The sequence below is a fragment of the Geomonas anaerohicana genome (genome assembly GCF_016458305.1).
Taxonomy (GTDB): domain Bacteria; phylum Desulfobacterota; class Desulfuromonadia; order Geobacterales; family Geobacteraceae; genus Geomonas; species Geomonas anaerohicana.
Window position 1 is genome coordinate 344,608 of the sequence record NZ_JAEMHL010000001.1, and the last position, 57,671, is coordinate 402,278.

General features: G+C 63.0%; 35 protein-coding genes, 1 tRNA gene and 1 riboswitch (2 of these 37 only partly in view). Of the genes, 17 read left to right on the forward strand and 19 right to left on the reverse strand.

Features of this window, described 5'->3' with window-relative positions:
- Positions 1 to 1,945, forward strand: partial view of a sensor domain-containing diguanylate cyclase gene (locus JFN91_RS01500; RefSeq protein WP_199387450.1) — the 3' portion only. Its footprint begins 500 nt before the window's first position; only the last 1,945 of its 2,445 coding nucleotides appear in the window; its start codon lies off the left edge, out of view; it ends in the stop codon at positions 1,943 to 1,945.
- Here JFN91_RS01500 and JFN91_RS01505 read toward each other — a convergent pair.
- A complete protein-coding gene (locus JFN91_RS01505; RefSeq protein WP_199387451.1) occupies positions 1,935 to 2,939 on the reverse strand; it encodes a hypothetical protein in 1,005 nt (334 codons plus the stop codon). The two genes, JFN91_RS01500 and JFN91_RS01505, sit on opposite strands and share 11 nt — an antisense overlap.
- Before the next feature lie 357 nt (positions 2,940 to 3,296).
- Here JFN91_RS01505 and JFN91_RS01510 point away from each other — a divergent pair, with 357 nt between their 5' ends.
- Complete coding sequence (locus JFN91_RS01510; protein WP_199387452.1) at positions 3,297 to 4,955, forward strand: GspE/PulE family protein; 1,659 nt, start codon at positions 3,297 to 3,299, stop codon at positions 4,953 to 4,955.
- A gap of 24 nt (positions 4,956 to 4,979) precedes the next feature.
- Positions 4,980 to 6,053, forward strand: a complete 1,074-nt coding sequence (locus JFN91_RS01515; RefSeq protein ID WP_199387453.1) for a type IV pilus twitching motility protein PilT — start codon at positions 4,980 to 4,982, stop codon at positions 6,051 to 6,053.
- A 148-nt stretch (positions 6,054 to 6,201) separates the two neighbouring features.
- Here the strand turns inward: JFN91_RS01515 and JFN91_RS01520 are convergent, their stop codons facing one another.
- Entirely contained in the window at positions 6,202 to 7,851 is a 1,650-nt protein-coding gene (locus JFN91_RS01520) for a methyl-accepting chemotaxis protein (RefSeq protein ID WP_199387454.1), read from the reverse strand.
- 366 nt (positions 7,852 to 8,217) lie between these two features.
- On the opposite strand from JFN91_RS01520, the gene JFN91_RS01525 reads away from it, so the two are divergent.
- Complete coding sequence (locus JFN91_RS01525; protein ID WP_199387455.1) at positions 8,218 to 9,387, forward strand: aminotransferase; 1,170 nt, start codon at positions 8,218 to 8,220, stop codon at positions 9,385 to 9,387.
- Positions 9,388 to 9,594: 207 nt separating this feature from the next.
- On the opposite strand, the gene JFN91_RS01530 is transcribed toward JFN91_RS01525, so the two are convergent.
- Complete coding sequence (locus tag JFN91_RS01530) at positions 9,595 to 10,434, reverse strand: alpha/beta fold hydrolase (RefSeq protein WP_199387456.1); 840 nt, start codon at positions 10,432 to 10,434, stop codon at positions 9,595 to 9,597.
- Positions 10,435 to 10,915: 481 nt separating this feature from the next.
- On the opposite strand from JFN91_RS01530, the gene JFN91_RS01535 reads away from it, so the two are divergent.
- On the forward strand, positions 10,916 to 11,122 hold the full coding sequence (locus JFN91_RS01535) for a hypothetical protein (RefSeq protein ID WP_236014865.1): 207 nt from the start codon (positions 10,916 to 10,918) through the stop codon (positions 11,120 to 11,122).
- Positions 11,123 to 11,164: 42 nt separating this feature from the next.
- Complete coding sequence (locus tag JFN91_RS01540; protein WP_199387458.1) at positions 11,165 to 15,097, forward strand: multicopper oxidase domain-containing protein; 3,933 nt, start codon at positions 11,165 to 11,167, stop codon at positions 15,095 to 15,097.
- A 132-nt stretch (positions 15,098 to 15,229) separates the two neighbouring features.
- On the opposite strand, the gene JFN91_RS01545 is transcribed toward JFN91_RS01540, so the two are convergent.
- Together JFN91_RS01545 and JFN91_RS01550 are read right to left on the reverse strand one after the other, a co-directional pair.
- Positions 15,230 to 17,653, reverse strand: a complete 2,424-nt coding sequence (locus JFN91_RS01545) for a methyl-accepting chemotaxis protein (protein ID WP_199387459.1) — start codon at positions 17,651 to 17,653, stop codon at positions 15,230 to 15,232.
- 181 nt (positions 17,654 to 17,834) lie between these two features.
- Entirely contained in the window at positions 17,835 to 20,573 is a 2,739-nt protein-coding gene (locus JFN91_RS01550; RefSeq protein ID WP_328745352.1) for a phosphoenolpyruvate carboxylase, read from the reverse strand.
- 185 nt (positions 20,574 to 20,758) lie between these two features.
- Here JFN91_RS01550 and JFN91_RS01555 point away from each other — a divergent pair, with 185 nt between their 5' ends.
- On the forward strand, positions 20,759 to 20,908 hold the full coding sequence (locus JFN91_RS01555) for a hypothetical protein (protein WP_199387460.1): 150 nt from the start codon (positions 20,759 to 20,761) through the stop codon (positions 20,906 to 20,908).
- Positions 20,909 to 21,013: 105 nt separating this feature from the next.
- On the opposite strand, the gene JFN91_RS01560 is transcribed toward JFN91_RS01555, so the two are convergent.
- A complete protein-coding gene (locus tag JFN91_RS01560) occupies positions 21,014 to 21,433 on the reverse strand; it encodes a hypothetical protein (RefSeq protein ID WP_199387461.1) in 420 nt (139 codons plus the stop codon).
- A gap of 206 nt (positions 21,434 to 21,639) precedes the next feature.
- A complete protein-coding gene (locus JFN91_RS01565) occupies positions 21,640 to 22,863 on the reverse strand; it encodes a multiheme c-type cytochrome (RefSeq protein WP_199387462.1) in 1,224 nt (407 codons plus the stop codon).
- Between the two features lie 158 nt (positions 22,864 to 23,021).
- On the opposite strand from JFN91_RS01565, the gene JFN91_RS01570 reads away from it, so the two are divergent.
- Positions 23,022 to 23,345, forward strand: a complete 324-nt coding sequence (locus tag JFN91_RS01570) for a TSCPD domain-containing protein (protein WP_199387463.1) — start codon at positions 23,022 to 23,024, stop codon at positions 23,343 to 23,345.
- A gap of 61 nt (positions 23,346 to 23,406) precedes the next feature.
- On the opposite strand, the gene tsaA is transcribed toward JFN91_RS01570, so the two are convergent.
- A complete protein-coding gene (gene tsaA / locus JFN91_RS01575; protein ID WP_199387464.1) occupies positions 23,407 to 23,925 on the reverse strand; it encodes a tRNA (N6-threonylcarbamoyladenosine(37)-N6)-methyltransferase TrmO in 519 nt (172 codons plus the stop codon).
- Positions 23,926 to 24,326: 401 nt separating this feature from the next.
- On the opposite strand from tsaA, the gene JFN91_RS01580 reads away from it, so the two are divergent.
- Entirely contained in the window at positions 24,327 to 25,961 is a 1,635-nt protein-coding gene (locus JFN91_RS01580; RefSeq protein ID WP_199387465.1) for a methyl-accepting chemotaxis protein, read from the forward strand.
- Positions 25,962 to 26,132: 171 nt separating this feature from the next.
- Here JFN91_RS01580 and JFN91_RS01585 read toward each other — a convergent pair whose 3' ends face one another.
- Positions 26,133 to 26,552: a cytochrome c3 family protein gene (locus JFN91_RS01585; RefSeq protein ID WP_199387466.1), complete on the reverse strand. Its 420-nt coding sequence runs from the start codon at positions 26,550 to 26,552 to the stop codon at positions 26,133 to 26,135.
- Positions 26,553 to 26,606: 54 nt separating this feature from the next.
- Positions 26,607 to 26,975: a hypothetical protein gene (locus tag JFN91_RS01590; protein WP_199387467.1), complete on the reverse strand. Its 369-nt coding sequence runs from the start codon at positions 26,973 to 26,975 to the stop codon at positions 26,607 to 26,609.
- 313 nt (positions 26,976 to 27,288) lie between these two features.
- On the opposite strand from JFN91_RS01590, the gene JFN91_RS01595 reads away from it, so the two are divergent.
- Complete coding sequence (locus JFN91_RS01595; RefSeq protein WP_199387468.1) at positions 27,289 to 29,544, forward strand: nitric-oxide reductase large subunit; 2,256 nt, start codon at positions 27,289 to 27,291, stop codon at positions 29,542 to 29,544.
- Between the two features lie 173 nt (positions 29,545 to 29,717).
- Here JFN91_RS01595 and JFN91_RS01600 read toward each other — a convergent pair whose 3' ends face one another.
- Positions 29,718 to 30,344, reverse strand: a complete 627-nt coding sequence (locus tag JFN91_RS01600; RefSeq protein WP_199387469.1) for a LysE/ArgO family amino acid transporter — start codon at positions 30,342 to 30,344, stop codon at positions 29,718 to 29,720.
- 324 nt (positions 30,345 to 30,668) lie between these two features.
- Between JFN91_RS01600 and JFN91_RS01605 the strand changes: the two genes are divergently transcribed.
- Positions 30,669 to 32,918: a carboxypeptidase regulatory-like domain-containing protein gene (locus JFN91_RS01605; protein ID WP_199387470.1), complete on the forward strand. Its 2,250-nt coding sequence runs from the start codon at positions 30,669 to 30,671 to the stop codon at positions 32,916 to 32,918.
- Between the two features lie 115 nt (positions 32,919 to 33,033).
- On the opposite strand, the gene JFN91_RS01610 is transcribed toward JFN91_RS01605, so the two are convergent.
- The 8 genes from JFN91_RS01610 to JFN91_RS01645 all read right to left on the reverse strand — a co-directional run bounded on the left by JFN91_RS01610 (position 33,034) and on the right by JFN91_RS01645 (position 51,724).
- A complete protein-coding gene (locus JFN91_RS01610; protein WP_199387471.1) occupies positions 33,034 to 36,831 on the reverse strand; it encodes a chemotaxis protein CheB in 3,798 nt (1,265 codons plus the stop codon).
- 359 nt (positions 36,832 to 37,190) lie between these two features.
- A tRNA-Pro gene (locus JFN91_RS01615) sits at positions 37,191 to 37,267 on the reverse strand.
- Between the two features lie 144 nt (positions 37,268 to 37,411).
- Positions 37,412 to 40,018 carry a DUF7933 domain-containing protein gene (locus tag JFN91_RS01620; protein ID WP_199387472.1) on the reverse strand — a complete coding sequence of 869 codons (2,607 nt, stop codon included), beginning with the start codon at positions 40,016 to 40,018 and terminating at the stop codon, positions 37,412 to 37,414.
- A 67-nt stretch (positions 40,019 to 40,085) separates the two neighbouring features.
- Entirely contained in the window at positions 40,086 to 46,739 is a 6,654-nt protein-coding gene (locus JFN91_RS01625; RefSeq protein ID WP_199387473.1) for an OmpA family protein, read from the reverse strand.
- 19 nt (positions 46,740 to 46,758) lie between these two features.
- Entirely contained in the window at positions 46,759 to 48,021 is a 1,263-nt protein-coding gene (locus JFN91_RS01630; protein WP_199387474.1) for a hypothetical protein, read from the reverse strand.
- Between the two features lie 59 nt (positions 48,022 to 48,080).
- Entirely contained in the window at positions 48,081 to 49,550 is a 1,470-nt protein-coding gene (locus tag JFN91_RS01635; RefSeq protein WP_199387475.1) for a hypothetical protein, read from the reverse strand.
- A 191-nt stretch (positions 49,551 to 49,741) separates the two neighbouring features.
- Positions 49,742 to 50,239: a DUF11 domain-containing protein gene (locus tag JFN91_RS01640; protein WP_199387476.1), complete on the reverse strand. Its 498-nt coding sequence runs from the start codon at positions 50,237 to 50,239 to the stop codon at positions 49,742 to 49,744.
- A gap of 205 nt (positions 50,240 to 50,444) precedes the next feature.
- Positions 50,445 to 50,527, reverse strand: a riboswitch (cyclic di-GMP riboswitch).
- A 375-nt stretch (positions 50,528 to 50,902) separates the two neighbouring features.
- Positions 50,903 to 51,724 (reverse strand): hypothetical protein, encoded by an 822-nt coding sequence (locus JFN91_RS01645; protein ID WP_199387477.1) that lies wholly within the window; start codon positions 51,722 to 51,724, stop codon positions 50,903 to 50,905.
- 359 nt (positions 51,725 to 52,083) lie between these two features.
- On the opposite strand from JFN91_RS01645, the gene JFN91_RS01650 reads away from it, so the two are divergent.
- The 6 genes from JFN91_RS01650 to hisC form a co-directional block, all read left to right on the forward strand.
- The gene (locus JFN91_RS01650) at positions 52,084 to 53,430 is read left to right on the forward strand and encodes a UbiD family decarboxylase (protein ID WP_199387478.1); all 1,347 of its coding nucleotides are present in this window, start codon (positions 52,084 to 52,086) and stop codon (positions 53,428 to 53,430) included.
- A gap of 45 nt (positions 53,431 to 53,475) precedes the next feature.
- Positions 53,476 to 54,345, forward strand: coding sequence for a 4-hydroxybenzoate octaprenyltransferase (locus JFN91_RS01655; RefSeq protein WP_199387479.1), 870 nt, complete (start codon positions 53,476 to 53,478; stop codon positions 54,343 to 54,345).
- Positions 54,342 to 54,947: a UbiX family flavin prenyltransferase gene (locus tag JFN91_RS01660; RefSeq protein ID WP_199387480.1), complete on the forward strand. Its 606-nt coding sequence runs from the start codon at positions 54,342 to 54,344 to the stop codon at positions 54,945 to 54,947. The genes JFN91_RS01655 and JFN91_RS01660 overlap by 4 nt, the downstream gene beginning before the upstream one ends.
- A 34-nt stretch (positions 54,948 to 54,981) precedes the next feature.
- The gene (mqnE, locus tag JFN91_RS01665) at positions 54,982 to 56,058 is read left to right on the forward strand and encodes an aminofutalosine synthase MqnE (RefSeq protein ID WP_199387481.1); all 1,077 of its coding nucleotides are present in this window, start codon (positions 54,982 to 54,984) and stop codon (positions 56,056 to 56,058) included.
- Between the two features lie 92 nt (positions 56,059 to 56,150).
- Positions 56,151 to 57,215, forward strand: a complete 1,065-nt coding sequence (gene mqnC, locus JFN91_RS01670; protein ID WP_199387482.1) for a cyclic dehypoxanthinyl futalosine synthase — start codon at positions 56,151 to 56,153, stop codon at positions 57,213 to 57,215.
- Positions 57,216 to 57,288: 73 nt separating this feature from the next.
- Positions 57,289 to 57,671, forward strand: the beginning of a protein-coding gene (hisC, locus tag JFN91_RS01675) for a histidinol-phosphate transaminase (RefSeq protein ID WP_199387483.1). Its footprint extends 670 nt past the window's final position; the window shows 383 of its 1,053 coding nt (coding positions 1-383); it begins with the start codon at positions 57,289 to 57,291; its stop codon lies beyond the right edge, outside the window.

Consider the following 57,671-nt stretch of genomic DNA (forward strand, 5'->3'; position numbering starts at 1 on the left):
CGGCACCCTGATCGGCGTGCTGGGGGGAAGGGTGGAGCTCGCCGAGGAAAACTTCCTGACCCGGTTGGGCCGGTTGCGGGTCGGTGACGGCGGCAACTTCTTTCTGTTCAACGACCAGCGGCACATGATCGTGCACCCGAACCGGGACCGGATCCCGCTGCCGCTGCCGCCTGCCGGGCAGCAGGAACTGCTGGACCGGGTAATCGACGGCTACGAGGGGAGCGGCGAGATGGTCGGACCCTCCGGTGTTGCCGGCATCTACTCCTTCAAGAGGCTGCAGTCGACCAGGTGGATCCTGGCGGCGGAGCGTCCGCTGTCGGAGGCGTACGAGCCCATCTACCGGGCGCGCGCCCTGGTGCTGTACAGCCTGGCAGCGCTCCTTCCCGTGGCCCTGATCTTCGTCTGGCTCTTCGTCGGGCGCCTGACGGCACCGTTGCTGACTTTTGCCTCCAGGGTGCGCAGCATGGGCGAGGATACCTCGTTCGAACCGATGGCGCTGCAAAGCCGGGACGAGATCGGCGAGCTGGTGCAGGCCTTCAACGCCATGATGCAGGAACTGACCAGCCAGCGGCGACGGCTGGAGCACGAGAAGAGTTTCGCCGTGCAGCTTTTGCAGCACAGCGCACTCCCCTGTTTCGTCATCGACGCCGAACACCGGGTCATCATCTGGAACAAGGCCATGGAGGAGCTGACCGGCGTCGGCGCCGAGGACCAGGTAGGGAAGGCGGAGGCGTGGCGGGCATTCTACACGGAACAGCGCCGCATGCTGGCCGACGTCGTGGTGGACGGCACGCTGCAGGATATGGCGGACCTGTACTCCTGCTATGCCGACTCCGAATTGATCCCGGAAGGGCTGCGCGCCGAGGGGTGGTATCGGCTCAAAGGGAAACAGCGCTACCTCTGCTTCGACGCCGCGCCGATCAGGGACAGCGAGGGGAACGTGGTGGCCGCCATCGAGACCCTGCAGGACGTGACCGTGAAGGCCAAGACCGAGGAGCGGCTGACCAACATGGTGGAGGCTATCGGCGAGAGCGAGGAGCGCTTCCGGCGCCTGGTGGAACTCTCGCTGGACGGCATCGCCATCCTGGTCGGGCGCCGCTTCGTCTTCATCAACCCTGCCGGCAGCGAACTGCTGGGGTGCCAGTCCCCGGACCAGCTCATGGGGCGGGAGATGCTGGATTTCATCGAGCGGGATTCGGCACAGCTGTTCCTGGAGCAGGTAAGCTACGCGGAGCAGGGGGACGCCAGCGCACCCTGGATCGAGGAGCGGCTGTTGCGCAACGACCGGACCACCATCGAGGTGGAGCTGGGGGTGGGGCCCTTTGTCTACCGGGGCGAGCGGGCGCTGCAGGTCATCTTCCGGGACATCACCGAGCGCAAGCTGGCCAAGGCGCGGCTGGAGACCCTGGCCCATTACGATTCGCTCACCTCGCTCCCGAACCGGGTGCTGTTCTTCGATCGGCTGAAGCACGCGCTCTCCGAGGCGAAACGGTATCACCACCCGATGGCGCTCATGTATCTCGACCTGGACTTGTTCAAGGAGATCAACGACCGCTTCGGCCATGCCGCCGGAGACGCCGTGCTCATGGAGGCGGGACAGCGGCTCAAGGACTGCGTGCGCGCCTGCGACATGGTGGCGCGCATGGGAGGTGACGAGTTCACCATCATCCTGACCAAGATGGCGGAGCCCCAGGATGCAGCGGTGGTAGCGGGGAGGATCATCGAGGCCTTTGCCCGTCCCTTCCAGGTGGAGGGGGGCGAGGCGGGCGTCGGGGTGAGCATCGGGGTCTGCATCTACCCGGACTGCGGCGACGACCTGGACGGGATGGTGCGTGCGGCGGACGGCGCGATGTACCGCGCCAAGCAGGAAGGAAAGAACATGTACCGCTTCCACTCCCCGGTTCAGGGGGAGGGAAGCGGCATACAGGAAGGGACTACAGCCTGAGCGCCTCGACAGCGGCCTCGTCCAGGGCATTGGTGGTGCAGAACTCGCTCTCGGCGCCGTCGCAGGTGACGGCGATGGTGGCCGCGGCACCGGGCTCGGCCTTGGTGTAGCGCAACAGGATCTGCGCGGCGCGCTCCAAAAGCTCCGGCGAGCTCTCGCCCATGACCGCCGCCAGCGGGCTCTTCCCCTCCTGCCAGCGCAGGGCGGCCTCACCGGCCTGGATGGCGCGCTCCAGGAGTTCGTTCTCCGCCTCGTTTCTCCCCATGACCACCTTGGTGCGGCGCCCGATCCTGAAGTGTCTGCCCAGCTTCAGCATCCGGAAGTCCCTGAGGTTCAGCTGGTCCGAGTGATCGAAGACGTCGCGGATCTTGCCGACGAAGGAGAGTTCGGTCAGCAGGCATCCCCCGGCCGGGCAGGGATAGTTCTTCACGTCCAGTTCCTCGGCCAGTTCGAACTGCTCCTTGCGGGAGCGCCCCGAGATGGAGAGGAGCTTGTCACGGTCCACCCACCCTTCTTGTTCCGGGATGGTGGGGTTGAAGTGCTTGGCGGAGAGCGGGCGCAACAGGAGTCCTTCCAGGCCGCTCTCCCGCTCGATGACGCGCAGGGTGTCGCGGCGCTGACTCATCGGGCGCTGTCCCAGCACCTCGCCGGTGATGACGAAATCGGCCCCCGACTCCTCCATGTACTCCTTGGCCTTCTTCAAGAGGTAGATGCGGCAGTCGACGCAGGGGTTCATCCCCTTGCCGTAGCCGTGCTTGGGGTTCCTGATGATCTCCAGGTAGTCGGCCCCCTTGTTCATCACCTTGATGGGGATCTTGAATTCCTCCGCAACCCGCACCGCCTCCGACTTGCAGCCGGCGTTTTTTCCGGTGCAGGTGCAGAAGGGGGAGGTGAAGTTGAGCGCCTCCACGGCGATCCCCTGTTCCAGGAGCACCTTGACGGCGAGGGTGGAATCGAGTCCGCCCGAGAGCAGGGCGATGGCTTTTCTTTGCATGCAAACTCCTTATTCAATTGACAATTGATAATTGCCGATTGACAACGTAGGTTCTTTTTCAGTAATGATGGCAGTGACTTGCAACGCGACTGACAGATAAGCGGGAAGGGATCTGCGTTGAGGTTCTGCTTGGTCGAGGTATCGCATCCGGGGCTTCGTTGCCTTTGGCAGGGCGGCCATTGCCTGGGTCTGCCGTGTCAGGCATTGTCAATTGTCCACTGTCAATTGTCAATCGATTTGTCTGCTCCACTGCCAATTGCTAATTGATTGGTCTGCTCCATTGTCAATTGTCAATCGGGTTGTTTTCGGGTACATTTCCCCTGGCACGGCCATCTGCAGCATCCTGGAGGTTTTGCAATGAACGGGCTTGTCAAGGAAGGGTCCATCGGTGAGGTACTCTTCAAATCCCAGATCATCACCGAGCACGAGTTGAGGGCCGCCCTCGAGGCGCAGAAGGTCTCGGGATGCCGGGTCGGCGAAGCGCTGGTCCGGATGGGGGTGGTCACCCAGGAGGACATCGACTGGGCACTCGCCAACCAGCTGAACATCCCCTACGTACGACTCAAGAAGGAAAACATCGACCCAGCCGCCGTGGAGAAGGTCCCGGGCCAGCTGGCCAGGCGCCATAGCCTGTGCCCGGTGGTGCTCATCGGCAGCGAGCTGTCGGTGGCCATGGCCGACCCGCTCAACAAGGAGGCCATCGCGGAGCTCTCCCGCGTCTCCGGCTGCAACATCAACATCTCGGTCGGCCTGATCCGCGAGATCAGGGATATGCACGAGATCCTGTACGGGCCGGACGTCAGCCACCCGGAGCTGGGCTTCACCTCCGGCCAGTTCAGCGCCAACGTACTCGCCGCGGTCAACGCCGACCTGACCGGTGCCATGCTCCTGAACCACCTGCTGTTGCGCGTGGTGCAGAAGAAGTTCTCCGGGGTCGCCCTGCAGCCCCTGGGAGACCAGGTGCGCGTCGTGGTGCGCAGCGGCCACAAGAGCATCGAACTGGGCACGATCGCCATGACCCACTACCCCCGCCTGATCGAACGTATCCGGCGCCTGTCGGGACTCCCGGCCGAGGGGGAGGGGGCCGCCAGCGGCATCTTGAAGTTCCTGTGGCAGGGGAAGAAGATCCCCTTCCAGGCACTTCTGATGGGCGGCGACGGCGGCGAGTACGTCACGCTGAAGCTGCACACCGTGGCGCCCCGGCTGAACACCATGGACGACCTGGGGCTCACCCAGCGCCAGCGCGACGACCTGAACAGCCTGGCCGCCGCCAGGGACGGCCTGATCCTCTTCGCCGGCCGTTCCCCCGAGGAGCGCAGCCGGCTCATCGACCTGTTTCTAGATTCCTGCGACCATGCCGACCGTAACGTGCTGCTGGTCGGCGAGCGACTCGGGCGCGGCAAGAGCCGTTTCCCCCGCCTGGCCGGCGTCCGTTGCAGTTGCGAGGACAATGCCGCCGTCATCGCTGCGGCCATGGAGCACGACCCGGACATCCTGGTGATCGAGGACGTCACCGACCTGGCCACCTTCGTCGCGGCGAGCAAAGCGGTCATGCGCGGCAAGCTGGTGGTGGCGGGGATGTCGCATGCCACCAAGGGCGAGGTGCTCAAGCAGCTCATCTACCTGATCCAGAAGAACTACCTGATACCCACCCACGTGAAGGGGGTCGTTTCCAGCCGTTGCGCGCTCATGTTGTGCCCCGACTGCAAGGAGCGCTACACCCCCGCGCCCGAGGAACTGGCGGCGCTCAGGCTGGTGCCCGGCGAACGCGCCTATTTCCGCCCGGCCGGCTGCCCCGCCTGCGACCAGACCGGTTACCGCGGCAAAAAGTACCTCCTGGACGTGATCCGGTTCGACAAGGATCTCCTGGAGGCGTTGGAGATGCTCCGCAACAGCGACGAACTGGTTCGTTACCTCAGGGAGAACGGTTTCCGGGGCATTGCGGAGGAGGGGGCTGAGCTCCTGGAACGGGGCGAGATCGCCCCGGGCGAGTACGTCGCCTCAATAATACTGTGACGGATACAGTGACGGAGAGAACACATGGCAAGGATTGATGCGCTGTTCAAGCTGCTAAACGACGCCGGAGCCAGCGATTTGCACCTGTCCGCAGGATCGCCCCCTATTTTCCGGCTTCGCGGCGAGATGGAGCGCCAGAACTTCAAGACTCTGACGCACGAGGAACTGAAGGCGATCCTGTACGAGATACTGACCCCCAAGCAGCGCGAGCAGTTCGAGGAGAAGCATGACCTCGACTTCGCCTACTCGGTCCCGGGGCTGGCCCGTTTCCGCGGCAACTACATGATGCAGCATCGCGGCATCGCGGCGGTGTTCCGCATCATCCCGAGCAAGATCCTGTCCGCCGACGACCTCGGTCTTCCGGAGGGGATCCGGAACATGACCAAGCTCAAGAAGGGGATGGTGCTGGTTACCGGCCCCACCGGGAGCGGCAAGTCGACCACGCTGGCCGCCATGATCGACCTGATCAACAGCACGCGGCGCGAGCACATCCTGACCCTCGAGGACCCGCTGGAGTTCATCCACGAGAACAAGATGTCGCTGTTCAACCAGCGCCAGATCGGCGAGCACTCCGAGAGCTTCGCCAGCGCGCTGAGGGCCGCCCTCAGGGAGGACCCGGACGTCATCCTGGTGGGCGAGATGCGCGACCTGGAGACCATCAGCCTCGCCATGAGCGCCGCCGAGACCGGTCACCTCGTCTTCGGCACCCTGCACACGAGCTCGGCCGCCAAGACCGTGGACCGTATCATTGACGTTTTCCCGAAGGACGCCCAGGAGCAGGTGCGCGCCATCCTCTCCGAGTCGCTCAAGGGGGTCGTCTGCCAGCAGCTTCTAAAGACCGCCGACGGCAAGGGTCGCGCCGCCGCGCAGGAGATCATGGTCTGGAACCCGGCCATCGGCAACCTGATCCGTGAAGGAAAGACCTTCCAGATTCCCTCCATCATGCAGACCGGGAGGAAGGACGGCATGCAGCTCATGGATCAGCACATCCTGGACCTGCTGAAGACCAAGCGCGTGTCGCCCGATGAAGCCTATCGCTGCTGCCAGGACAAGCGGCAGTTCGAGCAGTACCTCACCTCGCCACCGCAGGAGCATTAAGACTGAGGACTTCGGAGAAAACCTAAGGGCTCAACAACAAAACCATTGGCAAGGAGAACTTCTGAGAACATCTGAGAAAGGCTTTCGCTTCTCTCAGATTTCCTCAGATTTTCTCCGTGGCCAATGGTTTTGTTTTGTCTCTCAGGTTTTATAGCCGGAACTGCCGTACCAGCTGCTGCAGCTGCTCGGCGTTGCGGTTCAACTGTTCAGCCGCATCCACCGAATCCTGCGCTCCGCGCGCCGTTTCCTGCACCACCATGGTGATCTGCTGCATGCTGTCGGCGATCTCCTCGTTGGTGGCGCTCTGCTCCTCTGCGGCGACGGCGATCTGCTGCACCTGCAGCGCCACCGTGCTCACCTGCTCCAGGATCTCCCGCAGCGCTCCGCCCGATTCCGACGCCTCCGAGGTCCCTTCCTCCACCTGGCGCACCCCCTGCTCCATCGCCTCGACCGCTTCCCTCGTTTCCCGCTGGATGGCCTTGATCATCGCGCCGGTCTCGTGGGTTGCCTTGGTGGTCCGCTCCGCCAGGGCCCGCACCTCGTCCGCCACGACTGCAAAGCCGCGCCCCTGGTCACCGGCGCGCGCCGCCTCGATGGCGGCATTGAGCGCCAGGAGGTTGGTCTGATCGGCGATGTCCTCGATGGTGCCGATGATGGCGCCGATCTGGTCCGAACGTTGGCCGAGGCTCTCCACGGTACGCGCGCTCTCCTGAACCTTGGCAGCGATCTGCCCCATCACGGAGACGGTTTTCTCGACAACGGCGGCACCGGCCTGGGCCGCTCCCGCGGCGTTGTGCGCCCCTTCTGCCGCGAGCTGCGAGTTGGAGGCGATCTCGCCGGAGGTGGCCGACATCTCCTCGCCGGCGTTGGCCACCGCTCCGGTTTGCGTCGCCACGCGCTCGGCTCCTCCCGCGATCCGCTCCGCCGTGCCGTGCATCTGGGCGGCCGCGGCGGCCACCTGTGCCGCATGGTCCGCGACCTCCCCGATGATACGGCGCAGATTCTGCGCCATGGTCTGCACCGCGGCGGTCAACTCCCCGGTCTCGTCCCGCGACGTCACCGACACCTGGCACCCCAGGTTGCCGCGGGCGATGTCCTGGGCCACCGAGACCAGCTTGGCAAGCGGCTGGGTGATGGAGCGTGCCCCGATATAGCCCAGCATCCAGGCTACGGCGGCAGCGACCAGCGACAAGAGCAGGACGGCTACCTTCAGGCGATGACTGGTAGATACCGCCTGTTCCGTCGTGGTCGTCATCTCCTTTTCCATGTTTTCCACGAACCGGCCCATCTGCTCTTCCGAGTGGTGCGTCGCCGTTTTGTACGCTTCTATCGCCTTGTTGGCATCCTGCGGCGCGGTGATTTCTCCCGCTGTGACGCGTCCGGCTACGGTACGGAAGCCCGCCGCATAGGCATCGATGTCGCGACGGATGTCGGCGAGGCATGCGCGGTCGCGCGCGGCGGTGGGGTAGCCGGGGGCGGAAACGAGCTTTTGCGAGGAATCCACCAACTGGTGCAGCTGCTCCAGCGTGGTGTCCCATTTCTTCCGGTAACCGGCCATCTTGGCGGCGTCGCCCATGTTCAGGAAGAAGTCCTTCTCGTAGCGCCGCATCATGTTGACGCGGGCCAAGGCAAGCTGAGAGTTGTCCTGGAGCGCGCCGCGGTTGCCGACGAGATCGTTCAGGTGGTACTGCATCCTGCTCATGCCCCAGTAGCTCGCCGCACCGATCAGCACGATGAACAAAAGCACGGTGTTGAACAGAATGAAAAGGCGAGTGCCTATCTTCAGGTTGGCTAGCATCAAAAACCTCCGTGGCGATTTTCCGCGGTAACTCGGGAGGTTACCCGCGTGGTGAGGCTTATCGCCAGCTTTAGTTCGAACTTTACCTTCCTGGTTGGGTTTTAACATTATTTGTTGTTTACACGTCTACATACCCAAAACCATTGGCCACGGAGAACGTCTGAGAACATCTGAGAAAAACAAAGAGACAACAGCTTTTTGGCGTAAAACCAAAGTCTTGCTTTTCGCTTCTCTCGGATTTCCTCAGATTTTCTCCGTGGCCAATGGTTTTAAGGTGTTGTGTGTTGAAAAGTATTGCCGCCTTCGGTGAAGAGTTGTATTAAGAGGCGTGCGGCAGAGCCGCCTTGCTCATGAAGGGGGGAGAGGATGAAGTTTCCCGTTTCGGAACTGATAGAGAAGGTCCACCCGCCGCCGATCTCGGAGGTGAAGGGGTGGCTGGCGGCCGCGAACCCGAAGCTGGCACTGATCGACCTGTGCCAGGCGATCCCGGATTACCCGCCCCCGCCCGAGCTGATCGACCACCTAGAACAGGTGATGCGCGACCCGCTCACCTCGCGTTACAGCATCGACGAGGGGCTCCCCGAGGTACGTGAGTCGGTCTGCCGCGGCTACCGGCGCCTCTACGACGCCTGCATAGATCCTTCCCAGATCTGCCTCACCATCGGCGCCAGTCAGGCCTTGTGGCTCGCCATGGTGACCCTGTGCCGTGCGGGGGACGAGGTCATCGTGCAGTTGCCCGCCTACTTCGACCATCCCATGGCGCTCGCCGTCCTCGGCATCCGCTGCGTGTTCGCCCCTTTCGACGAGACCAGCGGCGGTCTCCCCGACCCCGCTGTCATCGCCGGTCTCATTACGGACAAGACGCGCGCCATCCTCCTGGTCACCCCCAGTAACCCCACCGGCGCCGTCACCCCGCCCGAGACCATCAAGGAGCTTCACGAGTTGGCCCGGCGCCGCAACGTGGCGCTGGTGCTGGACGAGACCTACAACAGTTTCATCACCGGCGGCGTCCGCCCCCACGACCTGTTCCGGGATCCTGACTGGGGGGACCACTTCGTCCACATCGCCTCCTTCGGCAAGACCTTCGCGCTCACCGGTTACCGTGCCGGGATGCTCGCGGCATCGAGCCGGTTCATCGAGCACGCACTGAAGGCCCAGGACACCATGGCGGTGTGCCAGCCCCGGGTCACCCAGCATGCGGTGCAGTACGGCTTCGAGCATCTTACGGAGTGGGTGGCGCAGAACCGGGTCATGATGGAGCGGCGCCACGAGGTGTTCCGGGCCGAGATGGGGAAGCCGGGCAACCCGTTCCGGCTGGTGGCGAGCGGTCCCTTCTTCGGCTGGGTGGCGCATCCCTGTGCGGGTAAGAGCGGGCGTGCCGTGGCAAAGCGGTTGGTCGAGGAATCGGGGATGCTGCTGCTCCCGGGCGAGGTGTTCGGGCCGGGGTTGGAGGGGTATCTGAGGCTCGCCTTCGGGAACATCAAGGAGGAAGTCATCCCCGAGGCCGTGCAGAGGTTCAGGGAGTTCAAAAGCTGAAACCCAAACCATTGGCCACGGAGAAAAATCTGAGAACTTCGGAGAAAACCTTTAAACGGAAAAAACAAAACCATTGGCAAGGAGTAAATCTGAGGACGTCTGAGAATACCTTTTTGAAGGTTCAACACCCAAAAGCTTTTTGCTTTTACGGGGCCTCAGATTTCCTCAGACTTTCTCCGTGGCCAATGGTTATGTTTTTCCGTGGTTTTAAAGCGCTTCCTGCAGGAAATCGATCAACCCGTCGTTGACTTCTTCGGCGTGGGTCCAGTTGAGGCCGTGCGGGGCGCCGGCGACGACAATGAGACGGCTGCCCTCGACCGCCTCATGGGTGCGGCTCCCGGAGGCGGCGAAGGGGACGATGCGGTCGTCATCGCCATGCATGACCAGGGTGGGGATCTTGATGCTCAGCAGGTCGTCACGGAAATCGGTAAGCCAGGAGTGCACGCAGGACAGCGTCGCGATGGGCGAGGCCATGGCCGCGATGTCCCAGCTAAGCCTCAGCACCTCTTCACTCACCTTCTTCCCCCCGAACGCATGCACGTTGTAGAAGTTGGCCAGGAAGCTGGTCAAAAAGGAGAGCCGGTCGCTCCTGATTCCCTGCCTGATTCCCTGGAAGATGTCCCCATCCAGCCCGGCCGGGTTATCCGGCCTCTTCAGCAGAAACGGCGTCACCGCCGCCATGAACACCGCTTTCCTGATCCGCTCGCTGCCGTAGCGCCCCAGGTAGCGCGCCACCTCACCCCCTCCCATAGAAAACCCGACCAGCACCGCGTCGCGCAGGTCAAGCGCGTTCAAAAGCGCGTTGAGATCGGCCGCCAGCGTGTCGTAGTCGTAGCCGGTCGAGGGCCTGCCCGACTGGCCGAAGCCGCGCCGGTCGTAGGTCACCACACGATACCCTGCCTCCAGCAACGCGGGCACCTGGCGCTCCCATGACCTGCCGCTCAGCGGCCAGCCATGGATCAGCACCACCGGCTGCCCCTCGCCCAAGTCCTCGTAATAGAGATCGATATTGCAGGAATTCTCCTTCCCTACGGTGATGTAGCTCATCGATACCTCCTCACTTTCCGCACCCTCCCGGGTGGTAGCCAGCGGTTATCCAGCCGACGAATCCGGCGCAAGTTGTTCAGATACAACATTTCCTGGACAAGTCAAACCCGCCACAGGGAACCTCCGCTGCCATGACAGGCGGTCGGTGGCATCACGCCAAGTTACCTGCAATGGAAGGGTGCAAAAAAGCATCAACTTGTATGTAAACGTATACGGCGCCCATCGATCTATGACTGGCGCGGATTTGCGTCCATCTCACCTCCTGCCGCACCTCCAACTCGCGACAGCCGTCACTGTTTAAGGCTGCGCCGCCCTTGGCTGTAACTGCCTGATTATTCGAAGGAAACATTTTTTGTGATTTGTGGCACGGTCCCTGTAATTACTTGGGCATTGGTTCGACCAAAACGGACTGAACCTGTGATCGAAAACGGTGACATGACAACTACAGGGCGTAAAGGAGGAAACGGTTATGAGGCGATTAATGACGATGACAGCGGGGCTGATACTGACCCTGGCGTTGGCGGTAGCCGCAAATGCTGCTCCGGCCGGAAAGGGATCGGCACCAAAGACAGGCAAGGGCATCCAGAATGCCAAGAAGGTGGCGCAAGCCAAGATGGAACGAAGCAAGAAGATGCAGGATTTGGAAAAGAAAGGGCACACAAAGAGACAACAGGCGATGAAGAAGTAAGCCAACAAAGAAACGACCTTGATATGTAAAAAGGAGGAAGTTATGGACAGGCTGAAAACAACATTGGTGGCGTGCCTGGCAACGCTGGTGATCACGCTGTGGGGACTGGCTCCACCATCCGCACAGGCCATCGACGAAACGAAAGTCCCTCATTATTTCGGACCGGCTCCCAACTGGGCGCTGAGCCCGCTGCCGACGGTCGACCCGGTTACCGGTGCGGCTTCCGGCGGCATCAAGAAGTTCGTCAACCGCTTGCCGGGTTTAGGCGAAGCCAACGCCAACGACCTGGGCCAGTACCTCCCGGTGGCGGTTGCCGACACCACCACCTATCCTGATGCCGATTACTACGAGATCGGGGTGGTGCAGTACCGCCAGAAGATGCACTCCGACCTGCCACCGACCCTGCTGCGCGGTTACGTTCAGCTTTCCACCACGGTGGTCCCCGGCCAGCAGGTGCCCCTCTCCAACGCCATGGTCGATGGCAGCACGGTATCCATCGCCGGCTACACCGGCGTAACACCGCCCAACTACCTCGGACCCGTCATCGTGGCCCAGAAAGACCGTCCGGTCAGGATCCTGTTCCGCAACCTGCTGCCGAAGGACGCAGGCGGCGACCTGTTCCTCCCGGTCGACGCAACCATGATGGGTTCCGGCATGGGGCCGATGTCGATGGTTTCCCCCACCGACTCCGGTGCGGTCACCGACGCGGTGCGTAACCCGATGTGCACCGCCAACCCCAAATCCGACATGTGCTTCAAGGACAACAGGGCGACCCTGCACCTGCACGGCGGCGTGACCCCGTGGATCAGCGACGGTACCCCGCACCAGTGGATCACCCCGAAGGACGAGATGACCCCCTGGCCCGCCGGGGTGAGCGTCAAGAACGTGCCCGACATGCCCGACCCGGGCCCGGGTGCCATGACCTTCTTCTACACCAACCAGCAGAGCGCGCGTCTCATGTTCTACCACGACCACGCCTGGGGCATCACCCGTCTCAACGTCTATGCCGGCGAGGCTGCCGGCTACCTGATCCAGGACCAGGCCGAGCAGGCGCTGATCAGCAAGGGGCTCATCCCCGGGCCGGACAGCACCATCCCGCTCATCGTCCAGGACCGCACCTTCGTGCCGCAGGGCGACAAGGTTGCCCGTACCGGCCAGCTCTACGACCAGGATCCGACCTGGGATGCCGACCGTTGGGGCGGCTTCGGCAACCTCTGGTATCACCACGTCTACATGCCGGCGCAAAACCCGGGCGACCCGAGCGGCATGAGCGCCTTCGGCCGCTGGATGTACGGCCCCTGGTTCTGGCCCCCGGCCAAACCGGTGTACCCGCCGATTGCGAACCCGCGCTACAACATGGACCCGGCAACCGCCTTCACCACGCCGCTTCCCGTACCGTGCAATCTGAACGATCCGACCACATGGCAGTACCAGACCGACCCGTTCTGCGAGCCTGAGTTGATTCCGGGCACCCCGAACATCTCGGTGGGCATGGAGCAGTTCAACGACACGCCGGTGGTAAACGGCACCGTCTACCCGTACACCACGGTCGATCCCAAGGCATACCGCCTGCGCATCCTGAACGCCGCCAACGACCGCTTCTTCAACCTGCACATGTACGTTGCCGACGCCAACACCGCCAGCAGCTCCCTCAACGCCGAAGGCAACCCGATCGGCGGCACCGAGGTGGCCTTCAAGGCGGCCGAACTGGCAGCAGCACAGCTTGATCCGAACGTCTTCCCGACTCCGGACACCACCCTCTCCCCGAAAGGGCCGGACTGGATCCAGATCGGCAGCGAGGGCGGCTTCCTCCCGGCGCCGGCGGTGATCCCGCCGCAGCCCATCACCTGGATCACCGATCCCACCCGCTTCGACGTGGGTAACGTGGACCAGCACTCCCTGGCACTGGCACCGGCCGAGAGGGCGGACGTGATCGTCGACTTCTCCAAGTACGCCGGCCAGACGCTGATCCTCTACAACGACGCCCCGGCGGCCTACCCGGCCCGCGTGGCGAGCTACGACTACTACACCGGCTCCCCCGACCTCTCTCCGGTCGGCGCCCCCGGCGTAATCCCGGGCTACGGCCCCAACACCAGGACCGTGATGCAGATCAGGGTCAACCCGCTGCCCGACCCGACCGTGACCCCGGCACCCTTCGACCTTGCTTCGCTGCAGGCAGCGTTCGCGCACCAGGCCGACGGCTCCGGCGTGTTCGAATCGGGTCAGCACCCGATCATCGTGGGTCAGGCCGCCTACAACTCGGCCTACGGCACCAACTTCCCGGCCGCCAGCTGGTGCAACGCACCGGGCAGCACCAAGCAGTCCTGCGACGGCTTCGCCCGCATCTCCGACCAGGGCGGCGACCTGTTCGGCTTCAACACGCTGGCCTCGCCGACCACCAAGTTCCAGATCCCGCTGCAGCCCAAAGCGCTGCATGACGAGATGAACGCAGTTGCCTTCGACGAGTTCGGCAGGATGACCGCCAACATCGGCGTAGAAGCGGTTCCGGCCGCCCCGGGCGCACAGAACGTGATCCTGTACCCGTACGTCAACCCGGCCACCGAGCTGATCAACGGCACCAACCTGCCCAAGGGTGACCTGAACATCACCCCGATCTCGACCCAGGACGGCACCCAGATCTGGAAAATCACCCATAACGGCGTGGATACCCACCCGATCCACTTCCACCTCTACGACGTGCAGGTGATCAACCGCGTGACCTGGGACAACATCATCATCCCGCCGGATGCCAACGAACTCGGCTGGAAAGACACCGTGCGCATCAGCCCCCTGGAAGATACCATCGTCGCCCTGAGGCCGATCGTACCGACGCTGCCGTTCGAAATCCCGAACAGCATCAGGATGCTCAACCCGATGATGCCGGCCGGCTCCACCGCGATGTTCGAGCCCACCGACGTCTCCGGCAACCCGACCAATCCGATCATCAACCAGCTGGTTAACTTCGGGTGGGAATACGTATGGCATTGCCACATCCTGAGCCACGAAGAGATGGACATGATGCGTCCGGTCTCCCTGGCGCTGCCGCCTAAAGCTGCCGACGGCCTCGCCTTCACCACCTCCGGCAACGGCAACAAGGCGCGGCTCACCCTGACCTGGAACGACAACTCCATCAGCGAGACCTCGTTCGTGGTCAAGAAAACCACCGACGGCACCACCTGGACCACCGTGGGCACCATCGCCTCTCCGCTGGACCAGGCCAACACCACCGGACCGAAGACCTTGCAGGATCCGGCCATCTACAACCCGAACGTGGTGACCGAGTACCAGGTACTGGCACTGAACACCGTCGGCTACGGCGGCCAGATGCCGAGCATGACCGTGCAATCGGCCTCCGCGCCGCTCTTCACCGGTAGCGCCCCGGTCGATCCGACCAACATGACCGCTACACTGGCAGCCGGGCCGAAGGTAACCATCACCTTCACCGACAACGCGACCACCGAGACCGGCTTCGTACTGGAGCGCTCCGTGAACGGCGGCGCCTTCACCCTGCTGGCCAAGCTTCCGGCACGCAGCAACACCGGCAACGTGACCTACACCGACAACCTGACCCTGTCGGCAGCCGACGCTACCTACACCTACCGCGTCGCCGCCGTGAACGTCGCCGGCCTCTCCGGGTACGCCGTTTCCCCGACCATCCTGCTCCCGGCACAGCCGGCCGCACCGGGGAACTTCACCGCCACCAACGGCGCCAACAGCGGCAACAGCAGGAGCGTGGTCCTTGCTTGGCAGGATCTTTCCAGCAACGAAACCGGCTTCACCATCCAGAGAGCCACCGACTCGGCTTTCACCAAGAACCTGAACAGCGTCACCGTCAATGCCGGGGTGACCACCCTGACCCAGACCGGGCTTTCCCGCAACACCAAGTACTGGTACCGGATCAGGTCCAATAACGGCGCCATCGTTTCCTCCGGATGGGTGAACGCTACGCCGTTCCCCATCACCACCAACCCGTAGCATCAGTCGTCCTTGCCTGGGGAGGAGGTGCTGGTCCTCCTCCCCGGGGATTTTTTCCCCAACCAGCAGCAATGCAAAAGGCCCCCTGGCAGAAGCAAGGGGGCCTTCGCTTTGTCCTCAGTTTGGTCGAGGTCAGACCCGGAACCACTCCACCATCCCTTTCAGTTCTGAGGCCAGGCTGGAAAGCCCGGCTGACGATTCGCGGATCCCGCTGCATGCCACGCGCAGTTCCCGGGTGAGCCCGGCGATCTCGCCCACGTTCTGGCCGACCTCACTGCTGGTCGCCGACTGCTCCTCGGTCGCGACCGCGATGCGCCGAACCATCTCGTGCACCTGTTCCACGTAGGTGGCCATCCGGTCTATGGCCTCCTCGGTGCCCTGGACCCGGTTCATGATGGTGCCGACCGAGGTGCGTTCCTCGCTCATCTTGCGTACCGAACGGTTGACGCTGTCCTGCATCGCCTTTACGGTGTGGTCGATCTCGGCGGTGGCCGCCGCGGTGCGCTCGGCAAGTTCCCTGACGTTGTCGGCCACCACCGCAAAGCCCCTGCCTTGCTCTCCGGCACGTGCCGCCTCGATGGCGGCGTTGAGCGCGAGGAGGTTGGTCTGGTCGGCGATGTCCCGGATCAGGACCCCGATCTCGCAGATCTGCGCCGACTGCCCGCTCAACTGTTCCACCATTCCCGCGGTTTCCGAAAAGGTCTGCGCAAAGCGCTGCAACTGCTCGGTGGTCTGCTGCATCGCCTGTTTCCCGGCGAGCGCGATCTCCATCATCGTGTCGGCGGCGCCGGCGGTGCTCGAGGCATTCTGGGCCATGTCGACGGTGGTGGCGGTCATCTGTGACATCGAGAGCGCCGATTCCTCGACCCGGCGCGCCTGGCGTGCGGCCCCGTCTTCGAGGACGCCGGCCGTGGCGGCCATCTGTTCTGAGCTGCTGGCGAGGGTGGAGGTGGCGTCACCGATCTTCCCCACCACGCTCCTGAGACTGGTCAGCATGCGCGCCATGGCCAGCTGAACCCGCCCTATCTCGTCCTTGCCGCCTGCGGCGATGCTGACCGCAAGGTTGCCTTCCGCCGCCTGTTCCGCCAGGGCGGTCAGCTGCTGGATGGGACGGGAGACGCTCCGGAAGATCCACATGCCCACGAGGTTCCCCAACAGCCCGGTACAGACGGCGATGACCAGGATCAGGGACATGCTGAAGCGAATGGTCCGGTTCACGGTCCCGATCGCCTGTTCCTGCCCCTCCTGTGCGGTGGAGACGGTTTTTTTCCCTTTCTCGGCCTGCTTGGCCACCACCTCCCGCAACCGGGCCGAGTCCCGTTGCGCCTTCTCCTGGAGCTGCATCTTCTGATGCAGCTTGACCAGGATGCCGTTCTGCGCGAACACGGTATCGCGGATGCCGGCCAGGGAAGCGGCCACGCCACCCAGGATGCGCAGCTCGCCTTGCGCCCCGGCTGCCTTAAGCTGTGCGGCTACCGATTGTTGGACCTGCCCCAGGCGCGCGTAGCGCCGATCGAATTCAGCGGCAACCGCGTCGAGCTCGGCGGGGGTGACGGCGAAAAAGAGACGGCCAGACAGCCCTTCGAGCGACTTGCCCAGGGAGACCAGTTCCGTGTTGATGGAGAGGACGTCGACCGCGGCGTTGGCACGCGACAGGTAGCCCGGAAGCTTGCCCGATATCTTGCCCACCTGCAATTGTGCCTTGTCCACCTCGTCCTCAATCTCGTCATCCACCTCGCTCAGCGCGTCTAGCGCCTCCTTGAGTTGTGCTTCTCCCCGGCGCGGGTCACCTCCTTCGGCAAGGGTCTTGGTGAGCAGCTCCGCCTTGGCGGTGAACACGGCGAACTGGCCGCCGATCCGCTTGTTGTGCCGGATGTTGCTGTTTTGCTGCACCTTTTTCAGTGTGCTCGCGTACTGGTTGACGATCTGCTTCTTCTCCGGGGCCCGCTGCATGTCGTAGAGGAGGAACCTCAGCTCCTTCAGGGACACCTTGAGCGTTTCGATACTGGCGATGTTCTTGGACGTTTTGTCGGCCTCGTCGTTGGCGGCGGCATAGGCGGACGAGCTGGAGCGCTGCAGCACCCTCACCTTCCCTTCCAGGTCCTGGAGCCGTGCGCTCGCCTCCTGCCCTTTTTGCAGGATCAGCGTGTGCGCCTGGGCCGATTCCCGCTCCGAAGCCAGCCGTGCGGACATGGTGGCATACAGTTCCTGGGCGATGCTGCCGAATTCCGCAGACGCTTCCAGCTTCTCGCCGGAAACCGACTCCAGTTTCTCCTGGGCGCCGCGTACCTCGGCCAGCGATTTTTCCGCCTCTTTCCTGGCCGCGGCGAGGTCCGCCTCGTTGTGGGCGGCGGCCACCTTGACCAGGTCCGCCGTGGCCCCCTGCAGGGCGCGCTGGAATTCCATCGTGCGCAGCTGGAAGGGGGTGCTTTTCTCGGTGAGGTACGAGAGTTTGCCCCTGATGGAGCTCATGCTGAGAAAGCTCGCGACTGAGACTGCGGCGACAGCCAGCAGCACGATGGCGGCGTTCAGGATCAACTTCGACTTGATGGTCATGGCAAGGCTTCCTCCGCGGGTGACAATCTCTCGCCTGTTGCGGCCATTATTGTCCCGTAGTTAATACGGCTTTTCGGCGGGAGCGCAGGATTTCTTAAGAAAGGATCATCGATAAGTTCATGAGGAATATATGGCGGGGGCGGTGCGAAATCTCCCGAGAGGAGGCGGGCGGAGCAGGCAGTCAGCCGGTGGTGCCCAGTCCGGCGGCGATGGCGTTCACCGTTTCCAGGAGCCGGAACAACAGCCCGCCCGACATGGCGCTGTCCTTGCGCACCGCGTCCTGGCGCCACTGGCGCAAGAGGGCGATCTGGCGCTCGTGCAGCACCTTGAGGGCATCTTCGCGCCGGGCCAGCGAGCTGTGCACCGCGGCGCGCCGTTCTGCCAGCGATCCGCCGTAGATCTCCTCGAGCATCCTCACCGTGCGCTGGTACTCCACGGCGATGGCGTTGAAGATCGGCTGCCGGATGGCCGGATCGTGCACCAGGTCGGCGTAGTTGTTCATGATGGCGAGGTTGGCGCTGGCGACGCTGGTGGCGGCGTTGCTCACGATGTAGTGCAGTACCGTCCAGCTCTGGCAGTTGCGCACCACTTCGCCGAAAAGGTCCGGTTCCTGGGTCATGAGCTCTTCCAGCGCAAAGCCGATGCCGTACCAGCCGGAGAGGAAGTAGCGGGCCTGGCTCCAGCTGAAGACCCAGGGGATGGCGCGCAGGTCGGAGAGGGTTGCCTGGGCGGTGCGGCGCGCCGGACGGGAACCGATGCTGCTCGATTCGATGACGTCGATGGGGGTGGCCTCGCGGAAGAAGGTGACGAAACCGTCGCTGTTGAGCAGCTGCTGGTAGGCGAGGCGGCTGCGCCGGGCAAGGCGGTCCATGACCGGCTCCAGCGGGTGTCCCGGCCCCGGACCGCCGCGCTGCGGAATGCTGACGCCGGCGGTGCCGGCGAGGAGCAGTTCCAGGTGGTAGGCCGCGTTGAGCGGGTTGGAGTACTTCTGGGAGATCACCTCCCCCTGCTCGGTGAGGCGCAGGTCGCCGGCAGCCGATCCCTCGGGGAGACCGCGCAGGAAGCGGCTGGTGGGGCCGGCCCCGCGGCTGATGGTGCCCCCCCTGCCGTGGAAGAAGCGCAGCCGCACCCCCTGGCGTCGGGCGGCCGCCAGCATGGCCTCCTGGGCGCGGTACAGTCCCCACAGGCTCGCCAGGATGCCGCCGTCCTTGTTGCTGTCGCTGTAGCCGACCATGACCTGCTGCACCGGCCGCCCGCCGCCAAGTTGCACCAGGGTGCGCCGGGTCATGGGATGTTCCAGGAACTGTTCCAGGATGGTGGCGCTCCCTTCCAGGTCCTTGATGGTCTCGAAGAGGGGGGCCACCGGGAGCAGGCAGGCCAGTCCCTCGCCGGTGCGCATCACGAGCCCGGCTTCCCGCGCCAGCAGGTAGACCACCAGCAGGTCCGAGAGGGAGCGGGTCATGCTGACGATGAGGGCGCCCAGCGACTGCGGGCCGTAATCACGGATCTGGGCCGCCAGGACCCGGTAGCAGCTGATCACGCTTTCGGCTTCCTTGCCGGGCTTGGCGCCGGGGAGCAGGAAGGGGCGGGGCGAGGCGAGCTCGCGATCGAGGAAGGCGAGGCGTTCCGGCTCCTGCCACTGGGAGAAGCCGCGTTCCGCCACGCCGGCCGCCGCCAGTAGCTGCTCCACCGCCTTGTCGTGGAAGGCGCTGTTCTGCCTGATGTCCAGCGAAGCCAGGTGGAAGCCGAACACCTCCACGCTGCGCAGCACAGGGACCACATCGGCTAAGGCCAGCCGCGTGGCGCCGGTGGCTGCCAGGGTGTCCCGGAGCAGCCGCAGGTCGTCCTCGAGCTCCTGCGAACGGCAGTAACGGGAGCCGGAGTCGCCGCAAAGCGTCTCCTCCCCCCCCGAGACATCGACCGGGAGTTTCGCCTTCATCAGGTTGACCAGTTGGCGCCAGGGCTCCTCGGGGTTGCGCTTGAGCGCCTCGACGCCCAGGGCTCCGGTCGGCGCGGCCAGCGTCTCCAGGCGACGTTTCAGCTCGGGGGGAGGGGGGAGCAGCAGCCGTGAGATGCTGAGCCGGCTGCCCAGGGTGGTGAGCTGCCCGTGGATCAGCATGAGCGCGTTCAGCCTCAGTTCTGTGAGGGTGGCCTGGGTGACCTCGGCCGTCACCAACGGGTGGCCGTCGCGGTCTCCACCCACCCAGGTGCTGAAGGAGACCCGGGGCAGGCGGTCGGTGAGCGGAGACAGGGGCCTCGTCAGTCCCGCCTCGCGCCAGGCGCGGCAGATCCTCTTGTCCAGGATCGGGATCACCTGGGGAAAGATCTCGCGCAGGTGGTAGATGATGGCGGCCAGCTCGTTCAGGACCTGCGGCTTCTCCAGGTGGATCTCACCGGTGCGCCAGAGGCGCTCCAGCATGGTCACGATCTCTTCGCGGATGTCGTCACGCTCCAGGGGAGTCCAGACCGTGTTCTCGCGCTTGACCAGCAAGAGGTAGAGTTCGCGCAGGTGTCTCAGTACCGAGGCCCGCTTCGCCTCGGTCGGGTGGGCCGTGAGTACCGGTTCCACCCTGATCTGGCCCAGGAGTTCCGCGATCTGGTCCTGCGGCACGCCGCTGCGGTTCAGCTTCTCCAGGACGCGTCCCCAAAGCCCCGGCTCGGCCACGAGCCCCTGGCTGGTCTCCACTGCACGGCGCGTCTGCACGGCGAAATTCTCTTCCGCCATGCTGAGCAGCTGGAAGGCGATGGACCAGGCCCGGACGAACTTGCAATCCTCCGAGGGCGCCATCGACCCGGTCTTGGGGAGGCAGGCCGCAAGCTGCGACTCGCCCAGCCCGTTGAACATCTCGGCCAGGCAGTCCATCAGGTAGTCGAGGTCGCGCTGCAGTTTGTCGGGTATGGGCAGGGCGGTATCGGGCACGACGGTTCCTCCTTCATGCTTCGTTGTCGAGCTGTCCGGGATGGGGGGGAGCCGGGCCGGAGAAAACAGTTATGAATGATACCGTATCAATGGGGCACTGTGAATGGAGCGAGCGGATAGGGCGGCTTGTTCATGTGAAGACGCCTGTGCTAAACTCTTATTAAGAGAGGGGAAGGAGGCTCATTATGAAAACGTTACTGCTGGTGCTCCTGATCATGATAGCGCTGATCCTGACCATCTGGCTCCTGGTAATCCCCGCTGAAGTGCTGGTCGGTTCCTTCAAGGCTCTCCGCCACGGCGAATGGCGTGGTTGGAGGCGGCCGAAACCGCATTAGCTGGTGGGCGGTTGTGGTCGGCGCAGGTATGTGACACGAAAAAGGCCCTTGGCTTGCGCCAAGGGCCTTCGTTTTTGTTCCGAATCTGGGTGATGCCGTTGGAGGCTAGGGTACGCTGCTGAAGTCGTTGCGGTGGAAATCTTCGGTCGTGCCGTAGGAGTAGAAGAAATCAACCCTTTTCACGCTGTCCGGCCGGGCCACCGGGATCTCGATGCTGAAAGGTTCGCTCCCCGTGAAGCGCCCGTCGAAGTTCTTGGTCCCTTTGCCGATCTCCTTGCCGCTTTCATCCTTGAGCTTTGCCGTCAACTGCAGGGAGGTGTAGGGAAGATCCGGCCGCACGTTCTTGAGGGTGCCGTCGATGCGTACCCCCTTGTCCGTGTTTTCAGCTTTCCAGGAGACGTCGACTTCGTGATTGCTGAAGTTATGGGCGCTGTAAGCGGGGTTGGAGTCCTGCTTTACGCGCGATACCGCACAGGCGCCGATGAGAGAAAGAATCGCGATCGCCAGCAAAAACCTCTTCACCATAAGTCACCTCCGCACTTTGATAGAAACCTACTGAGTGTAACCCTGATATCAACGCGTGCAATGTGACTTTTTCCGCGGGTGCTTTCGAAATTTCCGACTGCTCAAGGTGGCAATGGGGTTGGCGTGAAGTTCGGGTACGGGCAAAAAACAGCGGGGCGTCAGGTGACGCCCCGCTGTCAGGGACTGCTTGCTTCTGTGCCGTGCCGCTACTTCTTGTGGCCGGACTCGCGGATCATCGCGGCGGCATCCGCCTTGATGTCTACCAGGTCCTTCTGCAGTTCGGCCAGGCCGTACCAGGTGACGTAGTCGGGGTTCATGTGGAACGCCCCCTGGAAGGCACGCATACGGTGCTCCAGGAACATCACGTAGAGGGTCTGCTCGATCGGGGTCCTGGTGTCGTAGAAGGTGAGCAGGTCCGGGTACGCCGGCTGCCCTTTCTGCGGCTTGATGACACCCTTGTCGTACAGGTCGGCGACGATGGTGATCGCCTCAGCCATCAGCTTGTCCGCCTCTTTGATCATCTGGTCGGCGTTGCCGAGCTGGGTCTTGGCGTAGGTCGCGCTGTGGCACTTGCTGCAGATGCCGACCATCTTGTCGCGGGAGGCCTGCCACTCTTCCTTGGTGAGGCGTGCCACCTTGCCGGCCTTGACCAGCTCGAGACGGCCGGTCGGCTTCCCTGCCGGGTCGAGGACCCCGAGGCCCTTGAGGATGGTGACGCGGTAGCCCATCCACTCGGCGTCTTCTTCCGGCAGACGCAGGGCCAGGAAGCCCCAGGAGGTCATCACGTTGTGGTCGCCGTCGCCCATGTGGCAGGTCTGGCAGGTGGGGGCGCGGCCGGTGTCGCCTTCCATCTGGTAGATGGAGCCGTGCTTGGAGTTGGACCACATCTCCCACTGCGGGTGATCGAAGCCCATGTGGCAGGTGCGGCAGGCTTCCGGCTTCTTCGCCTCGGCCTTGCTGAACTTGTGGCGGGTGTGGCAGGAGTTGCACGGGGAGCCGTACTGCCCGTCAGCGCGCGACTTCTCGTCGCGGATGCCGACCTTGTGGCAGCCGCCGCAACCCTTCATCCCCTGGATGTAGGCGTGGGGCTGGATCTTGTTGGTCGGCATGGCGTCCATGGCCACCCAGGCGGCGGCGTGCTTGCCGGAGGCGTACTGGTCATGCTGCTTGGTGTGGCACTCCTTGCAGGTCTTCTCGGTGGGCATGGTCACCTTGGCGACGTCTTTGGCGCTCTGGTGGGCGGTGCCGTGGCAGCTGGAGCAGTCGACACTGCCGCTTTTGCCCATTTCACCGGACAGGAAATCCTTCACGATGTTGGGCGTCACCTTCTCGTGACAGGTGATACAGTTGCTCTTCCCGGCGAAAGCCGCCCCGGCCAGCATCAGCACCAGCGCCAGCGCCCCTCCCAGTTTCTTCAAACCATGAATCATGCAATGTCCTCCCCTTTGGTAAGTAAAAAAACAGGGCACATGTAAACCATATGCCCGGGAGGAATTCCTTGATGTAGGTCAAAAAACTGTAAACGGCACGTGCGGCTGCGGATATACTATCAGGCGTCGTTTACCCGCTTTTGAGAGAGGGGGCAGCTATGAAGAAGAAGGCGCGTCCCGGTTCCGTTCCAAGCGTCACCTTCCAGAAAGAAACTCACTGCGGCAGGATCTACGTCACCGTCACCATGGACCCCAAGGGGAAACCGTTCGAGATCTTCGTCCGGTTCGGCAAGGCCGGTCATTGCGGGGCCGCCGTATTCGACGGCCTGACCAGGATACTTTCCTACGGCCTTAGGTCGGGGCTCGACCCGCACGAGGCGGTCAAGGCCCTGGGCGGGATCGGGTGTAACTTCGGGAAGGACACCTGCATGAATGCGGTTTCCGAGGCCCTGCGCGAGGTGCTCGAAGCTCCTACGACGTAAGGGGACTGGCTCCGCAGGTGCCTGTCCCCTTAAAGCAGTCTCCCCTTGAGACCGCCGCCGCTCACCTCGGCTTGCGCGGCCCCGGTGCGAAGTAACGCCCCACCTTGGCATCCATCTCGTCGATCCAGCCCGCCTTCGATTCCGGAAAGGCGTCTGCGTACGGTACGTAGGGCTTGATATCGAGGATGGGTGTCCCATCCAGCAGATCCACCCCGCGCAGGTGCAGCGTCTTTCCTTCCACCCTGACCAGTTCCACGGCCGACAGGCCGATGGAATTGGGGCGATGCGGCGACCTGGTCGCCAGGACGCCGCGTTTGGGTCCCCCGCGCGGAGGCTTCACGTTGCTTTTCCACCCCTCGCTGAGGTGGAACGCGAAGATGAGCCACAGCCGTTGGAACCCTCCCAGGTCCTGGACCGCCTTTTCATCCAGCCAGTCCTGGAGCTCCAGGGTCGCAGTGGCAAAGTCGCCGGTCTCGGTTCCTGCAACCACCGTGCTTTGATGCGGGGCGTCGATGCGGCGGGAATAGGGGGAACGCAACAGGCCGATGGGGCGATAGGTAAAGTGCTGCTCGTGGATCATGCGGTCGTACTTTCCTTTGTATGCAGTGGAGCGAAAAAGAAAGCCCTCGGCGCTGCCTGAGGGCTTTTCTATTGGGTCGGATGGGAAGATGGGGACGGTCCGTCCGGCAGCTTTGCCCCGTGGCTGCCTTGGCCGGTACCCTAATGAAAATTCTTCTCCTTGTCAAGGCAGGTGCACAGGTCGGCAATGCCCCTGTGGGGAGTGCCGACGGTTGAGCAGGCGGGCTGCCGGAATGGCGATGAAACAACCACTTTCATCGTCATAGCAGTCTCAACACATCCACTGACGATTTTTCTGACAGTCAAGTGCTTAAGTTGATCCAAGGTGGGACCGATAACCAATGTCACACGGGATCACTATGTCAGTAGTAGGAAGAGCTATGTCACCAAGGGGGAGAGTTCATGCGGTGGTTTCTCGATCTGCAGATCAGATTCAAACTTGTGGGGGGCTTTTTAATTCTTGCCCTGATCGCCGGCGGCATCAGTTGGATCGGCATCAGCAAGATCCGCGGTATTGGGACGGTGGACAAATGGCTGTATCAGAAGATAACGGTACCTCTCGGTGACATCGGCGAGATGGCCGTGGGGTTCCAGCGGGTGCGGATCGGACTGCGTGAGCTGGTGGAGGCAACGGATCCTGCGGAAAAGAAAAAGGTCATAGCGTCCATCAAGAGCATCCGGGCGGAAATAGGCGACAACGTCAAGGCCGTGGAGAAAACGATAGAGACGCAGAAAGAGCGCGATCTACTCGAAGAGTACAAAATGGTCAGGGTCGAGTACGGGCAGCAGATAGAGAAAACAATCGCCCTGGCAGAGGCCAATAAGGATGAAGAGGCGCGCGCGGTGTTAAACGGCGCCGGCAAAAAGGCCGCCATGCACTATCAGGAGGTGATCGACCGGTTGGTGCAGGCGAAGCTGAAACAGGCCGAGTTGGCCTCAGCAGAAAATACACGGGTCGCCGATTCGGCCACCAAGATGATGGCCGCGGCCGGTGTGGTCGGGATCGTTCTGGCCGTGGGCCTGGGACTGATCATCGCCGGCCTGATCAGCGCTCCGTTGCGCAAAGGGGTGGGCTTCGCCCAGGCGGTATCGGCGGGAGACCTGACCCAAAGCCTGGAACTGCGCCAAAACGACGAAGTGGGACAGCTCATCCACGCCCTCAACGAGATGGTCGGGCGGCTGGGCCAGGTGGTCGCGGGGGTACGTTCCACTTCAGATCACGTGGTGATGGGGAGCCAGACGCTCGCCCAGGGCTCCGAAGAAATGAGCGAGGGTACTGCGAAGCAGGCTGCGGCTGCCGATGAGCTCTCCAGCAACCTGAAGCAGATGGACATGAATATCAGCAGCAATGCTGCCAATGCCGCCGAAACGGAGAAGATAGCGGTGAAAAACGCGGTCGAGGCGCAGGAAGGCGGTGCGGCCGTGCAGCGCACCGTGCAGGCGATGCGCGAGATAACCGGCAAGATCAGCGTGATCGAAGAGATTGCCCGCCAGACCAACCTGCTGGCGCTCAACGCCGCCATCGAAGCCGCGCGCGCAGGAGAGCACGGCAAGGGGTTCGCCGTCGTCGCCACCGAGGTGCGCAAGCTGGCGGAAAGGAGCCAGACCGCGGCGGTGCAGATCAGCGGCCTTTCCTTCACCAGCGTCGAGGTCGCCGAAAAGGCGGGGCGGATGCTGGTGGAGATGGTGCCCAACATCGAGAAAACCGCGGAGTTGGTGCAGGAGATTTCCGCATCCTGCAAAGAACAGGAGGCCGGCACGCGGCAGATCAATGGTGCGGTGCAGCAGTTGAACGAAATCATAGAGAAGAATGCCGCCGCCAGTGCGGAGATGGCCACGACGGCGGCGGAACTCAGTACGGAAGCGGAAGCGCTGCAGGCCAGCATCGCGTTTTTCCGGTCGGCGGACAAGGCCGGTCCGGCTGCGCATGCAGCGGCCGTGGCACGAACTGGCGGGCTGACGAAGGCCTCAAGACGTCGCTCCAGCCTCGTGCAGGAATGCTATGGCGAAAACGGTGATAGGGTTGCCCACGGCTAGCTGATCCGGTTGTGGCGCTGCCGGAAAGGTGTGCTTACTAAAGGGTCTGCCTCGGCTGGGCCGTCCTGCAGACAGAATCGGGAGCCGGTGCTGGAAAACGAACCCTGCAATGAGAGAAGCCCCGTGGCTCGGCCACGGGGCTTCTTTGTTACAGTGCGGGGGGTGCGCCGCCTACTTGTCGTGGCAGGTGAGGCAGAGCGCGCTGTTCTTGTCGCTCTTGATCAGGTGCCCCTTGGCGGGGTTGAGCGGATCGTGGCAGGTGAGGCACCCGACGGCGCCGTTGACCATGATCATGTTGCGCTCCTCGGCGGAGATCGGCTTGTATCCGGGTTTCATGTCCACGTAGCTCTGGTAGATCATGCCGATGGGGTGCTCTCCGTTGAAGGAGTGCACGTGGGATCCCGGCCGGGTGGGGTCGTTGCGCAGGTTGACCTCGACGTTGGGGCCGGCGGAGCCGTCATGGCAGCCGATGCATTCCTTGGAAAGCGGATCGATCTGCGGCGGCGGCGCGGCCGGAGCGGTGACCACCCCTGTTATCAGCAGGCCCGCTGCGAAAGCGACCAGTGCGGCATCTTTGAAACGATTGGACATCCTTCCCTCCAGTGCACGTGATGCCGTTCCTAATCGGCACCCGGCACCATTTCTTTAGAGTCTTTCGCCTTCTTTAGTGGACGTCGCCTGCGCGGTCGCGCTGGCGGAGCCCCAGGTGAAGGAGAGCCACGCCACCGAGAGCTGCTCTGTCATCTCCACAGGTTCTTTCACGCTGCCGCCTGCGATTTCCTCAGGAGTGCCGATGGGATTGCTGGCCTTGGCGCGCTCCACTTTCACCAGGTAGGCCCGCTGGGCCTCGACCGACTTCTGCAGCTGGAGGGAATAGGGGCATTTGCCGCGGACTTCGCCCGGGTCCGAGTCGTCTGCGTGCGCCGTCGCGGTGAGCGCGGGAGAGATGATGGTGAGCAGGGCAAGGGTGGTTATCGCTAAAAGCGTCGCTTTGATCGGGTTTGCGGTTTTCATGGCTGACTCCTGTACTGGTTCGGTACTTACCCGGGATCAGTACAAGGAGGGTGCCAAGCGGACAGTTTTTATCCTGAAGTATAACGTGTGTAATTACAGCTTATTAGACTGGTGGCTGATCTCGTACTTGCAGGGTGCTGTTCAGGTGTTGCACAGCTGGCCGTTCGTGCCTGTTCAGGTTCTGCTCCCTCTTCCCTGGTCCTGTTCCTTTAGGACTGGATGGCGTAATCCGGACCGTGAGGGGTGGTCTAACGTTTGTGTTGGGGTACACTTACTCGCTTTGGAGGTAAAACTAGGCCTGCCGGAGGTTTAAATGAACGTACCTGAAAGGAACCTGGTTCTCTCGCCCCGATGGCTGGTGACCGCCGTAATCACCTTCCTGTTCGGATTCACGGTGCTTGGCTATCTCGCCTACCGCAATTCCTACGACGGACCACCGGTCCCGCGGGAGGTGAGAACGACGGACGGTAAGGTGCTCTACTCCGGAGACGACGTCATCGCCGGGCAGCAGATCTTTCAGAAGCTGGGGCTGATGCAGTACGGCACCATTTTCGGCCACGGCGCATACCTCGGTCCCGATTTCACTGCCCAATACCTGCACCTGGGTGGCGAGAAGGAGGCGGGGTACTATGCAGCGCAAGGGCTGTCTGCTGCAGAGGCGGCAGCCAAGGTGCGCACCGAGCTGAAGGAAAACAGCTACGCCCCGGACGCGGGGCTGCTCACCTTCACTCCTGCGCGGGCGCGCGCCCATACGGAACTCATCGACTACTACCGCGGCTGGTTCGGGCCGACCCAGGTGCAGCAGGGGTTGCAGCGCCCCTACCTGAGCGACCCCGAGGAGATCAGGAAGCTCACCGCCTACTTCTCCTGGGCAGCCTGGGCAAGCACCGCACAGCGTCCCGGAACCGACCACTCCTACACAAATAACTGGCCACCCGATGAGCTGTCGGGCAACCGTCCCACCTCCGGCATCCTGGTGTGGAGCGTGCTGAGCCTGGTTGCGCTTCTCTGCGGCACCGGCGCCATCCTGTTTGTCTTCGGCCGTTACGAATTCCTCGGCTGGCATACCGCCGAGGAGTACGCGGCCAAGATGGAGGCCCCGGAAAAGGTGGCGCTCACCCCATCGCAACGCACGGTGGCGTGGTACTTCCTGGTCGTGGCAGGGCTCTTTTTGCTGCAGGGGCTCCTGGGCGGGGTCAATGCCCACTACCACGTGGAGCCCGCCGGCTTCTACGGCTTCTCAGTCGGGGACATCCTGCCGTACAACCTCTCCCGCATGTGGCACGTGCAGCTTGCCCTCTTCTTCGTCGCCTCCAGTTTCCTCGCCATGGGGATCTTCCTGACCCCCATGATCGCTGGCAAGGAGCCGCCGCACCAGGAAAAGCTGGCACTGGTTCTCCTGGGCGCGCTGGTGGTCGTGGTGCTGGGGAGCCTGACCGGGGAGGCGATGAGCCTCAAGGGCATGCTGGCCACCGGCGGCCCGTGGTTCTGGGTCGGCTCGCAGGGGTGGGAATACCTCGACCTGGGACGGTTGTGGCAGATACTGCTGACGGTGGGGATGCTGATCTGGCTGGTGATCCTGGTGCGCGGCATGAGGGACAGGCTGCGTGGGGAGCATCCCGGCAACATGCCCTGGCTCTTCGTCTACAGCGCCGTTTCCATTCCACTTTTCTATGCGGCCGGGATGCTCTACGGCAAGGCGTCCCACTTCAACCAGGTGGAGTTCTGGCGCTTCTGGGTGGTGCACCTCTGGGTAGAGGATTTCCTGGAGCTCTTCACCACCATCATGGTGGCCTACGTCTTCATGCTGCTCGGGGTGGTACGGGCGCGGGTCGCCACCACCATCATTTACCTGGATATCATCCTCTACTCGATAGGCGGCGTGCTGGGGACCATGCACCATCTCTACTTCAGCGGACAGCCCGAGGTGCACATGGCGTTCGGTGCCTGTTTCTCAGCCCTGGAGGTGATTCCCCTCCTGCTGCTCACCTACGAGGCGTGGAAGTTCATGGGGCTGGGCGCCCCGGCGGGGAGTTCCATGCTCAGTACCGCCGCCGATATGTTCCCGCACAAGTGGGCGGTCATGTTCCTGATTGCGGTGGGATTCTGGAACTTCCTGGGCGCCGGGGTGTTCGGCTTCCTGATCAACCTCCCCATCGTGAGCTACTACGAGATCGGTACCCAGTGGACCGCCAACCACGGGCACGGCGCCATGATGGGTGTCTACGGCATGCTCTCGCTGGGCTTCTTCATGTTCGTCGCGCGCTACTTCGTCCCACTGGATCGTGCCAGCAACCGCGCCATGGCCATCGCCTTCTGGTGTACCAACCTGGGGCTTGCCTGCATGCTGTTCCTGAACCTCTTCCCGGTGGGTCTTTTGCAGCTGAAAAAGATCCTGACCACCTCGTACTGGCAGGGGCGGCAGCCGGAATTCTTCGCCGATCCCTTGGTGCGTTTCTTCGAGTGGATGCGTCTGCCGGGGGACATCCTGTTCATCATCGGGATACTGCCGGTGGTGTATCTCGCGGTGCGCATGTTCCTGAACCGCAACCGTCCCCGCGTCATCTAGGCCGGGATGTTTCATCCGCCAGGCCTGGCCGCCACATTTTTCGGGGGCGGCAAATAGAGCAGTGGGACCGGCCTGCGCCGGGAGAATGGCATGAAAAGAGCGGCTCGATTTGGGATCGGGCCGCTCTTTTTGTGTTCGCGTGCTGCGGAAGGGGCGGCGCGGGCGTCGCGACGTTACCTGGCAAAGGCGAGGCTGCCGGCGATCGCCCACATGGTGCAGCCGACGAGGATGTCGAGCAAGCGCCACGCTACCGGCCGCCGGAACAGCGGGGCCAGCACCCTGGCGCCGTAGCCGATGCCGTAGAACCAGGCACAGGAGGCGGACATCGCGCCCACGGCGAAGAGCAGGCGGGCGCCCCCGGAATAGCGCCCGGCCAGGCTGCCTAGCAGCACCACCGTGTCAAGGAAGGCATGCGGGTTGATGAGGCTGAGCATAACAGTGGTGAGCGCGACCTTGGCGAGTCCGTCGACGACGTCATCTCCCCCGCTTGTATCCAGAGCACCGGGTTTCAGCGCAGACATGAAGGCACGTACTCCGTAACAGAAAAGAAAGGCCACGCCGCCCCAGAGGGTGACCTGCATCAGCCGCGGCGAGGCGGTGACAATCGAGCTGAATCCCCCGGCGCCAAGCGCGATGAGCAGCGAATCGCACAGAAAGCAGACCGTACAGACCGTGAAAACGTACTGTCGCTTGAGTCCCTGCCTGAGGACAAAGGCGTTCTGGCTGCCGATGGCGACGATGAGGCTCGCGCCGAGGCCGAAGCCGGTGAGCATGGGCGAAATGGTGCTTGTTGCTGACATGGGGGGGCGGGGTCTCCAGGAGTGATAGTGCACCTGAATGGTCGAATGGGGCCGGGGCTTGGTTTCCCCGACAGTCAGGCTCCATCTTGTTATCAGGTGGGGCGGGATGGTAGCACGCTTTCGCTGCGGATGCACTTATTAGAATCTTTTTTGGCGAGTTTAATTTCCTCGTTCGTTGAGTTTGGGGGGGGCATGAATATACTTACCAACTGTTCCGGGACAAGGGCAAGATAAATTCAAAACGAAGGAGGTATTTCGCAGCAGCATCCAGAAATTACGACAGTATGAATGGCAGATAGCATTCAATCTGCCGAAGGAGGTTGCATGAAAAACCTATTCAGCCTGTTGATATTTTTGACTTCGCTGGTCGTTATTCAGTCGCCGGCCAGCGCCGGTCCGTACAAAATCGTCGATCTCGGTCCAATGACCACCCCGGTGCGCATCAACAACAAGAGCGTGGTCGTCGGATACAAAACAACGTCAGACGGACATCACACCGCCTTTTACTATTCAAGAGGGATTACGAAAGATCTGGGGACGTTCAACGGGACCGACAGCGAGGCCCTGGATGTGAACTCTTCGGGGCAGATCGTGGGAACGTTCAAGCAAAACGGAGCCAGAAGGGGCTTCAGACTAACAGGGTCAGGCTTCACCGACCTGTTCGCTACATCGGGCCTGACCCAGGCCGTGGGCGTGAATGACAGCGGAACAATCCTGGGTAGCGCCGGAGACTATCCGGTCCTCCTGCAGAACGGGGTCGTGAAGGACATCTCGGGCGGAGTAGGTTATCCGGGTCAGGCCCCGTATACGCCAACGGCACTGAACAACCTCGGTCAAGCCACGTTCTATCAAAACATGTGCGCCGCCTGGGAATGCGAGGCAAGTTACCTCTACGCTAGCGGTACGTGGAAGGAACTTCCTTTTACGCCACTGGATCTCAACAACCGCAGTGAAATGATAGGCCACGTCTCCGAGGACATGAACGGGGTTATCTACAGAAACGGTATCGCCACGGTTATCGGCGCCGGGTGGGAGTATGCATATCCCGACGCGTTGAACGACCTCGGTCAAGTCGTCGGCAGCGGGTATGAGGGGGGCGGCTACCACCAGGTCCCTTTCCTGTACCAGGGCGGTTCGATGGTGAATATCAACACCCTTTTGCCGGCGAGTTCGGGGTGGAGCCTTCAGGACGTGCCGGACTCTCAGCTTGACATCAACAACTACGGACAGATCGTCGGCCGAGGACGCCTGAACGGAGAGGTACGGGGCTTCCTCTTGAGCCCGACTTACTCCGTGAGCGGGACGGTGAGAAGCGGAAGCGCCACCGGCCCGGCCGTTCCCGGAGTAACTGTCTCCATTGCCGGGTCGACCGCAGTCACCAGCAGTGCCGGAACCTTCTACGTATCGGGAATCCTTCCCGGCACCTACACGGTGACGATTTCCAAAACGGGGTACGTAACCAGGACGGCACAACTGGTGGTCGATAGGGATCTTACCGGCCTTGTTTTTTACTTCCCCAACGCCTTCTCCATAAGCGGCATCGTGCATGCGGGCAGCAGCACCGGACCGGTACTTCCCGGGGCGAGCGTTTCCATCGCGGGAAAGAGTGCGGTTACCAGCAGCACGGGCACCTTCAGCATAACCGGCATCGTAGCAGGAACCTACACGCTGACCATTTCGAAAGTCGGATATGTGACGAAGACCTACACGGGTTACGTGGTTAACGGCAACAAGAGCGGACTGGTCTTCTACCTCACTCCCGCACCCACTTACTACATAAGCGGGACCGTGAGACAGGGGAGCACTACGGGACCTTTGCTTGCTGGAGCAACGGTGGCAATTGCCGGGAAGAGCGCGGTCACCGGCAGCACCGGAACGTTCAGCATCTCCGGCATACTGGCGGGAACCTACACGGTGACGATCACGAAAGCGGGATATGCCACAAGGACCGTGACGGGATTTACGGTGAGCAGCAACAGGACGGGATTGGTATTCTACCTGGTGCCGTTGCCCACTTACACCGTTAGCGGCACGGTGCGCAGCGGCAGCAGCACGGGACCGATTCTCCCCGGAGCGACGGTCGCCGTGGCAGGAAAGAGCGCTGTAACCGGCAGCACCGGTACGTTCAGCATCTCGGGCATACTGGCGGGAACCTACACGGTGACGATTTCCAAAGCCGGTTATGCGACGAGGAGCATGACGGGCTTCGTGGTGAGCGGAAACAGGACAGGGCTCGTATTCTACCTGACACCGCTGCCGACCTATACCATCAGCGGCACGGTGCGCAGAGGGAGCGCGACGGGAACGGTGCTTCCCGGAGCAACGGTGTCCATCGCCGGCAAGAGCGCCATTACCGGGACAGCAGGCACGTTCAGCATTTCCGGCATCCTTGCAGGAACCTATACCCTCACCATCTCCAAAACGGGCTATGTGACAAAAACCTACACAGGGTACGTGATAAGCAGCAACAGGACCGGCCTTGTGTTCTATCTTGTGCCCGCGACCTCCGCCTCAGTGACGCGTCCGGCCCCCAGAGCCGCGTTATCTGCACCGGAGTACAAGCTGAGATGTTAGGGCGTGCGTGAGTTGCAAAAAAGGCCCTCGGCGAACATGCCGAGGGCCTTTTTTGATGCAAGGAGGGAAAGGTTACGGCCGGAACGGCACGGTACGAGCCGCAGCAGCGGACTCATTACGCTCCGGCCGATTCCGATTCGCCCTCGGTGCTGTACTGCTCCAGTACTTCCCGCAGCGCCTTGAAGTCCACCGGCTTGGTGATCACCTGGGTCACCCCGCCCGCCAGGAAGCGCTCCTGGGCCTCACCCATGACGTGAGCGGTGAGGGCGAAGACCGGGACCTCGCGGTTGGGGTTGTCCTGCGGCAGCTGCCGGATGGCCTGCGTGGCGCTCAGCCCGTCGATATCGGGCATGGAGATATCCATCAGGATGACGTCGAACTCTTCCTCGGCGACGCGCGACAGGGCCTGGCGCCCGTTGGCCACCACCGTGGGATGGTGCCCCGACCGCTTCAGCATCTGCGTCAAAAGCTCGCGGCTTACCGCGTCATCCTCCGCCAGCAGGATTTTGAGGGCGTTGTCGCGCGCCGGGGGGGCGTCGGTGCCTTGTTGCTCCGTTGCCTCGCCATTGGCGCTCGCGGCAATCCGGCACACCACCGTGAAGTGGAATACTGCCCCGCGCTCAGGCTTGCTGGCCAGCCAGATGGTCCCCCCCATCAGTTCCACCAGCTGCTTGCAGATGGCGAGCCCGAGGCCGGTGCCGCCGAACTTGCGGGTGATGGAATCGTCCGCCTGGGTGAATGGTTCGAAGAGGTGCTGCGCCATCGATGGCTCCAGTCCGATCCCGGTATCGGCGATGATGAAGTGGAGCCTCAGCTGCCTCGGCCCGGCCGGGGAAGTCTCCACCTGCAGGGAGATGACCCCTTGCTCGGTGAACTTGATGGCGTTGGACAAAAGGTTGGAGAGCACCTGTTTCAGTCGCAGCGGGTCCCCGATCAGTCCCAACTGCAGTGCGTCCAGCGGCGTGCAATCCAGTTTCAGTCCCTTGGCCAGCAGTCGTGGCGTGTGCACGCGCAGCGTCTCGTCCATCACCTCGCTCAGCATGAAACGCTCGCTGTTGATGCCGATCTTGCCCGCCTCGATCTTGGAGAAATCGAGGATGTCGTCGATGATGGCCAAGAGGTTGCCGGTCGCCTGCTGCATGGTTTTCAGGAAATCGCGCTGCTCGGGGGTGAGGGAGGTCATCTCCAGGAGCTGCACCACGCCCAGGATGCCATTGATGGGTGTCCGGATCTCGTGACTCATGTTGGCGAGGAAGAGGCTCTTGGCCACGTTGGCCTTGTCCGCTGCCTCCTTGGCCAAGCGCAGTTCCTGGGTGCGCTCGTCCACCTTGCGCTCCAGTTCGCGGTTCGATACGTGGGCCGCCTGCTCTGCGCGCTTGAGGGCCGTGATGTCGGTGAAGGTGAGCACCACCCCGTCCACCGACCCCGACTCGGTCCGGAATGGGAAGATGCGGTTCAAAAACCACAGCCCGTCGCTGGTGCAGTCTTCTTTTTCTATGTGCTGCCCGGTCCTGAGCACGGTCTTCGCGTCTTCCAGCATCGACTGCAGATCAGTGAGATGGTAGGCGATGTGGTCGATGGGGCGGCCGACGTCCTGCGGCAGCAGCTTGAAGATCCGCTCCAGGGACGAGTTGTACTTGCGGATGCGCAGGTTCTGGTCCAGGAACACCAGCCCGACCTCCAGGCTGGAGAGCAGGTTGTCGTGGTCCCGGTTGAGCTGCAGCAGTTCCTTGTTCTTCAGTTCGAACTCCGAGTTGACCGTGTACAGTTCCTCGTTGACCGAGTGCAGTTCCTCGTTGGTGCTCTGCAACTCCTCGTTGCTGGCCAGCAGCTCCTCGTTGGTCGCCTGGAGCTCTTCGTTCGAGGTCTGCAGCTCCTCGATGGTGGTGCTGAGGCTCTCCTTGACCGCCTGCAGTTCCCCTTCCAGTTCCAGCATGCGTTGCTTCACGTGTTCGGAGGCCAGTTCCGCGGTGCCACTTGCCGGATCCTCTTCCTGCATCGGTTCCGGCGCTACGCGCGAAGGGGTGAAAGAGATGAAAAAGTGCGTCACCTGCGCCTTCCGATCCGGCAGGAGGCGCACCAGCAAATCGAAGCGCTTCTTCGCGTCGCCGACCTGCATCACGATCTTTTTCATGATGATGTCGGTCTTGGCTTTCTCCGCCCTATGGAAAGCGGTGCTCAAAGGGATTCTCAGCGCATCGTCGATCAGGCCCAGGATGTCGTTCTCGTAGCGCCCGGTCGGGAGCTTGAGGAAAGACGAGGCGTCCCCGAAGTGATGCAGGATCTGGCGCTTCTCGTTGACCAGGACGCCACACGGCATGTACTGGCCCAGCAGGAGATCGTAGTCGTTGAGCAGTTGGCGGTCCATGCTGATCGAGGCCCGCTCGATGCGCTGCAGGGCGGGCAGGGATGACCGCGCCGGAACATTGCTGATACCGAGGTCGGCGGCGAACCTGAGGTCGCAGGTCTTGCGGAAAAGCTTGGATGGACTGTCCACTGTCTCCAGTCCCGGCGAGCGTTTGCCGATTCCCTCGCTGCTGCCGAGGAACAGGAACCCTTTGTTGCGCAGCGAGAAGCTGAACAGCGCCAGCACTTTTTCCTGGGCGGTGGGATCGAGGTAGATGAGCAGGTTCCGGCAGCAGATCAGGTCCATCCTGGTGAAGGGAGGATCGCTGATCAGGTTGTGGGTGGCAAAGACGATCATCTTGCGCAGGGCGGGGCTCATGTAGTAGTGGTTCCCCTCCTGGTGGCAGAAGTGGAGCAGGCGCTCCTTGGACATGTTTCTCAGCCGCTGCGCCTCGAACTTGCCCTGCGAGGCGGTCTCGATCGACTTCCTGTGCGCGTCGGTGGCGAAGATGGTGATCTTCCCGGTGAACCCCAGCTCGCGCGCCTTCTCCGTAAAGAGGATGGCGAGGGTGTAGGCCTCTTCGCCGGTGGCGCATCCCGCCGACCAGATCCTCACCTCGTCGTGATCCTTACGCCCCCGCAGTATCTCCGGTATGACGATCTCCTCCAGGACCTTGAAGGCCTTGGGATCGCGGAAGAATTCGGTAACGCCGATGAGCAGGTCGCGGTACAGGGCATCCAGCTCCTCGGGGTCCCGGGCCAAGAGGGCCGCATAGGCTGTCGATTCCCCGACATGGCAGAACTCCATCCTCCTCTGGATACGGCGCGTTATGGTGGGCGGTTTGTATTTGGAGAAGTCGATATTGTACTGGCTTCTCAAAAGCGCGAAGATCTGCTGGTATTCGCCGTGGTACTGGTCATCGGCCAGGTAGCCGTACAACGCCTGACGCCGCTCCTCGGGCGGGGTGCGGGCGTAGCGCACGATGGCTGCCGGCATTTCCTCGGGATCGAGCATCAGGTCGCAAAATCCGGTGGCGATGGCGCTGCGGGGCATGCCGTCGAACTGCGCCGAGTCCACCGTCTGCACCAGCACCAGCCCGCCGGCATCGTGGATGTCCCGGACGCCGCGCGAACCATCGGTGCCGGTGCCGGAGAGGATCACGGCAATGGCCTGCGGTCCGGCATCTTCGGCGAGCGAGCGCAGGAAGACATCGATGGGGAGCTCGGAGTGCTGCGACGGCAGAAGCTCAGTGAGGTAGAGCTTGCCCTTGGAGACGGTCATGTGGGTTTTGGAGGGTATCAGGTAGATGGAGTTGCTACGCAGGGTGATGCCGTTGGTAACGCGGTGGATGGACATCTTGGTGTGTCGGGCCAGCAGATCGTCCATCAGGCTCTTGAAGTCGGGAGAGAGATGTTGAATCACGACGAAAGCCATGCCGCTGTTGGTGGGCATGGTGTCGAAGAATTTTTCCAGGGCCGCGAGGCCGCCGGCCGATGCCCCGAGGCCGACCACGAAGGAAGGCTTTGCCTTGCCGGCGGCGGCCCTGCTGTTGGTTGATTTTTTCATGGCCGTACCCTCCACTACTGAAAAATCAGGCAAAGCCCTTAAAGGACAATGAGATTCTGAGATTGGATCTAGTAGCCGAAAGCCCATGATCAAGGTGCTGCACCTTGAGATCGTTCTCCTATTGCAAGAGTTGCCAAGAAGACCTTTTTTATCTCATTAGAGCTCCGATGGCATCGATTGTCAACGGCACCAGTGTCAGAAAAAACGTACGGGGATGTTCCATCTCTCCAGTGGTCTGGGCAGCATCACTGCCGGAGCCGCGGAATGTGGTGGGGGGCTGGTACTGCGGAAACGCAGGCTAGGAGGACGAGCCGCAACGAAAAAGGCCCTTGGATTTCTCCAAGGGCCTTTTCAATAAATGGTCGGAATGAGAGGATTCGAACCTCCGACCCCCTGCTCCCGAAGCAGGTGCGCTACCAGGCTGCGCTACATTCCGGCTTTGAAACTCTGACGGGTCAATCAGGAGGAGAGATATATCAGCCTTCGTGGCCAATTGTCAAGCACTAAGAAACACTATCTGCAAAATATTCCTTTTCCGCCATATCCGCCTGCCGCCCGCGCCGCACTTCACCGAGCGCCGTTACTTCACTTTCACCTTGTAGTCGAGCCTGAAACTGCCACCGGACCTGATGCTGCCGGTCATCGGGATGCGCCAGTTGGTAACGTTGCCGTCGTAGCCGAGAGGGGCGCCTCCTGCTCCGGATGCGGGGGCATAGCTCCAACTGGTGCCGCTGTCGCTGGAATACTGCGGCGCCCCCAGGGCAAGACCGGAGGCGGGGCTGCTGTCGGTGAAGGTGAACGGCGTGCCTCCGCCGAGGTAAAAGGAGCCGTAGGGGCCGAGGTCGTCGCTAAGGACGATGTCGCTGCCGACCCCGGCGCCGGTGTTCACGAGCTCGATGGTGTAGATGACATCCTGGCCGGGATCGGCGCTGGAGCGGTTGGCGGATTTCAGTATCGAGATGAGCGGCATGGCCCCCACGGTGACACTCGCGCTGGCGCTGGTGCCGGTGAGACCTGCCGGTCCGGTGGCCAAGGGAGATGCGGTGGTGTTGGTCAGGGTGCCATACGCGGAGCTGGTGACGTTGAGGCTGACCTGGCAGCTTGACCCGGGGGCGATGGAAGCAGCCGTGAAGCGGACCGCGCTGTCGCCGGGGGCGGAGGCGGTACCCGAGGTTTGGGTCACGCTGCCGCAGCCGGCCGGGGAGAAACTGAAGTTCGTATTGCGCAGCACCATTCCGCTCGGGAAGGTGTCGGTGACGCTGACTCCGGTCAGGGGGGCGACGTTGGCAGAGGGATTGGCCAGGATCAGCGACAGGCTCACCGGCGCACCCACCGCAACCGTGGCGGCGCCGAACGACTTAGCCGCGGTAGGAGGGGTGAAGACGTTCAGGGTGGCGCTGGCGCTGCCGGTGTCCAGTCCGCCCCCCTGGGCGCTGAACCTGGTGGCGTCGTTAAGATAGGAAGCTGCTGCGTCGCCCCTGACGGTGGCGCTGAAGCTGCAGCCGGCGCTTCCCGCCGCAATGGCGCCGGAGGCAAGCGAAACGCTCGACGCGGTGTATGAGGTGGTGCCGCTGCAGCCGGTACCGGAGACGGGACCGACACCCGTGACGGTAAGTCCGCCAGGGAAGGTGTCGGTGAAGGCGAGTCCCGACTGGGCGGGTTTCGTGACCGGTTCGTTGACGATGCTGAAGTTCAATGTGCTGCTGCTGCCGACGGCTATGTTGCCGATGACGTAACTCTTGCTGAGGGTCGGGCGCGGCAGATTAGTAAAGGTGCAGGTCAGCTCGTCTCCTGCGGCGGGCGCGAGCGTGTAGCTTGATGCCCGCTGCGCGTTGGGAAGGAGTGCCCCCGTCGTCGCTCCGGGACCCGCATAGGCGTTGTTGCAGGTGAGGCTTGCTGCGTACTTCGCGGCCGGTGTGCTCCCGGCGCTCATGACGTCGGTAAGAGTCAGGGGCTGGTCAGGGGCGCAGTTAAAGACCGTACTGGCCGAGCTTTGAGTCCCGGAAGTGGTGGCGGAGGCGGTGCCGAATATGGTGCCGCTTGCGCTAACCGTGAACTGGTCACCGGAATTAATCCTCACCGGCAGGTTCTTCACCAGGGTCACCCGTGGCCGCTTGGTGTTGGTGATGGTGCAAGCCGCGGCGGAGTTACTGGTGTTGAGCGTGGCGCTCATGCTGCGCTGCGCCGGAGCGGTGCTGAGGGCGGGGGAGCCGGTCACGGGGAGGCAACTGATAACGGCGGTCGGGTCCCAGTCTCCCCCGGCGGCTGTCTCGGTGATGGTCAGGGTCTGGTCGGCGGCCACCGCGTTTATGAACACCCGGGCAGTTTCGTTGTCCCTGAGGGTAAAGCTGACGCTGTTTCCTGCCGCGGAGATGGAGGCCGGGGTATAGGTGCCGCCCGTGGCGGAGGTTGCGGTCAAGGTGGCGCCGGTGAGCACAACGACCTTTGAGCCGGCGGGCCCCGTAGCGGTGAAGGTGAAGGGTTGGGTATTCCCGTCAGGGAGCGTCTGCTTGGTCACGTCGACGAAGGCGCCGGTTAGGACACGGACGTTTCCGGCGACGGTGGCGACGCCGGCGTTGCACTTGGAGGGGGAGCCGTTACTGACATCGCCCGGACCGGAACAGACGTTGCCGGGGTTTTGCCAGTAGGTGACGACGTAGGGTATCTTGAGGGCGCCGGTACTGTCACCGCTGCAGAGGACCTTTATCTCATCGACGGTGGTGGTGAAGTTAGCCCCTCCCTTGAAGTCGCCGCAGCCATCACCGTCCAGGTTGAGCCATGGACTGGGACTGGTAGGAAAGGTGGCGACGGAGCAAATGTTGCCTGGCGTCGTGCCACGCGGATCATTCCCCTGCTGGCCAACGAAGAAGCCGATGTCGTAACGGTCGGTGTTGGTACCAGAGAGGCCGAGTTCAACCTTGAAACGGAAGTCACTCCCCATGATGCAAAAGGGGGCGGTGCCGGCTCGAGCGGTAAACACCGGCGCTATGGTGAATTCCCCGGCCGTACAGTTAAGACCGCCGGTACGGTACCCTACGCAGGTTTGGTCCTGCCAGGCGTTGGTGGTGAGCGCCGTCGAAGGGGACGGAACGGCGAGCAGGGTAAGAAGTGCTGCCGTCGCCATCCCGAGCCAATGCCGGTGCGCTGTTTTCACGATCGATGATGTCCTGAGGTTACCTTTCTGCATCTGCTTCTCCTGAGGCCGTCACTGAAACCTTACCCGCGGGCTTTCGGCTCATTGTGTCATTACTGCGCTATTCGCCGCGGTTCAGGGCGGCCAACCCTTCCTTGACGGAGTTCTGGTCGAATTTGAAGCGGAACTGCAGGAACGGCCCCTGCGCGGTGTAGTTCGCCGCCGAGAAGTCGCGGTCGCGGAAGCCGAGCAGGTTGTAGCCCAGGCTGAGCCAGGCGTTCTGCATCACGTTGCAGCCGATCGAGCCCCCCAGGCTGTAGTTCACCTGGCGCGCCTGCCAGCCGTGCACAACCGATCCGCGCAGCCCGATGTCCCAGCTGTCGCTCAGGTCGTGACGACCCTCGGCACCGAACAGGTCGGTCACGCCGCTGAAGTCCTGGTCGTCCAGTTGCTCCAGCACGTATTTCACGCCGTACTGCAGCGAGAGCTGGTTGTGCTTGTCAGGGCGGAAGTTGGCGTTCAGGTTGTTGACGATCCTTCTCCCTTGGGTGGAGCTGCCGGAACCTTTCTCGTCCTTGAGGGTTAGGTCGAGCCGGTCCAGGAGGATCCAGCGCGTGACCGGCGGCCGGTAGGCGAGACCCAACCTCAGGTCTGCATCGGTGGAGCGGGCTCCGTCGGTCGCCCGGGTATGCAGGACCTGCAGCTTGCCGGTCCAGCCCCAGAACAGCCCCTGCTCGTTAGTAAGGCCGGTGATCAACCCCCACTTGTCGTCTGTTTCGCCGTCGCGGTACTCGAGCCGGTTCGACCACAGCAACTTCTTTTCCTGGTAGGTGGCGCCCAGGGAGACGGCGCTGTAATCCTCGCCGCCGGAGGCACTGGGGACTTTGGCGTCGAATTGGTAACCTGGGCTTCTCCTGATGGTCTGGCTGCGGTCGAAGCCGCCGTCCACGGACCAGAAGCTGTTGACCTGCCACTTCTGGGCCAGGCCCACGTTGGCGAAGGTCCGCTCGTCGTTCTCTTTCCGGTCGTTGGCCACCGACGAGGAGAAGGTGCCGCCGCTCCAGGGGGTGGCCTTCATGCCGACCCTGGTGGTGTTGGTGTCCGCGTCGTCGGCCTGGGTGAATTCCTGCTGGGCGAAGAGAAGCAGCGACGGGATGATTTGGAAATCCGCGCCCAGCACGGTGCGGGTCGGGTAGTCCGCATTCTGGTTCTTGCTGAACAGGGCCTGTTCGTGGTCGGCCCGAAGCGTCAGGCGCTGGTTCAGCGTCTTCCAGCTAGCGCCGACCGTGCCCAGGACGGAGGTGGCGTTATTGCCGTCGGCGAGGCTGTCGTTGGCGTAGCGCAACCCCGCCTTGCCGGTGAACGCCTTGTCGGTGTAGCCGGCCTGCGCTTCCGCGAAATCCATCACGTTGTTGCCGGTCAGGTTGTACTGGCGGTAGAGCTGGCTCCCCAGTGAGACCTGTTCGTTGACGCGGAAGGTCCCCTCGGCGCCGAACTTGCGTGTCCCCGCCTCGCTTCCCTTCTGCTGACCCAGGCCGAAATCGTCTTCCTGTTCACGGAAGTACGCCTTCCCTTCCAGCTTCTGGTCCAGGTGGGTGATCTCGGCCAGGTAGGCGTTGCCGGAGGCCTTGTCCCCCGGCATGTTGCGCTGCGTGGTGGCGATTTCGGCACGCACCTTGGTTCCCGGCCCCAGGGTGGCGGTGGCGTCGGCGCCGTAGAGGTTGCTGTCGCCGCTTACGTGCCCCTCGTGGATGTAGCTGCCGCCAACCTTCAGCTTCCCGTCCAGGAGTTTCACCCCCGCCCGGCCACCGTAGGTCAGGGCTTCGCCGCCGGCGTCGGTGACCTCGTAGTCCACCACGATGTAGATCGGGTTCAACTGGTCGTCCTTGCTGAACACCGGGCTCTTGAAGAAGATGGTGCCGGCCTCGTAGTCGATGCTGTAGTCGATGAAGCGGCTCAACAGGCGGCTGTCGACGACACGCTCGCTGTGGAAGCGGTCGCGCGACTCGATGGTGATCTTCTCGGAGTTGGCAACCAGCCCCCTGCGGCTCAGTCGATAGAGCCCGGAGGTGCCGTCCCCGCGCAGTTCGTCTTTCACGAAGGACTGCCCGGTCTCGCTGCCGAAAGCCGTCACTTCAAATTCTTTGGAGCGGAACTCGGTCTTGACGCCGTTGAGCCTGCGGCTGTAACGCGACAATTCGGTGACCGAGAGGCCGGTGTCGAAATCCCCGAGCACGGCGCTGAACTGGTCCCGCTCCACCTTCAGGAAGATCTTTCTCTGGCTGGCTGCATCGTAGGCCTGGGCCGAGGCGTCGCCGTAGATCGTGTAGAAGGCGTTGGGGTCGATGTTCTGGAACAGCGAGTTGCCCGAGACGCCGGTGCTCTTCTTGGCGCTGTCGTAGGACATGGTGAACAGCCACTCCCCTTTCACGCTCCCCTTGGCGTAGAAGGCGAGACGCTCCTCATCGTAGATGTGCTCCTGCGCCCCGGCGTCCTTCAGGTTCTGCATGTGGCCGGTGACGGTGTTGTAGCCCGCGGTCCCTTCGGCGAGGCCGACCAGGATCCAGTCGCGCATCTTCGGCTTGACGTAGGTCTCCAGGTCCAGGGTCGCCTTGTTGTAGGCGAGCTGAGCCCGGTATGCACCGCTCGCGGTAACCGGTTGGAACTTCATCCACCCCTGGGCGTCGACGGCGACCAGGCCGCTACCGGCGTTGACCGCCAGGGTGCCCGGCTCAAGGTAGGGGCGCAGTTCGCCCCCCTTAAGGGCCAACTCCGCGTTGGCCGGAACCGGTTTGCCGTCCTGGTCCAGCAGTTCTATGCGCACACGCACCGGCGTGCGACCGTCGGCGACGTTGCCGTCGGCGCTGACCAGCCTGATGGCGACGATCTCACCGGTCCTGATCACCTTGGCGCTCTGCTCGTAGCGGGCGACGCCGAAGCTGTCCATCCCCTTCAGCCGGAGGACGTGCTCCCCCTTATCGCCGAAGTCGATGCCGATGAAGGTGTACAGGCTCTTTTCGCTCTCCTTGTCCTTCATCTTGAAGCCGATCTTCTCCGGCGGAATCACCTGGCCGTCCAGCGTGAGCACCGGGGTGAGCGCCGAGTTCAGCACGATCTGCACCGCGTTCACCTGCGAGGCGAGCACGGTGCCGTCGGCGGGGGAGAGGATCCCCTCCTTCTCCTTGACGTGGAGGTCGGCGTTGGGGTCGGCGGCCTGGGGCTTGCCCTTGGCGATTTTCTCCTCGAAGTCGCTGCTGACGACGTCGTCAGTCGGCTTTGCCTGGACTTGGGAAACAGCCGGTAGCGGCGTCACGTCGGGGCGCTCGATCTCTTCCATGCTGTCGGAGAGTTCGGCGGTTGCGGTGAAGGTCTTGATGGGCGCCCCTTTGCGGTCGCAGATTTGCACGGTCACGCTGCAGTTCGAGTTCTCTTCTTTCACTTCCGGGTCAAGTAGAGACTGCAGGCGCAGATCGAGCTTGCCGTTCTGGGGGATCTTCTCGATGCGGTACACCACGCCAGCGTCGCTGGCCGCGGGATCGGCAGCTTCGCTGCCGCCGAGACGGGTGGTGCCGTTCATGTAGAGCAGGCTCTTGGGTAGTGCCAGGTTAACAGTGATGTATCTCCCCTCGCCCTCAGGGAGAGGGGCGGGGGTGAGGGCCTGGCCGCCGACCAGCTTTATGCGGTGATGCACTACGCCATCGTGCAGCGCAGAGTACAGCTCCAGGCGCTCCTGCGCAGGTTTGAGAGCCTGCGAGCCAGCAGGGGGGCTCGCACTGGTGCCGCCGGCGCCGCCGGCGCCGCTGGTGCCACTGGTGCCGCTGGTCGGACTGGTCGGAGCCGCTGCCGGAGCTGCTGTCGGGGCCGTCGCCGCCGTTACTACCGGAGCGGCGGGCACGGTGATCTGCTTCTTCACCTCGCTTCTGTCCTTGATCATGGCCGCTCGGGTGGACTGCACGTTCTGGGACAGCGACACCTTCACTTCCACCCGACGGTTGAGGGCGCGGCCGGCTTCGGTGCGGTTGCTCGCTACCGGCTCCTTTTCGCCACGGCCGGTTAGGTACAGGGCTTCTGGCGGGAGGTGCAGGGCTGCCGTCAGGTAACGCCCCACATTCCTGGCGCGGGCGAAGGAAAGCGCGGTGTTGTCGGCGTAAATGCCACGGCTGCGCGGGGCGATGCGGACCTGGTCGGTATGGCCGGTAACTTCTATACGATCCAGATTGAAGCGGCGCAGCAGTTCTGCCAGCGCGGAGAGTTGCTTGCGGTCCTCGTCGCTCAGATCCGCCCCGAAGGTAGGGAAATGCGGATGCAGTACGACCGGCGCTAACGGCACTCTGCTCTGCTCCCGCACCAGGGACAGGATGTTGTCCACTTCCGGGGTAACGATGCCTTTGCCCTCTGCAGTGTCGAAGCTGAGCCTTGCCTTGGTCTGCAGCGTCCCGGCCTGGCTGGCCTGCTCCACACGGGCCTTGAACCGCAGTTCAGTTCCCCAGGCTGCGTCGGCAGCTCCCAAGGCGTAGTTGAGGCGGTTGCCGTCCACCTGCGGGTCGACATGAGAAGTTGCCTTAAGGGTGCTGCTCCCCATGTGGTAACGCACCCCCGGCGGCAGGTCGACTGTCAGTTGCAGGTTGCCCAACTGCACCCCGGCGGTCTGCATCGGTATCCGGTACTCGATGATGTCGTCATTTTGGGCGCTGATCATTTCCAGGGTTACTTCCCCCTGGTATCGCGGGTCCGCCGTAGGCGGCACGGCCGCCGCAACTGCCATAGCCGCGCCAGTTCCCCCGGTTACCGCACTGCTCCCGGTACTCTCGGTGCTCCCGGTGTTACCTGTTGCCGCTGCGCCACTCTTGTCACCGAGCCGGCCCAGGTAGAAGTCTGTGCGCCACATGGTCCCGCCCTGCAGCTCCGCAAACTGGGAGTAAGCCCGACCGGCGAAGCGGCTGTTCTTCTCGCACTGCTGCACCTGGTACCCCTCGGGGACGGAGTCGATGTCGAGCTGGACCACGTGGGTCCCCGACGCCACACCCTCGAAGTGGAACATGCCGAGCTTGTCGCTCACGACGAAGGTGCCGTCCTCAAGGTAGATGCCGACCCCCTCCATCCCCTTCTTGTTGTCCGCGGGGTTTTCGCCGCAGGCGCCCACGAAGACGCGTCCCATGATGATGTTGCGGCTCTGCAGAAAAGGCTCCTGTACCGTCACCGCAGCGGTGGCGGGAAGGGAGCTGACGGGAGGATTGGTACTGGCGACCGCCGTGTTGACTGCCGTGCCGGGCTTGGCGCCAGCGCCGACCACTACCACGTAACGGATCAGGGCCGAGCCCTTGGGGGGCAGGGTTCCGGCATTGAAGGTCAGTGTGCTGCCGTCGGTGGCAATGGCCGGGTCGGCAACAGGTGCACCGTTGAGGCGTGCCGAACCTTTCTGATAGCGGAAGCCCGACGGGAGCCTGTCGGTCACCACCGCGTTGAAGACGGTCCCCACGGTGTCGGGATTCTGCAGGGTGACGTCGTAGCTCAGGTAGTCACCTGCCGAGACCACGCTCTTGGACGCGCTCTTTCTCAGCCAGAGCGTACCGATTTTCGGGTCAATCGGGATGTCGACGCGAATCGCCGGGCCGGCTGGGACCACGAAGACCTCGCCGCGCGACCCCGGCTCCTGGATGTTGAAGGGGGCTCCCGGCAGGGCCTGTAGCCGCCCCGTGGTGACGGTGGAGGGGGCGGTGTAGGTGTCCGGCGGCGTCACCTTCAACAGGTAGTTACCCGGGGCGACGAACGGGAAGCGGTATCCCCCCGGGGTGAATGCGTAAGTCCTTCCCTCGCTGTCGCTGGCCACGCTGCCGCTGACCACCTTGCTGGGGTAGGTGTTGCCGGCGACGCCGTTGTCGCCCAGGATGGTCGCGCCAAGGCCGGTGTCGGCGTCGATCAGTTCAACGGTGACGCCGTCTACCGGTTTTCCGGTCACCGAGTCGAAGACGATACCGAACGGGTCGACGATGGCGGCTACCGCGCTGCTGTCGCTGCCATCGACCTTGTCGACGTACCTTGCCTTGATCTCGGAAGACTCTGATACGCTCAGTATGCCGTTTTTGGCCACGGGGGGCCGGGAACTGGTCTGGATATACCCCATGAAGACGCCGGTGTCGGGGCCACTTTCGGTGAGTTGCAGCACCTCGGTGTCGCCGGTGGCGGGGTCGGTGATGGTGACCTGCACCGTCTCGGCTACCTCGTGATCCAGGTTCTGGTCCGGATCGGTGACCCGCACGAACAGTGGCTCCCCGGCGTGGTAGGTGCTGGAAGCGGTAAGCTGCACCGGCTTGGAGAGGTCGATGGTGTTCTGGCTGCCGGTGGCAACGGGCGCGGACAGCGGCTCCAGCGTGCCGCTGCCGTCGTAGAAGGAGGTGGCGGGGACGGTCACGCTGCTGGCTCCGGCAACGGTAGGGGAGTACTTCAGGAACTCCGCCGTCGATGCGGTGCGGACCATCACGGTGACCGTGACCTGGCTGGTCAGGGGCGGCAGTTCGCGGCAGCTGAACGTGGCCCGGTTGAGGATCTGGTCGCCGTTTACCGCCGCCATCGCTGCGTGCACGGGAAACAGCAGGGGGAGGGCCAGGAGCAGCGCACTGAATAGAGTGGACACACGGCAGCGCACCGGACGCAACTCCGCGGCAGCCCGCGGCACAGACGTGCCGCGGCCCCGCCGGTCGCCGCGGGCGCCGGCAAGCTCCCCGGCCCGGAGGCCGGAGAGGCTGCTTAGGATGTTGTCGATCCGGTTAGTCATCACGCTGCCGTGTCTCTCCCTACTTGATCTTCACCTGGTAGGCGACGGCCACGCCCTTGCCGATCGGGATGATGCCTGGGGTGGTGGCGTTGGCGTTGACACCGACGTTGACCACCAGGTTCGGGGAGTTCCCGGCCACGTAGCTTGCCTGGTTGGCGCCGACCGCCCCGGCTGCGATGGTCGAGGTGACGCCGTTGGTGTCGATGTAGAAGATCTGTCGGGAGCCGGTGTAGGCCGCCAGCGGATCGGTGACGTAGCTGGTCGGCACGTAGTCCGACACGGCGCACGCGGTGAGGTCGAAGGTGCTGGCGCCGCTGTTCGATGCCTCGATGACGTACTCGATGGTGTCACCCGGCTTGCCGGTTACCCCTCCGGTGTAATAGGGGAGGGAGCCTGCGCCGGTATTGCCCTCGACGGAGGTGTTGTAGTGGGCGGTCCCGGTTCCCGCGGCCGGGGCGGTCACGTTCCTGGAATATTTCTGGAAGGTGATGGTCGGCGGCGTGGAGGTCCACTTGTTGGCCGGGGCGGTGCTGGCGGTGCCGGTCGGGAAGTTCGGCGCGGTAACGTCGACCTTGACCGTGGTGGTAAGGTCCATGCCGAGGGTGGTGATGGTGCCGGGCTTCGCAGTCAGGTTCACCTGCTGGCGTTCGCCGACCTGGACGCCGGCGCCCGGGATGTCCCCGGCCTGGATGGCCTCGGAGTTGGCCCAGTAAATGGTGAAGGTGTTGGTGCTCCCGTTGTACTGGGTCGAGGTGACCTTCGGGGTGTAGGTGTGGCTGTTGATCGTGAAGACGATGATGTCGTTCACGGCGATGCCGTTCACCTCGGAGTCGGCGCTGACGCCGCCGCCGATCGGGGCAGGGACCACGATCGAGGTGGTGCTGCCGGTGCCGGCAGTGATGGTGGCGCCGAGGACGACGCTGGTGCCGCCGGTCACGCTGGCGCCGGTGCTGTTGCTGCTGGCGGTCACGGACGGGGTCACCGTGTAGGTGGCCGGGCCGTTGGCGGACGAGGTTATGGTGACGGTGTCGGCGATGCCGGGGGTGTCGGGTCCCTGGTAGGCGGCGTCGCCCCTGGTGACGGTTACGTTGGGGAGAGCCGGCACCAGGTCGACCTTGACAGTGACCGAACTCTCGGCGGTGAGCCCGCCGTTGTAGGAAAGGACGGCGCGGTTCACGATGGCGGTATTGGCGGCCGTACTGGCAAAGGAAGCCTGGGCGCACAACACCGCGGGAGCCGCCAGCGCAAGCGCCAGCAGCGATTTCATTGCAGCTCTCAACACATCTACCTCCTAGATTCGGCTCTCCGGCACCGTCATGGAACCGGAGAGCCGGTGCGGTTTTAGTCCACCTTCACGCGGTACTTGATGGTGTAGGTGCTGTTCCATTTAAGCGGACTTACGCAAAGGGCCTGGGTGTTCTTCGTGCTGTCGCTGCACGAAGGCACGGTGCCGCCTGCCGATACGCTGGAACCTTGACCGAGGTAGAAATTGAGCGGAAGCCCGGCGGCTACGCCGGCCGCCTTGCCGAAGCCGACGGCCGGTGCCGGTGCTGCCGGCTGGGCCGCCACTTCGCCACTGGCGTCGGTGGTCAGGTTGACGGTGTTGACGCCGTCGGAGACCTGGGCGAAGTAGCCGGTGGTGACGGTGTCGTCGCCGACGCCGTAGCCGTCCTTGTAGACCACGAGCTTGGTATAGGAGGGGATGTTGTCGAGCACCGCGGCGGCGATAGCCTGCCCGCCGGTATTGGTTACCGTGACCTGGTACTCGAGCACCTGGCCCGGATTGCTGGTGGCTGTGGCGCCGAAGTTGCCGTTGTCGGTGAAGTTCCTGACCTCTTTCAGGATCTCCAGCTTGGTGGCCAGGAAGTTGCCGGCGGTGCAGCTTGCGCCGGCGCTGCCGACGTACTGGGTGTTGTTGCCGGAGCTGTCGGTTGCCGTCAGCTTGTAGTCGACGGTCGCGTCGTTGCCCTTGACGTTGGAGACGGCGCTGACGTCGATTTTCACGATGGCCATTTCCCCGACCACGGTGCCGACGGCCGGTGCCGTGGTGTTGAAGGCCGGGGCGGTGCCGCCGTTGCCGATGCCGTTCACGTTGGCGAAGGCTTGCACCTGGACCTGGTCGCGCTGCTCGGTGGTGGCGTTGCCGGTGGTGGTGCTGGCCACGGTGCCGTTCACGGAGTATCCCGCGGCGTGGCCGAGGATGACGTTCTTGACCAGGTAAGCCGTCTTGGTTGCGCCGTAGTCGACGACCACGATGGCGCCGGCGGCGAAGCCGCCTTGCGCGGCAGATTTGAGCGAGCCGCCCGGGAAGAGCAGGGTATCGGTGCCCGAGGTGCCGACCACGATGGCGCTGTTCAGCACCAGGTCGCTGGCCGCGGAGGTGCTCGGAGCCTGGACGGTGCCGTCGGCTTTGAGGATGGTGTAGGCCGCACTGCTGGTGCTCGCGTTAGTCGCGGTGTTGGAGATGGACAGCTTGTAGGTGTCCTGGCCGTTGGCCGTTGCGGTCAGGGCGTAGAGAGCGCTGAAGGTGCCGCCGGAGGCATAGCTGCCCAGGGGCGCGCAGGCGAATGCCGGCGTGTAGTTCGCGCTGCTCGGCGGGGTGGAGACGTTCAGGCCCGCTTTGACCAGGTTGACGGTGACCGTGGTGGAGAAGGCGGCGCTGAACGAGGTGGTGTTGCTGGCGTCCTTGTAGTCGACCGTGACCACGTTCAGGATGGTGGTGCCGGCGGTGGTGCTGGCGCCGGCCGTTGCCGGCACGCCGGCGGCCGCAATGGCGCTGATGGCCAGGGCGGCGAAGAGGTTGCGTTTCATAGGATCTCCTTTTTTGTGATGCATCAATTCAAATAAAAAATAGCAATGGTGTTCCTGTACTGCCGGTACTGCTTGTACTTGTACTGCATGTACTGCTTCTAGTTGTGCTGATGGTACTGTCACATCTATTTGTCATCATTGGGTCATAGGCGCTCCTTATTGGTTATCTGTACGTAGATATATGCTTCTGGCTATTTCACCTTTACCTTGAAGTTGACCGAGCCTTTGCCGCCGGCCGGTATCTGCGGGATGGTCCAGCGGATGTCGGTGTATTCCTCGGGTGCCGCCACCTTCTTCTCCATCTTGCCGCCGCTTCCTTTCAGCTCGTAGGTCAGCAGGGTCGGTTTCTTGAAGCTCTTTCCCTTGTCGATGGAAAAGGTAAGGTCGTCGGCGTCGCTGGCGCTGCCGGGGATGTAGGCGGTGCCGGTGGGGATCGGGTCACTGATGACGACGTCTTTGGCCGCCTCGGTCCCGGAGTTCACGTAGCTGAGGGTGTAGATGATCTCCTCACCCGGTTGCACCCCTTTGGCTGCCACCCGCTTTTTTACCTGCTTTCCTTTGGCGGTGACATTGACCTCTTTCTCTGCCTTGATCGCAATGGTGACCTTGGGCTGTGCCCAGACGGCAAGCGGCATGGATGTCAGGGCGAGGGCGACGGTTGCTGCGACTAAATACTTGTTTCTCTGCATTTTTTTCTCCTTGTTGTGCGGTTTGGTGCGCGGTTGGTTGCAAGATTGAAATCATTTTGTTGACGGTATAAGTTCCGCTGTTACGGGTACTTGCGAGACTCGGTGGATTGGATGCAAAAATGCCCGTCTTCATGTACATGGAGACGGGCATTATCTGCCGCAGCGAGGACGGTTCGTCCTCCCCCGGGCCTGACTCCAGATGCTCTTCGGTAGCCCGGCTATCCCCCTCGTGGAAAGGGACCCGTGGCTTTGCGTCGCCGGATTGCTCCGGGTTTGCCGTTATCGGAGTAGGTATGGACGGGCAGAGTTTAGATCATGGTGGCCCTAAGGTCTTAATTTTTGATTAACTTTTTTGCTCGATCGCTGTTGTTACCCGCTAGGACTACACTGAGGTCAGCATAATTCCTACCTGGCGGTGCAACAATACCAAATTGCATGAAAAATATAAAGTTTTTTTTCCAATGAGAGAAGTGTCGTGTGAGGTCGTCCAGTTACCCGTTACCGTTTTGTTGTAATCGCACAAAGGCTCCTGGTGCGGTCCGGGGTCTGCCCGATGGAACGGTGGACGGGGGTGAGGCCCTAATGAAGCGGTGAAAGACGGGACGCGAAGCGGGGCAACCCGGGCAGCCGGCGCAGCAGTGCGCCGGCTGCCGGAGGGGAAATTCAGTTGGTGTTGAGCAGCACCTGGAGGGCGTTTATCTGGGCGGCGGAAAGCATGATCCCCTGGTGCCCTGGCTGCCCGGCAAGGTACTTCGCCGGGACCTCGCCCCCCCTCAGGGCTAGGTCGGGGGCTCCGGCGGCGCTGGCGTCGAAGCTGCCCAGGGAGTGGCATGCCGCGCATTGCGCCTGGTATACCGGCTGTGCAGCCAGGGCAAGCGAACCGGGTGCCGGGAGGACGGCACTGCTGGTGCCGACCACGAAGTCGAAGCCGGCTGCGATAGTGTAGGTAGGCTTGGCCGGGTCGTTGTCGTCCTCGACAATGGCGCTGTAGGAGCCACTGATGCGGTCGCCGGAGTTGCCCCCGTAACGCGTGAAGCTGATGGTCCCGCCGACGGTGCGCAACAAGGTGGACGGGTGCCCGTTGAGAAAGTAGAGGTTGCCCGGGAACGGGGTGCCGCCGGCATTGCCCAATGCGTAGCTGGTCTGGGTCGCTACGGAAGTTCCGGGCGCGAAGTCGATCCTGGAGATGGTTTTGTAGTCAGGATCGTTGAGGCTGGTGGCAATGCCGGCCCGGAAGACGATCCCGAGGTTGGAAACGCTCGAAGAAAGGTACGTCGCCTTTTCCAAGCCGTATTGGTCACTGGTCACCGCGTAAGAATTGCTAGCTACCTGATCGTTGCTGGTGTTGATGCCGGTCGGGGTGGTCCCGCCGCCACCGCCACCGCAGGCCGCGAGTAGGATGAGCGTCAAGCCGAGTGCCGCCGTTGCGATCCGGGGGGGACGGGAGCCATGGTCCTTGTTGGTCTTAGTTGTCGTGCTGTTCATGGAAGCCCCCTTTATTCCTTCGTTGCAACCTCTTTTTCACGGAAGGTGCCAGAAAAAGTTAATGTGTAAAAATGTCGTATGTGCTTCACTTATCGGCACAATTTCTTCTCAACTGCAGGAATTTCGTGGGGGAATTTCAAAAAGTTCCTGTTCAGGGTTTGCACAGTTTTAACCTTTGCTGTGCTTAACCTGAACTGGTGGCTGTTCCGGGCAAGATGGTTCCTTCTTTCATGAATGTTTCTGCGCTGCAGTCGGGGGGGGCGGTCGCTGCCAGGGGAAGGTAAGCGGGGAAGAAAAACGTTGTCATCGCATGGTGGAAGTGTTAAAAACTTTCTCTTCAGGTTATTTGCGGAGTGTGCATGGCCATCAGGGACTTACGAGACTTTCTCGCCGTGCTGGACACCGCAGGTGAGCTGCATCGGGTGGATGCGGAGGTGGATTCCGAACTGGAAATCGCCTGCATCACCGACCGGCAGAGCAAGCTCCCCGGTGGCGGCAAGGCCCTTCTCTTCCAAAACGTCAAGGGAAGTTCCCACCCTGTGGCAACCAACCTCTTCGGCTCCCCTTCCCGTATGGCGCTTGCGCTCCAGGTCGAACACCTTTCCCTGCTGACGGGCAAGATGGAACAGCTGCTCGCCGCACCCGAGAGCGCGCCGGCGCCGACCCTCGTGGAGCAGGCACCCTGTCAGGAGGTGATCGAGCGGCATCCGGACCTGGGACGATACCCATTCCTGAAGAGCTGGCCGGGTGACGGCGGGCGCTTCATCACGCTCCCCCTGGTGTTCACCCGGGATCCCGAGACCGGGGCAGGCAACTGCGGCATGTACCGGGTCCGGCTCTTCGACGACGGTTGTGTGGGGATTCGCTGGAAGCCCGGCAGCGGCGGCTTCGGGCACCACCAAAAACACCAGGCGGCGGGACTGCCGATGCCGGTGGCGATCGCCGTTGGCGCTGCGCCCGCGCTGACGCTGGCCGCGATGCTCCCTTTGCCGGAACCGTTGGACGAGGTCTCCTTCGCAGGCTATTTGCACGGGGCGTCCTTGGCCATGGCCCCCTGCCTCGACTCCGGGCTAATGGTGCCGGCCGATGCGGAAGTGGTCATCGAAGGGGTGATCGAGCCCGGCGCCACCCGCCGCGAGGGTGCTTTCGGGAACCACACCGGGAGCTACGACCAGGGCGAAGAGGTGCCCCTGGTCCGGGTCACTTGCATCACCCGCAGGAAAGATCCCGTCTGTCCGGCGACGGTGGTCGGACCCCCGCCCATGGAGGACTGCTACCTGGCCAAGGCCGCCGAGCGGCTGTGGCTGCCGCTGCTGCGCCGGCAATGCCCGGAGATCGTCGACCTGGTCATGCCGGTGGAGGGGATCTTTCACGGCTGTGCCGTCATCTCCATCGCGAAGAAGACGGCCGGGCAGGGACGCCGGGTGCTGGAGTGCCTGCGCAGCGAGGGATGGCTGAAACGGGGCAAGCTCCTGGTGGTCGTCGACGAGACGGGGGAAGAACTGACCCTGGCGCACGGTTTTTGGCAGGCACTGAATGCAGTCCGCTTCCCGGCCGACCTGGTGGTGACGCCGGACGGCTGCCTCGGGGTCGACGCGACGGGGAAGCTCCCGGAAGAAGGCGGAGAGCAAAAGCAATCGTTGCAACCGGATGCATCGGTTAGCGCCCAGGTTGAGCGGAGATGGCGGGAATACGGCTTTCTCTGACAAGGGGCTGGAAAGGAATTCATGAGCAGTCAGGCAGGAGTAGAGATGACGATGTACGCCAGGATCAAGGTATTCCTGGAGATGATAAAGTTCAGCCACACCATTTTTGCGCTCCCGTTCGCCTTCACCGGCGCGCTGTTGGCTGCCAAGGGGCTCCCCACCGTGGCGCAGGCGGGGTGGATCGTGCTGGCCATGGTGGGAGCGCGTACCGCGGCCATGGGACTCAACCGGGTCATCGACGCCGACATCGACGGCCGCAATCCCCGTACCGCCGGGCGTGCCATCCCGGCAGGGCTGCTCGGGCGCGGCCCGGTGATCTTCTTCATCGTGCTCTCCGTGCTGCTCATGCTCTTCGCGGCCCGGATGCTGAACCCGCTGTGCCTCTACCTGTCGCCGGTGGCGCTCGGCTTCATCCTCCTTTATTCCTACTGCAAGCGTTTTACCTCCCTGGCTCATGTGGTGCTCGGTATCTGTCTCGCCGGGGCTCCGCTGGGAGCTTGGATCGCCATCCGCGGCAGCGCCGACCTGCCTGCTTTCCTGCTGGCCTTCGCCGTGCTCTTCTGGGTGGCCGGCTTCGACATCCTCTATGCCCTGCAGGATATGGATTTCGACCGGCAGAGCGGGCTGCACTCCATTCCGGCCAAGCTGGGCCTGAACGGCTCGCTCTGGACCTCGCGCATCTTTCACCTGGCTTCCTGCCTGTTCCTGCTCGCCCTCTATCTTTACCTCGGTCTGGGCACCTTCTTCCTGGCCGGCCTGGTCGCCACCTGCGCAATGCTGCTGTATGAGCACCACCTGCTGCGCGGCGGCAACCTCGACGCCCTCGACGCCGCCTTTTTCAACATGAACGGGTACATCAGTGTGACCCTCTTCTTCGCCACGCTGCTGGATACCCTGTCCGCGGGGGCGGTGTGAAGCAGCGCCACTTCGTCGTCGCCATAACCGGGGCCTCCGGCAGCATCTACGCGCTCAGGTTGATCGAGGAGCTATTGCGCTCGGCAGCGCGCGTCAGCGTGCTCATCACCGAGGCGGGCTTTGCGGTGTTGCGCGAGGAGTGCGGCCTGGAGTGGGGCGGTGCAGCGCAGGTGGTGCAGGAGCAACTGCGGCAGAGGGTGGGTAACGGCGGCGAGCTGCGCTACTACGCCTTGGACGATCTTTTCGCGCCCATCGCCAGCGGTTCGTCGGCGCCCGACGCCATGCTGGTGGTGCCGTGTTCGATGGGGACCCTGTCCCGCATCAGCTGCGGCAATGCCGGCAACCTCCTGGAGCGGGCCGCGGACGTGATGCTCAAGGAGGCGCGTCCCCTGGTGCTGGTGCCGCGTGAGACCCCGTTCAATGCCATCCACCTGGAGCACATGCTGAAGCTGTCCCGGCTGGGGGTGAGGATCGTCCCGGCCATGCCCGGCTTTTACCACCAGCCGCAGACCATGGAAGACCTGGTGGACTTCGTGGTCGGCAAGGTGCTGGACAGCGTGCAGGTGGAGCACACCCTGTTCCGGCGCTGGGGCGGTGAGTAAAAGGCGGTCCGACAAGAAAGGAAAAATAGCACCAATGACATTTGCAGCCATAAAAGACAAAGTCCTGGCCGGCGTCCGCATCGACGAGGAGGAAGCACTCCTGCTGTTCCGGCACCCCAACCTCCTGGAGCTGGGCGAGCTGGCACAGGCGGTGAACGAGCAGCGCAACGGCCGCAAGGTCTTCTTCAACGTCAACCGCCACATCAACCACACCAACATCTGCGTCAATCGCTGCCGCTTCTGCGCCTTCTTCCGCAGGGCCGGTGAGGAAGGCGCCTACCTGATGACGCTGGACGAGGTACGTGCCCGCGCCGAGGAGGCGCTGCAGCAGGGCGCCACCGAAATCCACGTGGTGGGCGGCCTGCACCCCGATCTCCCCTTCGAGTTCTACCTGGAACTCCTGGGCACCATCAAGTCGGTCTCGCCGGAGCTGCACGTGAAAGCCTTTACCGCGGTGGAGATCGCCTACCTGGCCGACCTCGCCAAGCTTTCTATCCCGAAGACCCTCGAGAAGCTGAAGGATGCGGGGCTTGGTTCGCTGCCCGGCGGCGGCGCCGAGATCTTCGCCCCGGAGATCCGCAACCAGCTCTGCCCCGAGAAGATCAGTGGCGCGCAGTGGCTCGCCATCATGGAGCAGGTGCACCAGGCAGGGCTCAAGTCCAACGCCACCATGCTCTACGGTCATCTGGAGAGCGTAGAGGACCGGGTCGACCACATGCGCCAGTTGCGGGAGCTGCAGGATAGGACCGGCGGTTTCCAGGTCTTCATCCCGCTCGCCTTCCAGCCCGAGCATTCCCAGTTGAAAATCGGCGGCAGCGGCACTAGCGGTGTCGACGACCTGCGCACCCTCGCTGTCGGCCGCATCTACCTGGACAACTTCGCCAACGTAAAGGCCTACTGGGTCATGCTGGGCGAGAAGATCGCGCAGGTTGCGCTCTGCTTCGGCGTCAATGACCTGGACGGCACCGTCGTCGAGGAGCGCATCGGTCATGAAGCCGGCGCCGACACCCCGCAGGCCATGAGCCGGGAAGGCATTGTCGCCATGATTCGCAAAGCGGGCCGCATCCCGGTCGAGCGCGACACCCTCTACCGCGAGCTCCGGGCGTATTAAGTTCCCGGTCCATCGGGTCCACTGAGTCCACCGGGTCCACCGGGTCCACCCCCCGTTGCCCTTTAGCCAAAGAAAGCCGCAGGTCCACCACCATGCTCAACACCATCACCGAAAAAGTCGCCGCCGGCGCCGACATCACCTTCGACGAGGCGCTCTGGTGCCTGACCGAGGGTGATCTCCTCGCCGTCGGCCGCATCGCCGACTCCATCCGCCGCAGCATGCATCCCGAGGGGTGCGTCAGCTTCGTCGTGGACCGCAACGTGAACTACACCAACGTCTGCGAGTCGCAGTGCAAGTTCTGCGCGTTCTATCGCAACCCCGAGGCCGCGGACGCCTATCTCCTGGACAACGAAGCCATCATGGCCAAGATCCAGGAACTGGTGGACCAGGGGGGGACGCAACTGCTGATGCAGGGCGGCCTGCACCCCTCGCTCGACATCACCTATTTCGAGGCCCTGTTCCGCGAGATCAAGCGCCGCTTCCCCGGCGTGCAGAACCATTCCCTGTCGCCGGCCGAAATCACCCATACCGCGAAGCTCTCCGGGCTTGCCATCCCCGAGACCCTGAAGCGTCTGAAGGAGGCCGGACTCGACTCGGTCCCGGGGGGCGGGGCTGAGATCCTCGTGGACAGCGTACGTGCCGAGATCTCGCCGAAGAAGATCGGCTGGCAGGGGTGGGCGGACGTGATGCGCGAGGCGGCGAAACTGGGCATGCCCACCACCGCGACCATGATGTTCGGCAGCAAGGAACGCATCGAGGACGTGGTAGAGCACCTGTTCCGGGTGCGCGACCTGCAGGCTCAGGGGGGCAGCTTCACCGCCTTCATCCCCTGGACCTACCAGCCCGGCAACACGGAACTGGGCGGCAAGACCGCCAGCGGCGTGGAATACCTCAAGGTGCTGGCCCTGTCCCGCATCGTGCTCAGGAACATCCCCAACATCCAGGCGAGTTGGGTGACGCAAGGGGCGAAGATGGCGCAGGTCGCGCTCTTCTTCGGCGCCAACGACGTGGGCGGCACCATGCTGGAAGAAAACGTGGTTGCCGCGGCGGGTTGCCGTTTCCGTATGTCGCAGCAGCAAATGATCGACCTCATTAAGGGGGCGGGCTTTACGCCGGTCCGCCGCACCACCTTGTACCGGGAACTGGAGCGGTATTAGAGGCTGGCCCTTTGACTTTCTCATTGAATTCCGGTTATAGTCACAGATCGAATCCGCCAGCAAAGGAGTTGCCATGATCACCCTGCGGCAAAACATCGCAGAGATGGCCGGCTATGTCCCCGGCTTCCAGCCCGAAGACATCGCCTCCTACATCAAGCTGAACACCAACGAGAACCCGTATCCCCCGTCCCCGCAGGTGATCGACGCCATCGCCAGGGAAGTCGGCGAGGGGCTGCGCCGCTACCCCGACGCCGCCAGCCGCCTGGCGCGCGAGGAGGCCGGCCGGTTGTACGGCTTCGACCCCTCCTGGATCATCATGGCCAATGGGTCGGACGAGGTGCTCAACAACCTGATCCGCGCCTTCGCCGGCGAGGGCGAGGAGATCGCCTACATCCATCCCTCCTACTCCTACTACGGCACGCTGGCCGAGGTGCAGGGGGCCAAGGTCCGCACCTT

Coding starts and splice junctions, on each gene's coding strand:
- JFN91_RS01505 (WP_199387451.1), bottom strand. CDS start 2,939: ATGCAAAGAAAAGCCATCGCCCTGCTCTCGGGCGGACTCGATTCCACC.
- JFN91_RS01510 (WP_199387452.1), top strand. CDS start 3,297: ATGAACGGGCTTGTCAAGGAAGGGTCCATCGGTGAGGTACTCTTCAAA.
- JFN91_RS01515 (WP_199387453.1), top strand. CDS start 4,980: ATGGCAAGGATTGATGCGCTGTTCAAGCTGCTAAACGACGCCGGAGCC.
- JFN91_RS01520 (WP_199387454.1), bottom strand. CDS start 7,851: ATGCTAGCCAACCTGAAGATAGGCACTCGCCTTTTCATTCTGTTCAAC.
- JFN91_RS01525 (WP_199387455.1), top strand. CDS start 8,218: ATGAAGTTTCCCGTTTCGGAACTGATAGAGAAGGTCCACCCGCCGCCG.
- JFN91_RS01530 (WP_199387456.1), bottom strand. CDS start 10,434: ATGAGCTACATCACCGTAGGGAAGGAGAATTCCTGCAATATCGATCTC.
- JFN91_RS01535 (WP_236014865.1), top strand. CDS start 10,916: ATGACGATGACAGCGGGGCTGATACTGACCCTGGCGTTGGCGGTAGCC.
- JFN91_RS01540 (WP_199387458.1), top strand. CDS start 11,165: ATGGACAGGCTGAAAACAACATTGGTGGCGTGCCTGGCAACGCTGGTG.
- JFN91_RS01545 (WP_199387459.1), bottom strand. CDS start 17,653: ATGACCATCAAGTCGAAGTTGATCCTGAACGCCGCCATCGTGCTGCTG.
- JFN91_RS01555 (WP_199387460.1), top strand. CDS start 20,759: ATGAAAACGTTACTGCTGGTGCTCCTGATCATGATAGCGCTGATCCTG.
- JFN91_RS01560 (WP_199387461.1), bottom strand. CDS start 21,433: ATGGTGAAGAGGTTTTTGCTGGCGATCGCGATTCTTTCTCTCATCGGC.
- JFN91_RS01565 (WP_199387462.1), bottom strand. CDS start 22,863: ATGATTCATGGTTTGAAGAAACTGGGAGGGGCGCTGGCGCTGGTGCTG.
- JFN91_RS01570 (WP_199387463.1), top strand. CDS start 23,022: ATGAAGAAGAAGGCGCGTCCCGGTTCCGTTCCAAGCGTCACCTTCCAG.
- tsaA (WP_199387464.1), bottom strand. CDS start 23,925: ATGATCCACGAGCAGCACTTTACCTATCGCCCCATCGGCCTGTTGCGT.
- JFN91_RS01580 (WP_199387465.1), top strand. CDS start 24,327: ATGCGGTGGTTTCTCGATCTGCAGATCAGATTCAAACTTGTGGGGGGC.
- JFN91_RS01585 (WP_199387466.1), bottom strand. CDS start 26,552: ATGTCCAATCGTTTCAAAGATGCCGCACTGGTCGCTTTCGCAGCGGGC.
- JFN91_RS01590 (WP_199387467.1), bottom strand. CDS start 26,975: ATGAAAACCGCAAACCCGATCAAAGCGACGCTTTTAGCGATAACCACC.
- JFN91_RS01595 (WP_199387468.1), top strand. CDS start 27,289: ATGAACGTACCTGAAAGGAACCTGGTTCTCTCGCCCCGATGGCTGGTG.
- JFN91_RS01600 (WP_199387469.1), bottom strand. CDS start 30,344: ATGTCAGCAACAAGCACCATTTCGCCCATGCTCACCGGCTTCGGCCTC.
- JFN91_RS01605 (WP_199387470.1), top strand. CDS start 30,669: ATGAAAAACCTATTCAGCCTGTTGATATTTTTGACTTCGCTGGTCGTT.
- JFN91_RS01610 (WP_199387471.1), bottom strand. CDS start 36,831: ATGAAAAAATCAACCAACAGCAGGGCCGCCGCCGGCAAGGCAAAGCCT.
- JFN91_RS01620 (WP_199387472.1), bottom strand. CDS start 40,018: ATGCAGAAAGGTAACCTCAGGACATCATCGATCGTGAAAACAGCGCAC.
- JFN91_RS01625 (WP_199387473.1), bottom strand. CDS start 46,739: ATGACTAACCGGATCGACAACATCCTAAGCAGCCTCTCCGGCCTCCGG.
- JFN91_RS01635 (WP_199387475.1), bottom strand. CDS start 49,550: ATGAAACGCAACCTCTTCGCCGCCCTGGCCATCAGCGCCATTGCGGCC.
- JFN91_RS01640 (WP_199387476.1), bottom strand. CDS start 50,239: ATGCAGAGAAACAAGTATTTAGTCGCAGCAACCGTCGCCCTCGCCCTG.
- JFN91_RS01645 (WP_199387477.1), bottom strand. CDS start 51,724: ATGAACAGCACGACAACTAAGACCAACAAGGACCATGGCTCCCGTCCC.
- JFN91_RS01650 (WP_199387478.1), top strand. CDS start 52,084: ATGGCCATCAGGGACTTACGAGACTTTCTCGCCGTGCTGGACACCGCA.
- JFN91_RS01655 (WP_199387479.1), top strand. CDS start 53,476: ATGACGATGTACGCCAGGATCAAGGTATTCCTGGAGATGATAAAGTTC.
- mqnE (WP_199387481.1), top strand. CDS start 54,982: ATGACATTTGCAGCCATAAAAGACAAAGTCCTGGCCGGCGTCCGCATC.
- mqnC (WP_199387482.1), top strand. CDS start 56,151: ATGCTCAACACCATCACCGAAAAAGTCGCCGCCGGCGCCGACATCACC.